Here is a 57,671-nt window from a genome sequence, read left to right as displayed (position 1 = left end):
GCTGGCCCTGCTGGAGGCCGACCACGACAATCTGAGCGCCGCGATGCGCGGGGCGCTGGCCGCCGGCGAGGCCGGGCCGGCGGTGCGGCTGGCCGGGGCGGCCGGCTGGTACTGGTGGTTCGGCGGGCACAAGGCGGAGGGCTACGAGCTGCTGATGGCGGCGGTCGCGCTGCCCGGCGAGGTGGCCGACGACGTCCGCGCGCTGGCGTACGCGTTCGTCATCATGTTCGCCGGGTCCGGGCACGGCGATCAGTTCGCCACCGCCGAGTGGATCCGGCGGGCCCACGCGGCCGGCCGGGATGCCGGCGGCGGGCACCCGGCGCTGCGCCTGGTGACCGCGATGGAGCGGCTGCTGCGGGGCACGGCCGCGGCCGCGTTCGAGCCGCTGCTGGCCGACGACGACCCGTGGGTGCGGGCGCTGGCCCGGCTGCAGATCGGCAAGATGTGGATCGCTCTGGGCCACGAGGCGACCGACGCCGACGCCTACCTGACGGCGGCGCTGCGCGAGTTCCGGGCGATCGGCGACCGGTGGGGGATCTCGTTCGCGCTGACCGAGCTGGCCGGGCGGATCGCCATGCGCGGTGACCTGGCCGCCGCGGGGGAGTGCCTGGAGCAGGCGATCGCGGTGGTGACCGAGGCCGGTGCGATCGAGGACGTGGTGCCGTTGCGGTCCCGGCAGGCGAAGCTGCACTGGCTGGCCGGGGATCCGGCCGCCGCCGCGGCCGCGCTGGCCGAGGCGCAGCGGGTCGCCGGCCGGGTGGCCTGGCCGCACGCGCTGGTCGAGCTGGCCCTGACCCGGGCCGAACTGGCCGCCTGGAGCGGGGACGCGGAGCGGGCCGGCGGGCTGCTCGACGAGGCGATGGCGATGCTGGGCGCGGAGGCCGGTCAACCGATCCTGCGGGCGCTCGGGCACCACATGCGCGGCCGGCTGGCCGCGGATCCGGACGCGGCCCGCGAGCACCACCGGGCGGCGCTGCGCGCGGTGACCGAGGCCGGGCACGCGCCGCTGACCGCCCAGATCCTGACCGGGATCGCCGGTTGGGCACTGGACACCGGGCGGGACGCCGAGGCGGCCCGGCTGCTCGGGGCGGCGGTCGCGGTGCTGGGCATGCCGGACCGCTCGCACCCGGACCCCGCCCGGTTCGAGCTGCGGGCCCGCGACCGCCTCGGCGACCGGGCGTTCGCCGAGGCGGTGCGCGAGGGGGGCGGACCGGACTGGGCCGAGCTGGCCGAGGTCACGCTCGCTTCGTGAAGGCGGACACCGCCCAGAGGTAGCCGCCGACCCCGATCACGAGGCACCAGCCGACCGCGAGGATCGCGTCGTGCCCGGACGGCATGCCGGTGAGCAGCCCGCGGAGGGTCTCGATGATCGGCGTGAACGGCTGGTACTCGGCGAACTGCCGGGCACCCGGCCCCATCTTGTCGGCCGGGACGATGGCGCTGCTGAAGAACGGCAGCATGATCAGCGGCACGGTGGCCAGCCCGGCCGTCTCCACCGTCCTGGCGGTCAGGCCCAGCGCCACGGTCAGCCAGCCCACCGACACGCCGAGCAGCACCACCATGCCGGCCACGCCGAGCCAGTCGAGCAGGCTCGCCGAGGACCGGAAGCCGAGCGCGAACGCGGTGCCGATGATCGCGGCGACGGCGACCACGTTGTTCAGCAGGCTGGCCACCACCTGCCCGGTGAGCACCGCACCGCGGGACACGTCCATCACCTTGAACCGGTTGATGATGCCCTTGGTCATGTCGGCGTTCGTCGCGGTCGCGGTCGCGCTCAGTCCGTAGCAGACGGCCAGCAGGATCATCCCGGGTGTCGCGTAGTCCACATAGTCGACGCCCACACTGAACGCGTCACCCAGCAGGTACACGAACATCAGCATGATCACTACCGGGAACAGCACCGCGTTGAACAGCGTGGTGGGGTTGCGCAGGGTGTGCCGGAAGTTGCGGCGCAGCATGATCATCGAGTCGCTCATCGGTTGCTCTCCTTCGGGGTGTTCCCGGTCAGGGCCAGGAAGACGTCGTCGAGGTCGGGGGTGTGCACCGAGAACTCCTCGGCGTCCAGCGCGTACCCGCCGAGCCGGTCGAGCAGCGAGCGCAGCGACCGGGTGCCGCCGTCGCCGGCCACGCGCAGGGTGAGCGTGTCGTCGTCGCGGGTGGCATCGGGCAGCACCCGGGCGGCCGCGTCCAGGTCGGCCGTGGTGGCGAAGCGCAGCCGGACGTGGCTGCCCGGGATCCGCCGCTTGAGCTCGGCCGCGGTGCCCTCGGCGACCAGCCGGCCCTGATCGAGCACGGCGATCCGGTCGGCCAGCCGGTCGGCCTCCTCCAGGTACTGCGTGGTGAGGAAGATGGTCACCCCGCCGGCGACCAGCCCGCGGATGATCTCCCACATGGTGCGCCGGCTGCGCGGGTCGAGCCCGGTGGTCGGCTCGTCCAGGAAGATGATCCGCGGGTCGCCGACCAGGGTCATCGCCAGGTCCAGCTTGCGGCGCATCCCGCCGGAGTAGGTGGCGGCCAGCCTGTCGCCGGCCGCGGTCAGGTCGAACCGTTCCAGCAGCCCGGTGGCCACGTCGCCGCGCACCCGGCGCAGGTCGGCCATCAGCCGCAGGTTCTCCCGGCCGGTGAGCAGCTCGTCGACCGCCGCGAACTGCCCGGTGACGCCGATCGTGGCGCGTGCCGCCCGGGCCTCGGTGGCCAGATCGTGCCCGGCGATCCGGACCAGGCCGGCGTCCGCGCCGATCAGGGTGGTCAGCACGTTGACGGTGGTGGTCTTGCCGGCCCCGTTCGGGCCGAGCAGGCAGTAGACGGTGCCGGCCGGAACGGTCAGGTCGATGCCGTCGAGGACGACCCTGTCCCCGAAGGCCTTGCGGAGCCCGGAAACCTCAATCGCGGTTGTCATGGGAAGGACGATCGCGGTCCCGGGTGTCACCGCCCTGACAGCGCCCTGACACGCGACCCGCGCCCCGTGACATCGTCACAGGGCGCAGGTCGAAGGGCGGATTACGGGACGTGTACCCAGACCGCCGAGGAGGGCACCGCATCCGTGTCCACCACGAAGAGCATGTACCACCCGGGCGGCACCAGTCCACGGTCGCGGGGGATCTGCACGGTGATCCCGCCCGGCCCGCGGCGCAGGGGCAGCGCCACCGATCGCTGATCCACATCGGTCGCGTGGGTCACCGCGGCCGGCCGGATCAGCCGTGCCGTGCGGATCCGGTCCGCGTCCGGGCTGGGGTAGGAAGCGGTCGCCCCGCGGGCCACCTCGGCCGGCCCGCCGGAGATCCGCGGCCGGGCCCCGCGGAACAGGTAGGGCGGGCTGTAGATCTCCACCCGCTGCTCGAAGACCCCCGGGTTCTTGCCCGACCGGTCGTAGATCGGGTCACCGCCCATGGTCACCACCCGTCCGTCCGGCAGCAGCAGTCCCTCGGAGTGGTAGTCGCGGCCCACGCTGGGCGCCGCCGCGGTCCGGAAGGCGTTGCGGTACGGGTCGTAGAACTGGGCGGTGAGCAGGTCGCTGCGGTTCTGCCCGTGGTACGGCCCACCGCGGTAGCCCGACGATCCGCCGCTGGTGAAGACGGTGTCGTCGGGCAGCACCACGGTGTTCAGGTAGCGCGTCGGGTTCGGCAGGTCCGGTCCGGCGGTGTAGACCGGGTGCGGCCGGCTCAGGTCGGCGATCGCGGTCCGCGCGGTGGAGACCGGGGAGTCACCGACCGCCCCGCCGCCCAGGATCATCACCTTCTGCCGCTGGGCCGGCGGCAGCAGTACCGACGCGCTGGTCTCGGTCATCGTGCCGTCGCGCAGCCCGGGGACCGGCTGGAAGTCGTTGTTCGTCAGGTCCCACAGGCCGGGGGTGCGGCCCACGGTCGCCGACCCGTACCCGGCGTTCGACCCGGAGTAGAACAGCCGCTGGTCCCTGGTCACGAAGAGCGCCGGATAGGTGGGGAAGTTCCGGGTCAGCTGCGGCGCGGCGACCCAGCGGTGCTCCCTGGTCAGGTAGATCTCGTTGCGCCCGGGCAGCATCCGGCCGAACTGATCCAGCCCGGACACGGCGAGCACGTTGCCGCCGGGCAGCGGGGCCAGCGTCGGATACCAGCGGTGGTCGGTCAGGTTGCCGGTCCGCACGTACCGTTCGGTGCGGGGGTCGAACTCGTAGGTGGTGTTGTCCCCGCCGTACTCCTGTTTCTCTCTGTTGATCTTGTCGGCGACGCCGTAGAGGTTCTTCGCGTCCCGCCCGGTCAGTCCGGCGATCTCGTACTGCGCGGGCTGGTTGATCGACTGGGTGTCGCCGGCGATCACCGCGTCCACCCAGACCTCGACCTCGCCGGCGTGCACCATGGTCTGGCCGGCGTGCACCATCTTCATCGCGGCCGGCACGGTGACCGCGGTCCGGGTCGCGTACTGCCGCCCGTCCGGCGCGACGAACCGGGTGCCCTTGGCGATGGTCCGCGGCCCGTGGTCCGGCGACTCGTTCTTGATCTTCATGACCCCGGCCGCGAACCTGATGTTCCCCGGCAGCACCTCGTACGACTTGGTGCCGCCGGCGACCAGCAGCTTGCCGTCCGGCAGGAAGGTGTGCCCGGAGCAGAACATGTCGGACGGGGTCGGCACCAGCGAGAACCCGTCGGTCGCCGGATCCCACAGGATGGTCTTGAACGTACCGGCCTCGAAGTTCTGCCGGTTGTTGCCGGACCCCGCGATGATCAGGACCTTGCCGGTGCTGAGCAGCGCCGCGTGGATTGCGTTGATCTTGAACTTGTCCGGGACGGCCAGCATCGACCAGTGCCCGTACGCCTGCTTGTAGCTCTCCCGGTCGATCCGGAACCGGTGGATGCGGTCGGCCGCGAAGACCACGATCGGCTGGTTCGCGGCGAGCACCGCCGCCACGGCCGGGACGATGGCCAGCGTGCGCAGCAGCCGGCGGGCGAGCGAGGGTTGCGGTCGGGGGATCATGCGTACGTCCTCACGGGTTCCTTGGTGCGTTGCGCGGGGATCGGGGCGGCGGCGACCGGGGCGGGGGGTTTCGCGGCGGTCGCCCAGAGCACCGGCGGAGCCAGGCAGAGCGCCAGGTTCAGCGACGGCCAGAGCCACATCAGACCGCCGGTACGACCGGTCACCACCGCGGTGACCAGCAGGGCCGCGAACACGGCGGCCCAGCACAGGTGGCTGCGGAAGGTGGCGACCCGGTCCGGGCTGGCCGAATCGCCCTTCGGGGTGACCACGAAACCGGCCTGCTGGCGCAGCACCGTCTGGCGGAACGCGGTCACGTAGACCGGGGCGCACAGCGTCGACAGCAGCATCCCGGTCAATCCCGAGGAGCCGGCCTCCTCGTGCGGGCTCACGTTGTGCCGCCGGTTCCACAGGTAGAGGCCGACCTGGAAGAGTGCGGCGTCCACGTAGAGCATCGACCACACCTGCTGCGGCACCTGTACGCCGTGCACCCCGAACGCGATGTGCGCGACCGCGGTGACCGTGCCGAGCAGCCAGGCCAGCGCGGTCGTCGGGTAGTACGCCATCAGCAGCGCGTAGTGCAGCCCGCGGCCCGCGCCGAGCCGTGGCAGGGCCCGCCAGAACGCGCCCGTGCAGACCTCGTCGGTGCCGCGGGACCAGCGGTGCTGCTGGCTGAAGTAGTCGGTCCAGGACGACGGTCCCTCGCCGACGGCCAGCACGTCCGGGGTGTAGACGGAGCGCCAGCGCCGCCCGGTCGCCGGGTTCCGGGTGGCGTGCACGGCGAGGCTGGTCGCCATGTCCTCGGTGATCGAGTCCTGCAGGCCCCCGATGCTGCGCAGGGCGCTGATCCGCACCGCGTTGTTGGTGCCGACCAGCATCGGCGCGCCCAGCCGGTTGCCGGCCCGCTGCAGCAGCGAGTGGAACAGGTACTGCTGCGACTCCGCCCACCGGGTGACCAGGTTGTCGTAGTTGCCGTAGATCTGCGGCCCCACCACGAACGCCACGTCCGGATCCCGGAAATAGCCCAGCAGCCGCTCGCCGAACGACGGCAGCGGCACGTGGTCCGGGTCCACCGAGACGAACACGTCGTAGTCGTCGCCGTGCGCGTCCACCCAGGAGTTGTAGTTGCCGTGCTTGGTCCGCGCCTTGAACGCGCCCTTCGCGGCATTCCACCGGGTGACGCCCTTGCGGCTGAAGTGGCGGGCGCCCACGTCCGCGCACATCTTCCGGACGTCGTCGTCGTTACCCTCATCGAGAAGCCACACGTCGTGCTCGCCGCGGATCCGGACGGCCGCCCGGAGGGTCTGCTCGACCATGGCGACCGGCTCCTTGCCGGGCACGATCGTGGTGAGGAAGGCGACCCGCAGCCCGGCCTCGGGCGGGACCGGCACGGGATCCCGGGCCCGCAGCGTGGCCAGGCACAGAGTGACCACGTTGACCAGGCGGAACAACTCGATCAGGGCGATCGCGCCGATCATGACAGCGGTGACGGGGGAGACGCCACCGGTCAGGTCGGCCGAGGTGAGCAGCCAGCCGAAGAAGGTGGCCTCGCAGGTGAACGCGAAGATGGCGATCAGGAGACTGCGGACCGGGCGATGATGGGCCAGTCTTCGCAGTCTGACCCGGTAGTCACCGTCGGGGACCGGATCCGGGGGACCGGCGAGGCGGCTGAAGCTGTCGTAGTCGTAGGCCATCTTGCTCCCTGAGCAATGTGGACGCACCGATTTACCGATTTTTCATAGGTGAACCGGATTTTTCCGGCACAACTGGACAGTAGTCAGTGATCGCCGGGCCTGGACATCCCCGCTACCCGAACGGGGAGACCGCACGGGTGATCGCCGGGCAATCTCCCGGCGGTTCGCCGCGGACACGCCGAAACCCGGCCGGTGACCGCCGGTCGGATGATTCTGCGGCTCCCCTGCGCTGCGTGATCCGGGTCCGGCGCTTTGCTCGGCAAACCTTCGAACCGAACGGTCCTGTGATCCGTTTGCTTTGTCGAGGCGGCGCGAACGTGACCCGCCGGAGATTCGACAAGGCGGTGGCGATGCTGATCCTGTTCCTGCTCATCCTGGTTCTGGCCGCCGCCTGCGTGCTCGCGGTGCGCGGTGTCCGGGCGGAGGCCCGCAAGGCCGAGGAGCCGCTGCTGGTTCCGGAATCGTTCTTCGCACCGCAGAGCCTCGAAGGCGTCCTCTGCACCCAGCTCCTCGACGGCGACATCACCCGCCGCCAATACCTGCGCTCGATGGCCGGCATCGCGGCCCGCGACGAGGCCCGTCACCCGCTGGTCGTCCCGTGGCACCTGGGCGCCGGCGAGGAATAGACCGAGACCGTCAGAAGCGGTCGAACGGCCGGATCTTCGGGCCGACCGCCGAGATCAGCTGCATCAGCACGATCAGCGTGATCCCGGCGTACGTGTTGACCAGCGCCAGCAGCACCCCGACCAGGTAGACGGCCTGCGCCACCACGATCCGGCGGCGCAGGCCGGCCCGGAAACCCGGATCCCGGTCCTCGCGCAGCAGTCCGGCGCCCTCCGCGTACCGCAGGCAGGCCAGCAGCAGCAGGCCCAGGACCAGCAGGTTCAGCCAGTAGACGGCCAGGGCCAGCCGGACCGTCATGTACTCGGCGAGCAGTGCCGTCGAGAACGGCATGAACGACACCCCGAGCAGGAACGTCAGGTGCAGCCAGCTCAGCTGCCGATCCCCGCGCGCACAGTAGTTGAGTTGCGTCTGCTGGCCGAGCCAGAACATCCCCAGAGTCAGGAAACTCAGCGCGAACGCCAGCGCGCTCGGCCCGACGTGGACCAGCGCACCCCACAGTGCCCGCTCCGGCGCCACCGCGCCGGCACTCCACAGTGGCCGCTGCCGGCTTACCTCTGCGGCCACCGGTACGTGCAGATCCAGCACCAGCAGCGTCATCGTCACGGCGAAGATGCCGTCACTCAACGCCGCGAGCCGCTCGACACTGCCCCCCGAAATCCGGTGATACAGACTCCGCCGGTTCGTCGCGTCCCCATGCTCCACCCGGCGACCATGCCGGAAAAGCCGCGCCGCCGCGGCCCCTGGGAGACGCCGGACGGTCCCGGCCACCCGCGGTCGGGGGTCAGCCGGCGGTGATCCGCGCGTCCTCCTCGGCTGTCGACTCCTGGCGGGCCGGTTCCTCGCGCAGGATCGCGGCGTTCAGCCACCCGTCCGGGATGGCGAACGCGTCGACCAGCGTCCGCAGGTGCGGGCGGAGCTCCTTCAGCAGGTCGTTGATCACGGCGGTGACGGCTTTGGACCGGGCCGGGGTGAGGCGGCCGTGTTCCAGGAACCAGCCGCGGTCCGCCTCGATCGTGGTCAGCGCGTACAGGTCGCAGACCTTGCCGAGCAGCGCCTGCACCCCCGGGTCGGTGGCCCGGTCGATACCGGCGACGAACGCCTCCAGGGTGATCCGGTCGATGTGTGCGGTCGCCGTCTTGAGAACGTGGTCCTGGACGTCGTTGAAGATGTCGAACGGGTGATCCTTTTTGGACGCCGCGCCGCTGCGCAGCCGGCGGATCGCGCCCTCCAGGACGTGCTTCTCCCGGTCCTCGAACATGGTCAGATGCCAGCCCCGGTCGGTGACCGCGACCTCCTCATGGCGGCCCGGGACCGCGCTGACCAGGCGCTGGATCAGTCCGCGGGCGGCGGTGCGCTCCAGGACCATCTCCCGCACCTGCTCGGCCACGAACGTCGTCCGGCCCCAGCCGTCGAGCGAGCCGAACGCGTCCCGGTAGCCGGTCAGCAGCCCCTTCGCGACCAGCTGCAGCAGCACCGTGTTGTCGCCCTCGAAGGTGGTGAACACGTCGGTGTCCGCCTTCAGCGCGGGCAGGCGATTCTCGGACAGGTAGCCGGCGCCGCCGCACGCCTCCCGGCACATCTGGATGGTGTGCGTGGCGTGCCAGGTCTGCATCGCCTTCAGCCCGGCGGCCCGGGACTCCAGCTCCCGCTGCCGGTGCTCGTCGACCGGTTCCGGGCCGGCCTGCACGTCGGCCAGGGTGCCGACCAGTTCCTCCTGGGCGAACAGGTACGCATAGCTGGTGGCCAGCGCGGGCAGCAGCCGCCGCTGGTGGGCGAGGTAGTCGTTGAGCACCACCTCGCGGTCGGCGCCGGGCACCCCGAACTGACGGCGGGTGTCGCCGTAGCGCACCGCGATGGTCAGCGCGGCCCGGGTCGCCGCCGATGCCGCGCCGCCCACGGTCACCCGGCCGCGGACCAGCGTGCCGAGCATGGTGAAGAAGCGCCGGGTGTCGTTCTCGATCGGGCTGGAGTAGGTGCCGTCCGGCGCGACCTGGCCGTACCGGTCGAGCAGCATGTCGCGGGGCACGCGCACATGGTCGAAACTGATCCGCCCGTTGTCCACGCCGAGCAGACCGGCCTTGTGCCCGGCGTCCCCGAGGGTCACCCCCGGCATCGGGTTGCCGTCCGCGTCCCGGATCGGCACCAGCCAGGCGTGCACCCCGCGGCCACGCCCGCCGGTGATCAACTGGGCGAAGACCACCGCCATCCGCCCGTCCCGCGCCGCGTTGCCGATGTAGTCCTTGCGGGCCGCCTCGTGCGGGGTGTGCAGGTCGAACGTCTCGGTCGCCGGGTCGTACTCGCAGGTCGTCCGCAGTTTCTGCACGTCGGAGCCGTGACCGGTCTCGGTCATCGCGAAGCAGCCCATGATCTCGGTGTCGATGATCCCGGGCAGGAACGCCGCGTGATGCCGTTCGGTGCCCAGCGCCACCACCGCCCCGCCGAACAGCCCCCACTGCACGCCGGCCTTCACCATCAGGGACAGGTCGGCGTACGCCAGCATCTCCGCCGCCACCACCGACCCGCCCGGGTCGTCGGAGCCGCCATACGCCCGGGGGAATGCCGAAGCCACCCCGATGTCGGACGGAATCTGCCGGATCAGCCGGGAAACCCGCTCGCGGGCCTCGTCTCCAGTCTCGCCGTAGACCGCCGCGAAGCCGGCCTTGCCGAGCTCGTCACGCACCGCCCGCCGGATGTGCGCCCACCGCCCGTCCAGCACTTCCTGCAGGTGAACCTCATCAAGGGAGTCGCCGATCATGCCCTGAAGTCAAACACGCTCCGAGGCGCCGGGCATGTCGGCCGGGTCGAGTGCACCCGGCGGGCGCCGCGCCGCGGCGCGACGCCGGCTCTGATCCGCTGGTCAGACCGTCGTCATCCGGAGATCGTGGAAGGTCAGGACGAATTCGACGACATAGAGGATGACGATCAGCCAGATGGCGGCGGCGATCAGGCCGCCGGCGGCCTGGGGGCGGCCGCGCTCGCCGGTGCGGTTGATCCGGCGGATCGCCAGGATGCCGAAGATGACGGCGACCGGAGCGAGGCCGATCAGGCCGGTGACCAGGGCGGTCACGGCGAACGGGTGGATCTTTCCGGTCGGCGGGGGTGGCGGATACCCACCGGGGAACGGCGGGTAGCCGGGCGGGTACGCGGCGGGGTATCCCGATGCCGGATAGGGCGGCGGGTAGGCCGCGGAGTACCCGGGAGACGCGGGCGGGTAGGCCGCGGGGTAGCCGGGAGGCGCGGGCGGGTAAGCCGCGGGATAGCCCGGGGGATAGGCCGCCGGGTAGCCGGGAGCGGGATAGCCGGACGTGGGTTCGGCAGGGGTCGGTCCGGGGTGGGGCGGCTGCTCGGTCACTGCTTCTCCGGCGAATCTTGCTCGGCTTCTGGAGGCGTCAAGGTACCGCGGGGCGCCGGAAAATCGCGAATTCCCGTCGGTGGGTCGCTCTACGATCCCGGGCATGCTGAAGTTGAGCTTCGTCGAGGGCGACGCGACCGCGCCTGCCGGCAGCGGCCCGAGGATCATCGCGCACGTCTGCAACGACATCGGCGCCTGGGGCGCGGGCATCGTCCGGACCATCTCGCGCCGCTGGCCCGGCCCGGAGCGGATGTTCCGCGCCTGGCACGCGTCGCCGGGCGCCGAGCCGTTCCGGCTGGGTGCCGTGCAGCTGGTGCCGGTGGAGCCGGAGCTCTGGGTGGCCAACATGATCGTGCAGCACGGCATCGCCACCCGGCGAGGTCTGCGCACCGGCTCGGGTCACGAGCGGGACGCCGGGCCGCCGGTGCGCTACGAGGCGATCCGCGAGTGTCTCGCCACCCTGGCCGTCCACGCGCGGACCCACCGGGCGTCGGTGCACATGCCGCGGATCGGTTGCGGCCTGGCCGGCGGCGTCTGGAGTGAGATCGAGCCGCTGATCGAGGAGACGCTCGGCGCCGCCGACATCCCGACGGTGATCTACGACCTCCGGTGAGCCCCGGGCGGCGCGCCCGGGGCACCGGGTGGTGCGACCTCCGCTAGCCGAACCAGCGGGTGAGCTGACGGTTCAGGTCGCCCTGGGCGGCGCCGAGCCAGGCGATGTGGCCGTCCGGGCGCAGCAGCACCGACGGGGCGTCGGCCGGGTCGGTGACGTGGTCCACGCGGTCGGACCAACCGGTGACGCTCAGGGTTCCGCTGCGGTCCAGCAGCAGGGCCCGGCCCCGGTGCATCAGGTCGTAGAGGCGGCCCTGCGTCAACTCCAGGTCGGGCTGGCGGCGGCCGAGCAGGTCGTCGCCGAAGTCGTAGCGGATGTCCGTGGCGGCGATCTTCTCGATCAGGTGCCGGTTGACGTCGTTGATGTCCATCAGGGTGGTGAGCAGGCGGCGCAGCGCCCGGGCGCCCGGGGTCGGGGCGAGGAGCTCCCTCTGGGCCCGGGTGTTGTCGAGCACCTCGGCGGCCACCGGGTGGCGTTCCGAGTGGTAGGTGTCGAGCAGCCCGTCCGGGGCCCAGCCGCCGATCTCCGCGGCCAGCTTCCAGCCGAGGTTGAAGGCGTCCTGGAGACCCAGGTTGAGGCCCTGTCCGCCGATCGGCGGGTGGATGTGGGCGGCGTCGCCGGCCAGCAGGACCCGGCCGATCCGATAGCGGTCGACGAGACGGGTGGCGTCGCCGAAGCGGGAGAGCCAGCGTGGCGAGTGCAGGCCGAAGTCGGTCCCGGCGGTGGCCCGCAACTCCCGCTTGAAGTCCTCGAGAGTGGGTGGTTCCGCGCGGGTGCTGAGAGTGCGGGCGGGGATGACGACCCGGTACGTCGCGGGCCCGGCCGGGGTGAGCAGGAAACGCCGGTCGGCGCGGCGGATGTCGGCGGCCCGGGCGGCGATCTCCTCGCCGGAGGCGGTGGCTTCCAGCTCGCCCATCAGGGTTTCTGAGCGGGACGGCTCGCCGGGGAAGGGGACGCCGAGCAGTTTACGGACGGTGCTGTGGGAACCGTCGCAGCCGACCAGGAATCGGGCGCGCACCGGCTCGCCGGCGCAGAGGTCGACGGTGACGCCGTCGTCGTCCTGGTCGAATGCGGTGACGGCGACGCCCTGGCGGACTTCGGCGCCCAGGGCCCGGGCATGCTCGGTGAGCTGCTCGACGAGGATCGGCTGGCGGATGCCGAGCAGGTAGGCGTGGGTGGAGTCCAGGCCGGTCGGGACGGGTTTGTCGATGCCGGCGAAGAAACCGGCGGCGGGGCGCTGCCGGCCGTGTTCCCGCAGGCGGTCCAGGAGGCCACGCATGGCGAGCAACTCCAGGCTGCGCATGTGCAGGCCGACGATGCGGACCGCGGCCGGCGGCTCGGTCTCCTTCTCCAGGAGCAGCACGCGGACGTCGTGGAGCCGCAACTCGGCGGCCAGCAGGGCGCCGGTCGGCCCGCAACCGGCGATGATCACGTCGAACATGGGAATGCCTTTCGGGAGTGCCCGGTGACGGCGCTCCCGGCGACGGTGACGTCAGTCGCCCGACCGTGACGGCGGGAGGAGCACCCACAGCGTTGCAGCAGTCATGGGTCCCACCTCCTCGGTCCGCGTCACGTCGGCAGCAAGATATCACCCGTGGCCCGACGGTTCACGTCTGCAGACCCGCGGGCACGGAGCGGGCGTCGCTGTCCGCGGTCTCGTCCGGGCCGGCCAGGGCGGTGAACGCGGCCCACGGCAGGCGGTCGACCTGCTCGGCGGTGCCGGTCTCGGCGATCGCGCGGTAGGCCAGCGACGCGGCGCGCATCGCGGCGAGCAGCGCGGCGACCGGGTGCAGGACCAGCCGGACGCCGGCCGCGGCCAGATCGCTGTCGGTCGAGGCGGGCGGACTGCCGGCGGCTTCACTGCGATCGACCACCAGCGGTACGCCGTTGACCGCCCGGCTGATCCGGTCGAGCTCCCCGAGGTCGTGCACGCCCCCCGGGAGGATCGCGTCGGCGCCCGCCTCGGCGTAGGCGACACAGCGCCGGATCGTCTCGCCCAGGCCGTCGGCCGCGTACGCGTCGGTCCGGGCGATCACCACCAGCTCCGGCACCCGGTCGGCCAGCGCCCTGACCTTGGCGGCCGCCGGCCCGGGAGCGATCACCTCGTGGCGCCCCGTCGCGCCGGCCCGGTCCGGCAGCCGCAGCCCGGAGATGCCGGCCCGGTCCGGCAGCGGCAGCCCGGAGATGCCGGCCCGATCCGGTAGGTGCAGCCCGGAGATGCCGGCCCGGTGGTAGGCGAGGCCGGTCCACACGGCGTGCTCCGGGTCGTCGAAACCGGTGTCCGCGTCGGCCAGCACCGGCACCCCGTTCAGCACCGGGACCAGGATGGACGCCCGGTCGGCGAGCTGTGTCGCGGGGACGAAGCCGAGGTCGGGGCGGCCCAGCATGGTCGCCGAGACGGCCGCGCCGGACAGGTGGACGGCCCGGTGCCCGGCGGCGACCGCGAGCGCGGCGGTCGCCGGGTCGTGGACGCCGGGCACGTGGGTGACCCGGCCGGAGTGCAGGAGGGCGCGCAGAGCGGTGGCGGTCATCAGGACAGTGTCATCTTTGTCATGCTCATCGGGCTCTCCCGGGTGACGTTTGTTGCCGGCCTCGGCCGTGCCGGATCGGCTTTGATCTTGATGATTTCGTGAGGTTACGGGAGATCAGCGGGGCGGTACGCTCACGCGATGTTCGACGAGGCTGTTGTGGTGGGTGTCACGGCGTTCTGTGAGAGCGCGGCGCCGGTGAGCGGGGATGAGGTCAAGGGGAAGCTGCTCAGCGGCGGCGTGGAGCCGTGGCTGGCGGAGCGGCTCACCTACTTCCTGCCGCTCGCCTTCGGACGCCGGGTGATCGACGGGGCGTCGGTGGACGAGACGTTCCTCGACGGGGAGACCCGGCGGCGTCTCGACCGGGACCCGGTCTACCAGGCGGCGGCCCGGCGAGCCCTGATCGCCGACGAGGCGGAGATCGCCCGGATCGCCGGGTACAGCAGTGAGGTGGCGGCGGTCAGCCAGGCCGTGCAGGGCGGGGCGGAGCTCACGAAGCTGCGCCTCGGGCCGATCGCGCTGGAGGACGCGCTGCTGCCGGTCGGGTCGGGCAGTGGCGGGGTGCCGTCGCCGGCGAGCGTGTTCGCGCACTGGATGACCGCGTACGGGGTGCCGATCGGCGACGATCTGCGGCTGGGCGAGGCCGAGTTCCGGGCCACCCTGGCGGCGCATCCGCGGCCGGCGCCGGAGCTGGTGGTGGCGCAGGTGAACTTCGCGGTGAACCATCCGGCGCTGGCCCGCCCGTGGATGGTGGAGAGCTGCGTCGGGGTGGCGCCCACCTGGAAGGAGGCGATCTTCCAGACCCTCGCGATGTTCGAGCGGGCGGTCGCCTACCCGATGATCGCCGCCCTGCTGGACCGCGGCGCGGCCGGCGACAACGTGCACGTGGAACGCTTCAGCCACCCGGCCGGCGAGTTCGACCTGCTGCTCGGCGCGCAGGTGGACCTGTTCGCGACCGACCCGGTGCCGTCCGCCGAGGCGGTCCTCGACGAGCTGCTCGCCGCCCTCCGGGACGTCCCGCTGAGCCGGGCGGTGCACGCGCTGCGCTTCTTCACCGCCTACCAGGACGGCCGGATGCTGACCAACGAGGTCTTCCTCGACGGCGAACCGTGGGAGGCCGGCTCGAAGGTGACCGCCGCCGCCCCCGCCCCGCTACCGACCGGCCCGGTCGGCGTCCGCGTCTTCGCCTTCCTGGTCCCGGTCGGCTAGCACGTCACCCGGACCAGCGGGGCGCAGTGGTCGCTGAGCAGATCACCGGTGAACAGCAGCTCACGTGCGGCGACGTGCCACCCGTCGCCGCTGACCAGCAGGTAGTCGATGCGGTGAGCGGTGCTGCCGGCCGGCAGGCATTCGATGCGGAACGTGGCGCGCGGGTCGCCGGCGAACGGGTCCGTCCAGGTGTCGCCATCGGTGACCGCCGAATACAGCGGGCTGTCGGCGGCCACGTTGAAGTCGCCGCCGAGGATGCGCAACGGCGCGTCGCCGGCCGCCCGCATCGCCGCGTGCAGGGACCTCAGCTGCCCGCGTTGCAGAGCGTCATGGCGGTTTCCGGTGGACCAGTCACCGTCCCGATTGGACGTCAGCTGGGTGTTGCCGAGCAGCGCCCCGTCCGCGGTCCGGGCCGTCAGCAGACCGCGGAACCAGCGTCCCGCCGCCGCCCGGACCAGTTGGCTGCGATGTCCGGCGGGCACGCCGGCGAAGCGCCGGAATCGGGGTTCGCTCAGCGGTTCCCGGCCGCCGATCGCCAGACCGCTCTTGCAGACCCAGTTGCGGTACGAGGGCAGCCGGGCCCGGATGTCGCGTAGTGCCCGCCGCGTCCACACCTCCTGCAGCAGCACCGCCTGCGCGCCGGAGTCCTCCAGCTGTTCGCCGATCGCCGCCGCCCGCTCGCGCAGCGGCGGCAGGCTGTTGCGCAGCCCGACACAGAGATTGAGCGATACCACCGTCATCTGTCGCATGTAGGTATCGTCCGGGTGTGAACGACGATCTTCTGGCTGATTTCGTCCGTGTCGACCGGGAACGGCGACTGGGGACCTACGGCATCCACGTGTACCGGGAGGGGCACGAACCGCTGACCCACCGGTTCCGGTCCGACGACCGGGTCAATCTGTACTCGGTGTCCAAGACGTTCACGTCGGTGGCGGCCGGGCTGGCCGAGGCCGACGGCCGGTTCCGGCTCGACGACCTGTTCCTCGACCACTTCCCGGAGCTTCGCGGGATCGCCGCGGACGGGTTCGAGCGGGTCACCGTGCGGCATCTGATCACGATGACCAGCGGGTCGACGCACAAGTGGTTCGCCAGTGAGCGGATCGACGCGGCGGATCTGCTGCACGAGTTCCTGGCGGCGCCACTGGACGCCGAACCGGGGGAGCGGTTCTCGTACACCGGCTCGGGGCCCTATGCGGTGGGCCGGCTGATCGCCCGGACCACCGGCGCCGACGTGCGGGCCTACCTGCTGCCGCGGCTGTTCCGGCCGCTGGACCTGCACAACCCGGCGTGGCACACCTGCCCGCTGGGGTTCCCGTTCGCCGAGTCCGATCTGTTCCTGAAAACCGGGGAGCTCGCGCGCTTCGCGCGGCTGCTGCTGCAGGAGGGCGTCTGGGAGGGACGGCAGATCATTCCGGCGGAGTACGTGCGGCGGATGCCCGCCGAGACCGTCGACACCACCGCGATGGCGCAGCGCGCCGCCCAGTTCGGGCACGGTTACGGCCTCGGCGTCTGGCTCAGCGGGGACGGCACGTACCGGATGGACGGAGCGTACGGTCAGTATGCGCTGATCGACCCGGAGCGACGGGTGACCGTCACCGCGACCGCGCACAGCGAGGGCGAGCACGAGGAAGACCTGTTCGAGGCACTCGCCGAGCTCCTGAAGCGCGTCGCGGGATAGGCGATCCCCGATGCGGCCAGGGAGGCGGAGAGCGGGACCCGGTATGCCCGGATCCCGCCCGGCGCGTCCACCGGACTCTGCGCCCGCGGGAGGTCATGCGGCCGCGTGGGACTCCCAGGTGGCGAACATCGAGGCGTAGCGGCCGCCGGCGGCGATCAGCTCGTCGTGCGAGCCGGATTCGAGGATGCCGCCGTCGTCGACGACGATCACCCGGTCGGCGCGACGCGCGGTGGACAGGCGGTGTGCCACCAGGATCGCCGTCCGGCCCTGCAGGAGGCGCTGGACGGCGGCCTCGACCCGCAGCTCGGAACGCAGGTCGAGGCTCGAGGTGGCCTCGTCGAGCACGATGATCCGCGGGGCGGCGACGAAGACGCGGGCCAGCGCGATCAACTGGCGTTCGCCGGAGGAGACCGACTGGCCGCGCTCGTGCAGGACGGTGTGCAGGCCGTCCGGCGAGCGGTCCACCAGGTCCCGCAGGCCGACCGCGTCGACGGCGGCGTCCACCTCGGCGTCGGCGGCGTCCGGGCGGGCGAAGGCGATGTTGTCCCGCAGGCTGCCGGCGAACAGGAACGGCTCCTGCGGGACGACCCCGACCTGCCGGTGCAGCGAGTCGAGGGTCACCTCGCGCAGGTCGTGACCGTCGATCAGGATCGCGCCGCGGTCCGGGTCGTAGAGCCGGGCGACCAGTTTGGCCAGCGTGGACTTGCCGGCGCCGGTCGGGCCGACGCAGGCGATCGTCTCGCCCGGCGCGATGCGCAGGGTGACGTCGCGCAGGACGGGACGGTCCGGCACGTACCCGAAGGAAACGCCGCGGAACTCGATGCCGCCGGTCGCCGGCGGCAACTGCCGGGCGTCGATGCTCTCCGGTACGCCGGTGACCGTCCCGAGCAGCCCGCGCAGCTTGCCGAGGGCCGCCCTGGCCTGCTGATAGTTGGTGTACAGCTGGACCAGCTGCTGCACCGGCTGGAAGAACGCGTTGATGTACAGCACGAACGCGGTCAGCTCGCCGATGGTCAGCTCGCCGCGCAGCACCCGCCGGCCGCCGATCGCCAGCAGCGCGGCCAGGCCCAGCAGGCCGATCACCGAACTGCCCGGCCCGTACACCGCGTTGATCCGTCCGGTGTGGTCGTTGGCGTCCCGGTACGCGCCGACCACCTCGCGGTGCTCGACCACGCTGCGCTGCTGCCGGTTGTGCGCGGTGATCACGCGAACGCCGTACAGACTCTCCGAAAGGTGTGAGAAGAGAGCGGCGATCGCGTCGCGCTGCCGCCGGTAGCCGAGGTCGGCGGCCCGGCGGAACCAGATCGACAGGGCGGCCAGGGGCGGCACCACCAGCAGCAACGTGATCAGCGCCAGCTCCGCGTCGTAGTGCACCAGGACGACGGTGACCACGATCATGGTGAGGCCCTGGATCAGGAACTGGGCGAAACCCTCCTGCAGCAGCTGCTGCAACGCCTCCACGTCGGAGGTCATCCGGGTCATCGTGACGCCGGCCTTCTCCCTGGTGTAGAAATCCAGGCTGAGACGCTGCAGGTGGGCGAAGACCCGGACGCGCAGATCACGGGTGACGTACGCGGCGAGCCGGCCACTCTGCCGGATCCGCACCCCGGAGGCGACCGCGGTCAGGGCGACCGCGGCGACGAACGCCAGCGCCGAGACGACAAGCACCGGGACGTCGCGGGCCACGATGCCGTGGTCGATGCCGATCTGCACCAGCAGCGGGCCGGCCTGCAGCAGCAACGCCTCGGCCAGGACGGCCAGTGCGGCGGTGACCAGCAAGCCCGGGCGGTTGGCCAGCAGCGACCACAGGGTCAGCCGGCGGGTGTCGGGCTGTTGGTGGAACGGCTCGTCCGGAGCCGGCAGCGGCGGCTCGGCGGCCTCCAGGCGGGCGACGCCGGCGGCCAGCTCGGGCGGGATGCCGGCGAACGGGGTGCCGCTGCCGTGCCGGCCGGGGATGGCGTGGCCCGGGCCGCCGAAGCCGCCTCCGAACATGCTCATGCGACCGGCTCCTTCTGGGCCAGAACCGCGCTGTAGCGCGGCTCGGAGGCGAGCAACTCGGCGTGTGTGCCGTCGGCGAGGACGCGACCGTCGTCGATCAGGATGACCCGGTCCGCGAGGCCTATCGTGGCGAGGCGGTGCGCCACCATGATCGTGGTGCGGCCGGCCATCAGGGCGCGCAGCGACTCGTGGATCTCGTGCTCGACGCGGACGTCGACCGCGCTGGTGGCGTCGTCCAGGATCAGGATCGGGGGGTTGACCAGCAGCGCCCGGGCGATGGCGACGCGCTGGCGCTGGCCGCCGGAGAGGGTGTAGCCACGCTCGCCGACCACCGTGTCGTATCCCTGGGGGAGCTCCTGGATGAACTCGGCGGCGCCGGCCGCGGTGGCGGCGGCGATGACCTGCTCCCTGGTGGCGTGCGGGTGTCCGAAAGCGATGTTGTCGTGCAGGGAGATGGAGAAGAGGAAGGGCTCGTCGGGGACGATCCCCACCCGGTCCCGCAGGGTCGCCAAGGGGTAGTCGCGGACGTCCACGCCGTCGATCTCCACGGTGCCCTCGGTGACGTCGTAGAAGCGGGCGGCCAGCCGGGCGATGGTCGATTTGCCCGATCCGGTGGCGCCGACCAGGGCCACGGTTTCGCCCGGTTCGAGGTGGAGGGTGAGGCCCTTGAGGCCCGGGGTGCCGTCCGGGTAGGCGAAGCGGACATCGTCGAAAGAGACGGCGCCCCGCGGCGGCGGCGCCGCGGCCTCTGTTCTCTCGGTTATCTCGGCTTCTGTATCGAGAATGTCGTAGATGCGGCGGGCGGAGGCGGCGGCTCGCTGGCCCATCATGATGATCATGCCGAGCATCCGGAACGGCGGCTGCAGCATCAGGATGTAGGAGTTGAAGGCCACCACGGTGCCGACCGTCGCGTGCCCGTTCAGCACCATCAGGCCGCCGATCAGCAGGACCAGCGCCAGGCCGAGCCGGGGCAGGTTGTCCATCACCGGCGTCCAGCGGCTGCGCAGCCTCGCGTCGGTGGCGTAGGCCCAGCGGACCCGGTCGGCGGCCGACGCCAGGGTGTCCACCTGCTGCTGCTCGGCCGCGAACGCCTTGACGATCCGCACGCCCTGGATGTTCTCGTCGACCACCGTGGCCACCCCGGCCAGGCGCGCCTGGATCAGCCAGGACACCGGGAATATCGCCTTGCGCATCCGGACGCCGAGCACCGCGATGGCCGGCATGGTCAGCATCGACACCACGGCCAGCAACGGGTTGACCGAGATCATCAGTCCGAACGCGATCACCGCGATCATGCACTGGACCAGGATCGACGGGCCGAACGTCAGATACATCTGCACGGCGCGGATGTCGGCGGTGGCCCGGGAGATCAGCTCACCGGACTGCACCCGGTCGTAGAAACCGTACGACATCCGCATGAAGTGGCTGAAGACCGTGCTGCGCAGGTCGTACTCCAACTCGTAGGCCGTGCGCAGCAGGTAGAGCCGGGCCAGATAGTTGATCACGCCCTGGATCAGCGACAGGGCGGTGATCAGGGCGACGTAGCGGGACAGGCCGGCGGTGTGCGCGACCAGCGCCCGGTCGATGCCGATCCGGACCAGATTCGGGATCTGCACCTGCACGACCAGCCCGACGAAGGACAGCACGAGTGAGGTGACCAGCAGGGCGCGGTGTGACCGGAGCAGCGGCCAGGCGCGCCGCAGCCAGCTCTTCGACGGGTCGGGATCGATGCCGGCCCGCGGGGCACGGCGAGGGGCAGGTGACAAGGGTGCTCCTTACCGATGTTGTCCTTAGCCTAGCTAACGATCTCGGTCGAACGGAAGTGTGGCCTCGGCAACCGGGATGCAGCCGGCCGTCACTCGGACCGCAACCGGCGCGCTCCGATCGTGATGGCATGCTGCGCCGCCTCGCCACCCTCGCCGCCGGTGTCCTTCTGGGGCTCGGCCTGCCCGTCCCCGCCCGGGCGGCGACCGTCGCCTGCGGGCCGGCGGCGGACAGCCCGCGCTGCACGGTGTGGATGGGCCGGGTGGCCTGGGTGCCGGACGGCGACACGCTGATCGTCACGGTGAACGGGACGAAGACGGCCCGGTCCATCCGGCTGATCGGGGTGCAGGCCATGGAGCAGCACACGTACTCGCCACGGCCGGCGAACCGGACCGGCGAATGCCACGCCCTCGAAGCGACAGCCCGGGTCGAGCACCTGGTGCGGGCCGGTGGCGGTGTCGTGCGGCTGACCGCGCAGGACGCGCGGAGCACCAGCCGCGGCCGGCCGCTGCGGTCCATCGCCGTGCGGATCAACGGTCGCTGGGTCGACATCGGACAGGACCTGATCAAGCGGGGGTACGCGTTGTGGCTGCCGTTCGCCGGCGAGTGGGCGTGGGACGCGGCGTACGCCCGCGCCCAGGCGACCGCGTCCACCCGTTCGACCGGGATGTGGAACGACCACTACTGCGGGACGGGGCCGGCGGCCTCGATGACCGTGTGGGCGAACACCCAGGGTCACGAAGGCGAGTTCGTCCGGATCGGGAACACCGGCCGCCGCGCGGTGGACCTGACCGGGTGGTGGGTGCGCGACTCGGGGCTGCGGCGGTACACGTTCCGGCGGGGAACCGTGGTGCCCGCCGGTGGGCACGTGTACGTGCACGTGGGCAAGGGCCGGGACACCGTCACCGACAGGTACTGGGGGCTCAACGGCCAGATCTTCACCAACCCCGACCCGGCGCGACACGCCCTGGGCGACGGGGCCTACCTCTTCGATCCGCAGGGTGACCTGCGCGAATCGTTCCTCTACCCGTGCCCGTTGCGATGCGCGAGCCCGTTGACCGGCAAGGTCACCCTCCGCCCGGAGAACGGCGCGATCGCGCTGGTGAACACCGGCTCCGCCGCGGTGAACCTGCAGGGCCACATGCTGGTGGCCGAGCGGTGGCAGCACCGGTTCGACGAGAAGACGCTGCTGCAGCCGGGGGAGGCGCTGTCCTTCGCCCGGCGGCCCACGATGCGGTTGCAGACCGCCGACATGTGGACCGTCGCCTCCTACAGCGACGCCGGGCCGGGCTCGCCGTTGCGCCAGTGACGGCGGCACAGCACCCGGTAGGAGACCGCCGACGTCTCCGAGGTGTCACCGACCGCGACCTGCTCGCCGGCCCGGGCCACCTGGCCGTCGACGAGCCGCGCGTTCTGCCGGCCCGGGCGGCCGCACCAGCAGGTCACCTCGACCTGCAGCGGGACGATCACGTCGGCCAGCTCGACCAGCCGCTGCGCGCCCGGGAACAGCCGGGACAGGAAATCCGTGATGATCGCGTAGCAGTCGATGTCGACGCCCATCTCGTCCGCCGCCCAGGCGAGCTGCTCCACCTGCTCCGGGCTGAGGAACTGGGCCTCGTCGGCGATCACGAACCCGCCGGACGGCACCTGCTCGGCGACCAGCGCGGTCAGATCCATTCCCGGATGCACCTCGACCGCGTCCGCGGTCACCCCGAGCCGCGACGACATTATCCCCTCGCCCGCCCGGTCCTGGCTGGTCAGCAGCACCCCGGGACGCCCGGCCTGGCGACGGTTGAACGCGTTCTGCAGAGCCAGGGTGCTCTTGCCGGAGCCCATCCGGCCGGTGAACAGGGTGAGGGTGCCGAAGACCGGGGCCAGCGCCGGCTGCCGGGTGGCGAGAACGGTCGCCGCGGTGACCGGCATCAAATCGGGGCCTCTTCCTGTCGTCGTCCACCCCACCCGTTCGGGGCGCGGCCGGTACACGCTACCTGGTGAACGAACATCCGGTTACCGCCGGTCGACGGGGCCGCGTCCGCCGATCAGGCGACCACGGCCCCGTCGATCCGGACTACCGGTCGGCCGTCAGGCTCTTCTTGTGCGCGGTGACGGTCTCGGCGCGCTCCCGCTCGAACGGATCGCCGTACGCCCGGATGGCCCGGCGGGCGAACGCCTGCTGCTGCGTGGCCACCCGCTCCGAGCGGCCGCGCCCGATGAAGCTGACCGCCCAGTGCAGCACCGCGGTCACCCGGTTCTTGAAACCGACCAGGTAGAACAGGTGCACCGCGACCCAGACCACCCAGGCCGGGAAGCCCGACAGCCGCACCTTGCCGATGCTGGCCACCGCCGAGAACCGGGAGATCGTCGCCAGGCTGCCCTTGTCGAAGTACTTGAACGGCTGTCCGGTCTCCTTCCCGGCGAGCCGCCGCTTGATCTGGTCGGCGGCGTGCCGGCCGCTCTGGATGGCCACCTGGGCCACCCCGGGCAGCGGCTTGCCGTCCGCGCCGGCCAGGTTCATCATGTCGCCGAGCACGAAGATCTCCGGATGTCCCGGCACCGAGGTGTCCGGCGCCACGAACATCCGCCCGGCCCGGTCGGTCTTCGCCCCGGTCGACTCGGCCAGCTGGCGGGCCAGCGGCGGCGCGGCCACCCCGGCCGCCCACACCTTGGTGATCGACGGGATGCGGTGCCGGCCCTGCGGGTCCTCCACGTCGATGCCGGTCGAGTCGACGCCGACGACCTTGGTGTTCAGCTTCACCTCGACCCCGAGCTTGGCCAGCTGGCGCTGCGCCCCGGCCGACAGGTGGTCACCGAACGTGTTCAGCACCGCCCCGATCGCGTCGACCAGGATGATCCGGGCCTGCCGCGGGTCGATGTGCTTGTACTGCCCGGGCAGCGTCCGGTGGGCGAGCTCGGCGATCTGCCCGGCCAGCTCGGTCCCGGTCGGCCCGGCGCCCACCACCACGAAGGTCAGCCAGCGCTGGATCTCCTCCGGGTCGGTGTGCAGGTCGGCGACCTCGAACGCGCCGAAGATCCGGGCGCGCAGCTCCAGCGCGTCGTCGATGCTCTTCATGCCGGGCGCGTGGTCGGCGAACTCGTCGTTGCCGAAATACGACTGCGACGCCCCGGCCGCCACGATCAGCGTGTCGTACTCCACCGTGTAGTCGACGCCCGGCCCGTTCACCGAGACGACCTTGTTCTCGGTGTCGACGGCGGTCACCCAGCCGAGCCGCACGTCGACGTTGTCCTGCCGCTTGAGCACCTCCCGGATCGGCGGCGCGATCTCCCCCTCGGACAGGATCCCGGTCGCCACCTGGTAGAGCAGCGGCTGGAAGAGGTGGTACGCCGTACCGTTGATCAGGGTGATGTCCACCGGAGCCCTGCGCAACGCCTTGATCGCGAAGAGCCCGCCGAACCCGGCTCCCACCACGACCACACGATGGCGGCGACCTGCTTGAGTCATAGCCCGCTCCTGTTCCCAGTCTGTCCGCTTAGTACAGCGCACTTCCGCATACCCGTATGCCGTGAAGATGACCACTTCACGTGCGGTTTCTCACCTCGGCCCGCATTGAGCACTGTGAGCGCGCCACGCTGAGGCCCGGCTGAGCGCGGCGCCCGGCGCGGATCGCCGCCCACCGGCTGGACAGGCCATCCACCACCGGTTGTTCCGTAGGTCACCCGGCACCGCCCATCCCACCTGCGGCGCCGCACGACCACAAGACCCCGTGGACCGTGCGGGCGAGGGTGGGGAAGGATTTCCCGGATGGAGGAGACCGTGGCTGAATCGCCGAGAGTGCTGGGGATCTCGTGGGGGCGGATGGAGGTCGAGGGGCTGGCTGAGGGCAAGGATTTCAAGCTCTAGCCGGGCGGTGGCCGCGTCGCCGTCGGTGGGCTGTTCCACTCCACGTGCTGACCGGCCAGGTCAGTGGGCGGCACCACGGGTCGGTCCGGGTCCGTGGTCGAGAAGCAGGCGGCGCGTCGTCGAATTCCGGGTCGCGCGCGGGTTCGCCGCGGCACACCTCCTGACGGTGACGATGCGCCAGGATGGCGGGCGTTCGCGTCGGCCGGGTCGGGGCTGCACCACAAGATCTGCCACGTGCTGGGCGGGACCTTCGGGCTGCCGCACGCGCAGACCCACGCGGTGCTCCTGCCGCACGTGCTGGCGTTGAACACGGCGTACGCCGGCGATCGGGTCTCGGCGATCGCCGCGGCCCTGGGCGCGCCGCGGACCGGGAGCACCGCGAACGCCGCGCTGGCCGGTCTCGCGACCGCGGTCGGGGCACCGCGTTCGCTGAACGGGATCGGTCTGCGCGAAGCGGACATTCCGGAAGCGGTGGATCTGATCATGCCGGTCGTGCCACCGTCGAATCCGGCGCCGGTCACTCCGGCGATCCTGGACGCCCTGTTGCGGGCCGCGTGGCGGGGTGGTCCACCGGAGTCGCCGTCGGATCGAACCATGTAACAAGGGCGATGTAGGTTACCTTCGCCCGGTTCGACTGGAGGGGGAAACGTGACAACGTCCGTGGAACGGCCGGCCGCCGCCGAGGCCGCGCCGGTGAGCTCGGCGTTCACCGCGCGGGAGCGGTGGGTGCTGCTGGTGGCGAGCGCCTGGCTGGTGATCGGCCTGCAGCTCGACGCATATGCGCACGCCACGACACCGCAGCTGGAGACGTTCTGGACCCCGTGGCACGGCGTGCTGTACTCCGGGATCGCGGCGTCCGGCTTCACCCTGCTCTGGATCATGAAGGCGCGGCTGCCCAGCATCCCGACCTACCAGAGCCTGCTGGCGCTGCCCAACGCGCTGCGCCTGCCCCTGGCCGGCATGGCGTCGCTGCTGGTCGGCGGCGGCGTCGACACGCTGTGGCACAACATCTTCGGCATCGAGAAGAATCTGGAGATCTTCGTCAGCCCGAGCCACGAGCTGATCATCCTGGGCATGGTGCTGGTCGCGATGGGCCCGGCGCTGATGACCGCCACCGAGCCGGGTCGCCGGCTGGGCACCGGCGGCGCGTTCCTGGTGGCGATCTCCGCGCTGTTCGCGGTGCTGCCCCTGCACATCTACTCGCTGCACGCCAGCGCGCTCGGTTTCCACCACCTCGGCACCGGGGTGCGGGTGCCCAACGTCTTCTCGGTCGACGGCCAGCTCGTGCACGGCTACCTGTTCAGCACGGTCCTGCTGCTCGTCCCGATCCTGATGATCGGCCGTCGCTGGCCGCTGCCGATCGGCCTGCCGGCCGCGCTCGTCGCCATCCCGGCGCTGCTCATGCACCTGATGTTCGACTCCGAGGCGCCCTGGTGGCCGCAGCTGACCGTGGCGATCGCCGCCCCGGTCGTCGAGCTCGCCCTGCGCGTGGCGAACCGTCTGGTGACGCTGCCGGTCACCGGCCGCTGGGTCGCCCTCGGGCTGATCGCGCCGCCCGCCGTCTGGGGCGCCGTGCTGCTGGTCGGCAAGATCCAGACCGGTACCGTCGGCTGGAACGTGCACATGGTCACCGGGCTGCTCACCCTCGTCGCGCTGACCGGCGCCGGCACCGTGCTGGTCACCCGCAGCATCCAGTTCCTGCAACGTTCGTGACCCCGATGCGCCCGCTCCGGTGGCTGACCGTGGTGCTGACGGCCGCCACGGCGGTCCTGCTCACCACGGCCGGCCCCGCCGCGGCGCACGCCGGCGGGCTGGTCGCCACCGACGCCCGCAGCCGGGTGGTGACCGTCACACCGGCGGTCCCGGGACTCACCGTGACCGCCATCGAGGACGGCGCCAGACTGCGCCTGACAAATCGGACACCCGGGCCGGTCACGGTCACCGGCCGCCCCGGGGTCGTCGCCCCCGGCGACACTCTCACCTGGGCAGACCCGAGCTTCACCCCGGAGGGCAAAAAGATCGCTTCCGGCCGTACGCAGGATTGGACGCTGACCCTGGACGCCGGCGGCACCGCCGTGACGGTCAGCGGCATCCTGATCGGCGAACGCCCGCCGGACCCGTGGCCCTGGTGGGCGCTCGCTATCGTGGCGGCCGTGGCCATCCCCGTGATCGCACGTCGCCTCCACCGGGGCGACCTGCTGCTCTGCGCGGCCGGCACGGTGGCGATGGCCGCGTCGATCGGGCACGTCGCCGGGTCCACCCTGGCGGTCGAGTCGGCGCCGCCGCTGGGCACCTTTCTCAGCGCCGCCGGGATCAACCTGCTGGCCTGGCCGCTCATCCTCGGCGGGGCGGTGACCACACTGCGCGGCCGGCCGGCCGGGCTGCTCGCGGTCTGCGCGGGCGCGGCGCTGACCGCGGTCTTCGTCTTCCCCGACGTGACCGCGTTCCACCGGGCAGTGCTGCCGTTCGCCGGGCCGGCGGTGGCGGAGCGGGCCCTGGTCGTGCTCGCGCTGGGACTGGGCGCGGGCGTCGCGGTGGCCGGAGCGTCGGTGCTGAGAACGTTGGCGCAGCGGGCGGAGGCGGTGGCATGAGAGTGGTGACCGCGGGTCTGCTGCTGGTGGCGGCGGCGCTCCTGACCGTGCCGGCGATGCTGGCGATGCAGGTGCTGGCCTCGGCCGGCAGCCTGGTCTCGGTGGGCGCGCTGTCGGCGGCGTTCGTGCTGGTGGTGGCCTCCGGATCGATCGCGCTGTTCGTGCAGCTCGCGCTGCTCGCGCTGACCCGGCCGGTGGCCGGGTCGCCGGCGGGTCCGGTCGGTGGGGCGCCGGCCGTCGGATCGCCGCCCATCGCTTCGGCGTCCGTCGCTCCGCGGTCGGTCGCTTCGGCGCCCGCCGACGCCGGCTCGTCGTCGCCGGTGCTCGAGACGCGGCCGCGGTGGGCCGGGTGGCGGGCGGTGCGGGTCATGCCCTTCCTGCTGGCCGCGCTCACCCTGCTGCCCGGGTGCACCGCCGCGCCGGCCGCGCCGGCCGCCGCGCCCGCCGCCTGCGGGCCGACCACGCCGGGCGAGGTGCAGGCCGACGCCGCCCTCCGCGACGGCACGGCGCAGCCCGCGCCGCACCGGGTGAGTGTGGCGCTCGGCAGCCGGGTGCGGCTCGGCGTCACCGTCGACACCGCCGCGCAGATCCATGTCCACGGATACAACCTGGAGTACCAGGTGCAGCCCGGCCAGCCGACGTGCATCGTGTTCGTGGCCTCGCAGGCCGGGCTCTTCGACGTCGAGGCCCACCCGGACACGCTGCTGCTCCAGCTCGAAGTGCAGTGAACCCACCCGCTTCCGGCCCGGCCCCGCTCGCCCACGGGGTGGGCAGCTCGTCCGACCTGCCGCTGCCGCTGGACCTGGTGCTGCAGGCCGGGGCGGCGACCGTGGTGCTGTCCTTCCTGATCGCGGCGGTGCTCTGGACCCGGCCCCGGCTCGGCGGCGGCACGGTGCGCGCCGTCCGGACGGCGGGCTGGCTGCCGGTGCTGCGCCTGGTCGTGCTCCTGCTCGCGGTCTACCTGGTCGGCGACGCGTTGGCCGGGCCGGGCGAGGACGAGAACCCGGCGGCCCGCGCCCTGTTCGTCTGGCTGTGGGTCGGGATCATCCCGGTCAGCGTGATCTTCGGGCCGGTGTGGCGGGCGGTGAACCCGCTGCGGACCCTCTTCCGCCTGCTGCGGCTGCCGCGCGCGGGACTCCGGCCGCGACCAGCGTCCGGTGCCTGGCCGGCGGCCGGGTGGCTGCTGGCGTTCGTGTGGTTCGAGCTGGTCGCGCCGCACCGGACCGAGCCGGCGGTGATCGGCGGGTGCCTGCTCGGCTACGGGATCGTCCAGCTCGGGATGGCCGCGGTGCGGGGCGAGGAGTGGTTCGGGCGCGGCGACTGCTTCGAGGTGTACTCCGAACTCGCCGGGCGGCTCAGCCCGGTGCGGTGGCGGCGGCCGCTGACCGGGCTGGCCGCCCCGCTGCCGGTGACGCGCGGGCTCGCGGCTTTCGTGGCGGTGTGGTGGGGGTCGACGATCTTCGACAGCGCCTCCGGGTCACCGGTCTGGGCCGGATTCGTGCAGCGGGCGGGGCACGGCGCGGTCCTGGCGACCGGGGCGTTGCTGCTGGTGTGCTCGGGGGTGCTGCTCGCCGTACGCAGGATCGCCGGGAAGTGGGACGTGACGGCGTCGCTGATCCCGATCGCGGTGGGGTACACGCTGGCGCACTACCTGTCGCTGCTGATCGTGGAGGGCCCGCGCGGGTTCCTGCAGTTGATCCACCAGTGGGGGATGGGCGGCGGGCCGGCCGGGAACGTGGCGCCGATCCCGGGGGTGATCGCCGGCGCACAGGTGGCGTTGATCCTTGCCGGACACGTTCTGGGCGTGATCGTGGCGCATGATGCGGCGCAGGTCGCCGGCTCGGTGGCACCGGTCGCCGTGGGCTCGGGTGCTCCGGCCGGCGCCCCCGGTGGCGGGTCCGTCGTCTCCGGTGGGCCGGTTGCCGCCGGAGCCGTGGCCGGGCGGGCGGCGCTGGGCACGCTGGCGGACGAGTTCCCGCTGGTGCTGTTCATGATCGGGTGTACCTGGGCGGGGCTGTTCCTGCTGTTCGTGCGCTGACCGCCGGGCTGCCAAGGGATCCCCGGAAGGTGCGGTTCCGGTCACGATTCGTACATCTGATCTAATCATGCGGTAAGGTGCGGACATGAGCGTCGATGTCGGTGATGACGACGGGTCGCAGGTTCCGCCCGCGCTGAAACAGCTAACGCCGAAACAGCAGCGCATCCTCACGGTGATCCGGGACTCGGTGCGGGACCGGGGCTTCCCGCCCACCGTCCGGGAGATCGGCGCCGCGGTCGGGCTGGTCTCGCCGTCCTCGGTCGCGCACCACCTCAAGGTGCTGGAGCGGCACGGCCTGTTGCGTCGCCAGCCGAACGGTTCCCGCGCCGTCGACGTGCGCACCGCGGACCCGGCCGTCACCATCCCGGTGCTCGGCGACATCGCCGCCGGCGTCCCGATCCTGGCCGAGCAGCACGTCCTCGACCACCTCACCGTCTCCGCCGGCATGGTCGGCCACGGCACCCTGTTCGCCCTGAACGTCAAGGGTGACTCGATGATCGACGCCGCCATCTGTGACGGCGACGTGGTCATCGTCCGCCAGCAGCCCGTCGCGGAGAACGGTGAGATCGTCGCCGCCATGCTCGACGGCGAGGCCACCGTCAAGACCTTCCAGCGGCGCAACGGCCACATCGAGCTGATCCCGCAGAACCCGAACTATGCGGTCATCCCCGGCGACGACGCCACCATCCTCGGCAAGGTCGTCTCGGTCATCCGCCGCCTCTGACCGTCACCGGGACCCGGCGGCCCGGCTGCCGCCGTCCTCCGCTGCGCCCCGGAGGGCCGCGGCGAGGTGGTCGCGGGTCTCCGCGTCGAAGGCGACCAGGCGGATCCGTTCGACCGCGGTGGGCGTGCCGGTCAGGGTGGCGACGGCGATGCGGGCGGCCTCGCCGGGAGGGCCCGCGCGGCGCGACGGGGGGCTGGACGTACCCTGGCGGCTGTGAACCCGCTGGACGCTGTCGCCGCCGCGTTCTCGGCCTGGGTCACTCCGGATCTGCCGCTCTACGGCCTCGACCACGACCGGGCCGACTTCGCGCCCTGAGCCGCCCACCGGCCGGCTGTCCGACCCGGGAGTCTCCCCGGGCCGGGTGGCCGCCGCATGGTCCGGTTCCGGTTCCGTCGCGAAACGAAAGAGCGCATGTCCGCACTTCGCACCCTGCTCCGTGCCCCGCACGTCCGCCGTCTCCTCACCGCCAGCCAGGTCGGCCGCCTGCCGATGGCGTCCGCCCCGCTGGCCCTGCTGCTGTTCGCCCGGGAGTCGCACAGCCTCGCGCTGGCCGGGCTGGTCGTCGGCGCCTACACCGCCGGGATGGCGGTCAGCGCCCCGATTCTGGCGCGGATCGTCGACCGCTGGCGCCAGCCACCCGTCCTCTGGGGCTCGGCCCTGCTCTCCGGGGCGGGCTTCCTGCTGGTCGCCGCCGGTGGCCACGCGACCGGGGCGACGATGGCCGGCGCGCTGCTCGGCGGGCTCGGCACCCCGCCGCTGGAAGCCTGCCTGCGCGCCCTCTGGCCGGATCTGGTCGAGGCGGACGTGGTGGCCGCCGCATACACCCTGGACATCGCGGTGCAGGAGGTCATCTATGTGACCGGGCCGCTGGTCACCCTGCTGGCCGTGGCGGTCGCCGGTCCGCCGGCCGGGCTGGTCGCGGCCGCGCTGCTGCAACTCGCCGGGGTGGCGCTGTTCGCGTCGACGCCGGTGGTCCGCACCTGGCGCGGGGTGGCGGCGGTCCGGCACTGGGCCGGGCCGCTGCGGGTGGGCCGGTTCGTGCTGATCCTGCTCGGCGTCGTCGGCGCCGGCGCGGCGATCGGCAGCCTTCCGGTGGCGGTCACCGGGTATGCCGAGGCGGCCGGGAACCGGTCGCTGAGCGGCTGGCTGCTCGCCGCCGAGGCGGCCGGCGCGCTCACCGGCGGCCTGCTGTACATGCGTGCCCGCCCGGGCGGCCGGTCCCGGCTGCCGCTGGTCACCGCGGGTCTGGCGGCCGGTTTCCTGCCGCTGCTCCTGATGCCCGGCCCGGCGGCGATGGCGGTGCTGCTCGCGGTGGCCGGGCTGTCGCTGCCGCCGGTACTGACCGCGGTGTTCCTGACCGCCGACCGGCTGACCCCGGCCGGCACCGCCGTCGAGGCGTTCGCCTGGGTGATCACCGCTTTCACGGTGGGCAGCGCGGCCGGTGCGGCGATCACCGGGCCGCTGGTCGGTGACTCCGTCCGGTACGGGTTCACCTTCGCCCCGATCGCCGGCCTGCTCGCCGTGGCGGCGATGTCCGCGGTCGCCTACGGCCCGGGCGGTCGACGATCCGCCGACCACCCCTCGCCGAGCGGCCGGGGAGGGTGACGAGCAGCCGGTCGGCCCCGCCGAGCGGCCGGGGAGGGTGACGAGCAACCGGCCGGCTGTCGCTGGGCGTCCCGGGAGGTGACCCCGGGGCGCCGGTGACACGCCCGGTGCCCGCGGATCGCCGGTGACACGCCCGGTGCCCACGGATCGCCGGTCCGCCGCGATGTCGGCGGGCCGGCACGGTGCGTGACGTCCGTCCGGAATGTGGGATGACCCACGCCGCCGGAGCGATGCCAAATGTCTGACTTACGGCGTATTGTGACGTGGGAGAGCGGAAACCGGGCCCCCGCACCGGTGCCTCATGAGGCTGATGCGGCTAACGTTCCGGTGTGGCTAAGGGATCTCTGGCGGTGCTTGTCGGCATTCTCGTGCTCGCGTTGCACGTCGGTCTCGGCCTGCTCGCCGCGCACCGGCTGTGGACCGGCTCCGACGACCCGCACCAGTGGATGTATTTCTACGGCACCGGCGGCTGCTGCATCGCCCCGGTGACCGGCGCGGTCGGGGCCTTCCTGACGAACAATCCGCGCTTCAAGGCGATCGGCATCGGCATGATGACCGGGGTAGCGCTGGCCCTGATCGCCGCCACGGTCGGCTGGGCGATCAACTTCATCCCCTCCTGGGCCTCATGACCGGGGAATCAGGCCGACCGTCCTGATCGGGAAACCGCCCGCCGCAACCGTCGGGGGCTAGCATTGGCAGCCGGTGGAGCCGGCGGATTCCCCCTGCCCCGGGGCTCGCACCGGGTGACACGCGGCCATGGGTGGTGGGGGAATGCTTACCGATGAGCACACCGTTCTGCTGTCCCCGCCCGACGTCGGGGATCTGGAGCTGGAGTACGTCACCGCCGCCCTGCGCTCCGGCTGGATCGCCCCGGCCGGCCCGGACCTGGACCGGTTCGAGGCGGAGATCGCCGACCGGGTGGGTGTGCCGCACGCGGTGGCGCTCACCTCGGGCACGGCGGCGCTGCACCTGGCCCTGCTCGGGCTCGGCGCCGGCCCGGGTGACGTGGTCGTGGTGCCGACGCTCACCTTCGTGGCGACCGCGAACGCCGTCGCCTACACCGGTGCGACCCCGGTCTTCGCCGACTGTGATCCGGACACCGGCAACCTCGATCCGGACCTGCTCGACGCCCTGCTGACCGAGCTGCGCGCCGAGGGCGCGCGGGTACGGGCGGTGATGACCGTCGACCTGTTCGGCAGCTGCGCCGACTACGACCGGATCGGGCCGCTGTGCGACCGGCTCGGCATCCCGGTCGTCGAGGACGCCGCGGAGGCGCTCGGCGCCACCCGTGCGGGGCGGGCCGCCGGGTCGTTCGGCCGGGTGGCGGCGCTGTCCTTCAACGGCAACAAGGTGCTCACCACGTCCGGGGGCGGCATGCTGCTCACCGCGGACGGCGGGCTGGCCGAGCGTGCCCGGCACCTGGCCGGACAGGCCCGGTTGCCGGTCACCCACTACGAGCACGCCGAGATCGGTTACAGCTATCGTCTGAGCAACATCCTGGCCGCACTGGGCCGCGCCCAGCTGCGGCGGCTGGACGAGATGGTGGAGCGCCGGCGCGCCCTGCACGACGCGTACGCCAAAATCTTCTCCGATGTCGACGGCGTGACCCTGCCCGCCGACGCCGACCCGGGCTCGAACCGCTGGTTGACCAGCATCGTCGTCGATCCGGAGCGGGCCGGCTGGCAGGCCGCCGAGCTGGCTGCGCATCTGGCGGCGCGCCGGGTGGAGACCCGGCCGGTGTTCAAGCCGATGCATCTGCAGCCGCTGTTCGCCGGCGCCCGGGCCGCGCTGACCGGCGCCGCCGAGCGTCTGTTCCGCAACGGGCTGCTGCTGCCCAGCGGCTCCGCGCTCCGTGACGACCAGGTGCGGCGGGTGCTCGACGAGATCGCCGACTACATGGGTGACCGCCGATGAAGCCGCGGCCGCCGGGGCGCGGCACCGACACCGTCCAGCGCGCGATCGACGTCGTCGCCGCCGGGGCCGGCCTGGTCCTGCTCTCCCCGGTGATCACCGTGGTCGCCGGCGCGGTGGCGGCCGGCCTGGGCCGTCCGGTGCTGTTCCGCCAGCAGCGCCCGGGCCTGCACGGCCGCCCGTTCACCCTGGTCAAGTTCCGCACCATGCGGGACCTCGACGAGCGGCGCGGCCTGGTCACCGACGCCGACCGGCTGACCGGGCTGGGCCGGGCGCTGCGCGCCACCAGCCTGGACGAGCTGCCCACGCTCTGGAACGTGCTGCGCGGCGAGATGAGCCTGGTCGGCCCGCGGCCGTTGCTCATGCAGTACCTCGACCGGTACACGCCGGAGCAGGCCCGCCGGCACGAGGTGCGGCCCGGCATCACCGGGCTCGCGCAGGTGAGCGGCCGTAACGCGGTGAGCTGGGAGGAGCGGTTCGCGATCGACGTCTGGTACGTGGACCACCGCTCGCTCGGCCTGAACCTGCGGATCCTGGCCCGCACCGTGCGCCTGCTGCTGCGCCGCACCGGCATCACCGCCCCGGGGGAGGCCACCATGCCGCTGTTCCTGGGTAGCGACCGTGCCTGAGCCCCTCGTGATCGTCGGCTGCGGCGGTCACGGCCGGGAGATCTTCGGCGTGGTGGCGGCGGTCAACGACGCGGGCGGCGGCCCGTGGAAGGTGCTGGGTTTCCTCGACGACGCCCCGTCGGAGGCGAATCTGCGCGCCCTGGACCGGCTCGGGTCCGGCTGGCTCGGCCCGGCCGCGCTGCTCGCCGGGGTCGACGCCCACTTCGTGATCGGGATCGGCGATCCGCGGGTCCGGGACGGGGTGGCCGCCGCGCTGGAGCCGTCCGGGCGGCCGGCGGCCCGGCTGGTGCACCCGGCGGCGACCGTGGGCCCGGACACCGGCCTGGCCGAGGGGGTGGTGCTGTTCGCCGGGGCCCGGGTCACCACGAACGTCACCCTGGGCCGGCACGTGCACCTCAACCAGAATGCCACGGTCGGCCACGACTCGGTGCTGGACGCCTGCGTGCAGGTGAATCCGCTGGCCGCGGTCTCCGGCGACTGCCGGCTCGGGCGCGCGGTGCTGATCGGGACCGGCGCGGTGGTGCTCCAGGGCCGGTCGGTGGGTGACCGGGCGACCGTCGGGGCCGGCGCCTGTGTGGTCCGGGACGTCGAATCGGGCCGGATCGTCAAGGGTGTACCGGCAGGATGAGGGGGTGCGGATCACCTATGTGCACCAGTACTTCAAGACGCCCGGGATGGCCGGCGGGACCCGGTCGTACGAGTTCGCCCGGCGGTTGGTCGAACACGGACACCAGGTGCACATGGTCACCGCCGACGCGTCCGGCGGACCGGCCCGGGTCACCACCGAGGCCGGGATCGTCGTGCACTGGCTGCCGGTGCCGTACGACAACGCGATGTCGTACCGCCGCCGGATCCTCGCCTTCCTCTCCTTCGTCGGCCGGGCCACGCTGGTGGCCGCCCGGCTCGACCACGAGCTGGTCTTCGCGACGAGCACGCCGTTGACGGTGGCGATTCCGGGCGTGGTCGCCGCGATGCGCCGCCGGGTGCCGATGGTGTTCGAGGTCCGGGATCTGTGGCCGCGGGCGCCGATCGCGGTCGGGGCGCTGCGGTCGCCGGCCGCCCGCTGGGCCGCCGGCCGGTTGGAAGCCTGGGCCTACCGCCGGTCGGCGCACGTCATCGCGCTCTCCGACGACATGGCGGACAGCATCCAGCGCCGGTTCCCGCGGGTGCCGGTCACCGTGGTGCCGAACGGCTCCGACCGGGCGCTGTTCAGCGGCCCGGCCGCCCGGCGGGCCGGTGCGGCGCTGCGCCGGAGCCTGCCGTGGCTCGGCGACCGCCCGATGGTGCTGTACGCCGGCGCCCTCGGCGTGGTCAACGGCGTGGACTACCTGGTCCGGGCGGCCGCCCGGCTGGCCGTGCTCGACCCGGAGGTGCGGGTGGTGATCCTCGGCGACGGCCGGATGCGGGAGTCGATCCGCCGGCTGGCCGCCGAGCTGGGGGTGCTGGAGCGCACCCTGTTCCTGCTGCCGCCGGTCGCCAAGACCGAGGTGGTCGCCTGGTTCGCCGCCTGTGACCTGGCCACCGGCCTCACCCTGAACCGTCCGGAGCTGGGCAGCGACTCGTCGAACAAGCTGCTCGACGCGCTGGCCGCGGGCCGTCCGGTCGCGGTGAACCACGGCGGCTGGATCACCGGCCTGCTCACCCGCACCGGGGCCGGTCTGGCCCTGCCGCCGGACGACCCGGAGGGTGCGGCCACCGTGCTGGCCGGCTTCCTGCGGGACCCGGCGGCGGGCGCGGCGGCGCGCCGGGCGGCGAGTGCGCTGGCCCGGGACCGGTTCGACCGCAACGTGCTGTTCCGCGACTTCGAGCGGGTGCTGATCGAAGCCCGCTACGGTCTCGGCGCCGGCCGGACCGCGGCGAGTACCAGCAGGATCCACATCAGCCGGGCGTCGTAGTAGTCGCCGGAGAACAGGCAGGTGGCCCCGATGAAGATGCCGCAGTAGGCCGCGGTCCGTGCCGCCAGGCCGCGTTCGGCCACCGGCACCGCGCGGTACGCCTGCCACAGCGCCACCCAGGCCACGATCAGCAGGGTCATGCCCACCACGCCGCCCTCGGCCAGGATCGACAGCAGCAGGTTGTGCGTGTACAGGTCGAGGCCCAGCCCGCTGAGGCTGGGGAAGCCGTTGAGCCCGGTGCCCAGCAGCGGGTGGCGCAGGAACAGCTGGAAGGCCATCCGGAACAGCACGTCGCGGTCGGACAGGTAGCCCTGCCCGACGGTGGTCTGCACGAACCGCTGCTGCACGAACCCGGCGATGGCCGGGCCGCCGGCGATCACCACGAGCGCGCCGACCACGCCGAGCAGGGCGAGCGGCTTGCCGGCCCGGTCGAAGTCGATCCGCGGCCGGATCGCGACCAGCGCGAGCACGGCGGTGAAGCCGAGCGCGACCAGGCCGCCGCGGGAGCCGGACGCGACCGCGCCGAACAGGAACATCGGAATCGGCACCAGCCAGATCATCCGTTCGCCGTGCCGCAGGTACAGGAACAGCGAGGTGATCACGCCGAGGATCATCAGGCGGACGAAGACGTTGGGCCCGCCGCCGAGCGCCGCCCACCGCCCGTTCGCCTCCCGGCCCAGCCCGGCCGCCGCGGCCAGGAAGTAGACCCAGGCGGCGACGTGGAAGAGGGTCAGCGTCGTGGCGGTCACCCGATCGCCGTCCCAGGCGGCCAGGATGTAGTAGACGATCACCAGCCCGGTCAGCGCGACCAGGTCGCCGACGACCGGCCCGGTGATCGCCCCGGGCGGCGTCCACAGCACCGAGACGCCCTGGTAGGCGACCAACGCCAGGATGCCGAGCAGCGCCTGGCCACCCTGGGCCGGATGCGGCCCGGCGTAGTTGGCCTCCAGGACCAGACTCAGGAGCAGGATCAGGAACAGCGGTACGCGGACGTCGTTGGCCACCGGAATGTCCAGGCCGGCCCGCGACAGGGTGAACCGGCCGGCCAGCGCCACCACGAAGGCGATCAGCACGACCAGCCCGGGTCGCGCGGTGCCCGGCGCGGTCGTCACCGGGCCACCCGGACGGCGTGCGCCGAGCGTCGCGCCGCGTCCAGCCCGAGCGCCGTCGCCGCCGCGGCCAGGCCGAGCACCGCGGCGTGCGGCGGGGCCAGCACGGCCATCCCGGCCGTGGTGACCACGACCTGCAGGGCGAGACAGCCGAGCAGGAGCCGGCTCAGCAGCCGGGGCGCCAGTGTCGTCTCCAGGGTGGGCCGGGCGGCGTAGAACATCGCCAGCGGAACCGCGGCCGGCACACCGAGCCGCAGCACCGGGACCGCCGCGGTGAACTCGGCGCCGAGGAACCGGTGGATGAGGACCGGGGCCGCCAGCACGATCACCGCCACCGGTATCGCCGCGAGCACCCCGGCGGCGGTGGGCAGGGCACGCAGCAGTCGTCGTACGGCCGCATCGTCCTGGCCCCGGTCGGTGAAGTGCCGGCTCAGGCGGGGCATCAGGACCGGGGTGAGCATGGCGAACTGGGCGCAGACCAGGGCGACGGCCGAGGTGGTGAACCCGGCATAACCGGCCTCGGGGCGCCCGGGCATCGCCACCGCGACCGCCAGCGCGGGCACCGTGTAGAACGCGGGCAGCGCCAGCTCGCCGGGCGTGCGGCGGGCGCCGTAGGAGAGCAGCGTGCGCAGGGTCGGCTCCGGCCCGGTGACCGGCGGGAACCTGCCGCGGACGGCCAGCATGCCACCGGCGGCGGCCAGCCCCGCGCCGACGCCCTGGACCAGCAGGAAGTCCTCGATCCGTGCGGTGCTGACGAAGGCGATCAGCGGGATCAGGCCGAGGCCCAGGCCGTACACGAGGTTCGCACCGGTCACCTGACGGGTGCCGCGCAGCGCGGCGAACGCGATGGTGCACAGGCAGTTGCCACCGAGCAGGACCGCGATCGCGACCACCGCGGACCGGCCGCCGGGCAGTCCCAGCAGCCCGGCGATCCCCGGACCGGCCGCCACCGCGATCAGTCCGGCGACGGTGACCAGGACGGTCTCGGCGAGCAGCGCCTGCCGGACCAGCCGGCGTGTGGTCGCCGCGGTGTGCGGCAGGTAGCGCTGCAGCCCCAGCGCGAGCCCGAACATCAGCGGCGGCTGCAGGGTGCTCGCCACGCTCCGGGCGATCTGGTAGAAGGCGAACCCGCCGACGCTGCCCCGCCGGGCCACCAGGTGGAACAGCGCCAGACCGGTGCCCAGCACGAACCACTGGACGGCCAGGCTGGTGACGTAGTCACGCAGCACCGGCCGCAGACCCGGCCCTTCGGTCATGCGGCCGCGGCCCGGGGGCCGGGCCCACCGAGGTAGGAGTCGTAGCGGGGCACCGCGTCCGGCCCCTTGCGGGCCACCATGTTCAGCACGCAGCCCAGCAGCGTCGCGTTGACCGCGTGCAGCGCCCGGACCGCCGCGGTGACCTGGGCCGACGTGGTCCGACGGGCGCGCACCACCAGCAGCGTGCCGTCCGCGCGGGCGGCGACCACGGCCGCGTCGGTCACCGGCAGCAGTGGCGGGCAATCGAAGATCACCACATCGAATTTCTTGCGTACGGCGTCGACCAGCTCCGTCATCCTCGGCGAGCTGAGCAGCTCACTCGGGTTCGGCGGGGTCCGCCCGCTGGCCAGCAGCCACAACCCGGCGCCCCACGGCTGCAGCACCTGCTCCAGCGCCGCGGTCCCGTCCAGGACCGTGCTCAGCCCGGCCGAGTCCTCCCGGCCGAGCAGCGCGGCCAGCCGGGGGTGCCGCAGCTCGGCGTCGACCACCAGGACGCGCTGTCCGGCCTCGGCGAACAGCAGGGCCAGCCCGCAGGCGGTGGCGGACCGGCCCTCCCCGGGCACCGCGCTGGTGACCGCGAGCGTCTTGACCGAGCCGGCCGCCGCCGCGCACTGCACCTGGGTGCGGACCTCGCGCAGCGCCTCGGTGCGGGCCGAGGCGCTCGGCGAGACGAACGGGTGACCCCGGTCCAGCGGCACCCGGGCCAGCACCGGGGCGGAGGCCAGCACCTGCAGCGCGTCGGCGGTGCGCACGGTGTGGTCGGCCGCCTCCCGGCCCACCGCGCCGATCGCGCCGGTGACCATTCCGGCGACCGCGGCCAGCGCGAAGTTGTTCGCCCAGTCCGGCGAGACCGGGCCGTCGTCCAGGGCCGGGCCGGAGACCACGGTGACCTTGACGGTGGACGGCTCACCGGCCTTGGGACGCTCCAGGTCCTCGACCGCGGTGTCGAACCGCCGGGTGAGCCGGGTGAGCAGCAGCATCGCCCGGTTGCGGTCCCGGTCCTCGACGCTGACCTCCATCATCACCGTGTCCGCCACGGTCTTCGCGCTGATCGCGTCCCGGACGTCCTTGAGGCTGAGGTCGATGCCCGGGCTGCCGGCCAGCGGGGTGGCCACCTCGTCGCTGGTCAGCAGTTTGGCGTAGGTGGACAGCCGGCTGGCGTTGAACATGCTGGCCGGGTAGAGGTCGGAGGCGCCGGCGATCGGGGTGGAGAAGAAGAACGTGACCCGCGCCGCGTACACCGGGGTGGTGTTGAGGTTGACGATCAGGGCGACGCCGAGCGCGAGGACGACCGAGGTCAGCAGCAACCACCAGTTGCGCCGGGCGACACGGAGGTATTCGCGCAGGCCCACCCCCGTCACCCTAAAGTACTTTTTCAGGATTTTTCCGCTGTTACGCTCCGGCCATGATGGGCGCACGGTTCTGGGCGTACCGGCGCGTGTTCCCCCTACTCGTCGACGCCACCGCCTGGGCCGTCGGCCTGTTGGCCGCGGTCCTGGCCCGGCACGACTTCCTGCCCACCCGGCGCCACCTTGCCGGGGGCCTGGCCGCGGTCGGCCTCGCGGTCCTGCTGCAGGCGGTCATCGGGCACACCCGGCACCTGTACCGGGGGCGGTACCGGTTCGCCGAGTTCGACGAGATCCGGTCCGTGGTGTTCACCACCGCGGCGGTCACCGTGGTGCTCACCGTGATCGTGGTGTTCGTCTGGCATCCGGTCTCGCCCGGGCTGCCCGCCCTCGGCGGCGCCGCCGCGCTGACCCTGATGCTCGGCATCCGCGACCTGCGCCGGCTGCGGTGGTCCCGGCAACGGCGCCCGGACGCGCAGACCGCCGCACCGGTTCTGCTGTTCGGGGCCGGCACCGCCGGGGCGATGCTGGTCGCCTCGATGCTGCACGACCGGCACGGCCGCTACCTGCCGACCGGGCTGATCGACGACGACCGGGACAAGCGCCGGCTGCGGATCCTCGGCGTGCCGGTGCTGGGCACCCGCGACGACATCCCGCGGGCGCTCGCCGACACCGGCGCCGGCCTGCTCATCTTCGCGGTCGCCAACGCCGACGCCGCCCTGGTCCGCGACATCCGCGACCGGACCCTGGCGGCCGGCGCCGCGTTCCAGGTGGTGCCGTCGGTCAGCGAGATGATGGACCAGCCGGTCGAGGTCGGCGACATCCGCGAGGTGCAGGTCGCCGACCTGCTGGGCCGGCATCAGATCGACACCGACCTGTCCGGGATCGGCGGCTACCTGACCGGCAAGCGGGTCCTGGTCACCGGTGCCGGCGGCTCGATCGGCTCCGAGCTGTGCCGGCAGATCCACCGGTTCCGGCCGGCCGAGCTGATGATGCTGGACCGCGACGAGACGTCGCTGCTCGCGGTGCAGCTCTCGATCGACCCGGTGGCGCTGCTCGACGACCCGTCGGTGATCCTCGCCGACCTGCGTGACGCCGACCGGGTCCGCGAGGTGTTCCGCACCCGGCGTCCGCAGGTGGTCTTCCACGCGGCCGCGCTCAAACACCTGGCGCTGCTGCAGCGCTATCCCGCCGAGGCGATCAAGACGAACGTGCTGGGCACCCTGAACGTGCTGGACGCGGCGACGTCGGTGGAGCGGTTCGTGAACATCTCCACCGACAAGGCGGCCGACCCGACCAGCGTGCTCGGTTACTCCAAGCGGATCACCGAGCGGCTCACCGCGTGGACCGCGCGGCGTCGCACCGGCACCTTCCTCAGCGTCCGGTTCGGCAACGTGCTGGGCAGCCGCGGCTCGGTGTTCACCAAGTTCAACGCGCAGATCGCGGGCGGTGGCCCGCTCACCGTGACGCACCCCGAGGTGACCCGGTACTTCATGACCATTCAGGAGGCGGTGCACCTGGTGATCCAGGCCGCCGCGATCGGGCAGGACGGCGAGGCGCTGGTCCTGGAGATGGGCGAGCCGGTGCGGATCGCCGAGGTGGCCGCCCAGATGGCGCAGTTCGCGCCGGCGCCGGTGGCGATCGAGTACATCGGGCTGCGGCCCGGCGAGAAGATCTCCGAGACGCTGTTCGGGGCCGGCGAGGTGGACAGCCGGCCGGACCATCCGCTGATCTCGCACGTGCAGGTGCCGCCGCTGGACCCGGTGCGGCTGGCGGCGCTCGCCGAGCCGTCCGACTCCGGCGTGCTGATCGCCCGCCTGGCGGAGATCTGCGCCGCACCCGCGCCGGCAACGGTTGTTCGGTAAGAATCGGGTTTTCCAGCGCGAAAGCTATTCGCACTGGTGCAATCGGGGCATGGACTCCTCTTCGCAGAGCGGGCCGCGGCCCGCGCGCGCCGGCGTGCACGCGGCGCTGCGGGCCTGGCGGGAGAGCCTGATCGACCTCGGTGACCACAACCGGCTGATCAACTTCGCGGCCGGCAACGCCGACCTGCTGGAGATCACCTCGCCCGACCCGCATCAGGTGGTCACCACGCTCAGCCGGGGCACCGGGGCGGTGCTGACCGGTTCCGGCGGCGCCGCGCCCGGCGACGGCACCTTCCGCACCGAGCTGACCGAACGCTCGCTCGGCCCGCTGCTGCGCCGGCTGCAGCGCCGTGCCCGGCAGGAATACCTGGACCGCGGCGTGTTCGTGCTGCACCTGGCGCTCGGCATGCTGCACTGGCGGCTGGCCGCCGACGACGAGGACCCGGACAGCGAGACCACCAGCTACACCAGCCCGCTGCTGCTGCTCCCGGCCGACCTGGTCACCGGCGACCTGGCCGAGCAGCCCGAGCTGCGGCTGCGCGACGAGGAGCCGGTGGTCAACCCGGCGCTCGCGCTGCGGCTGCGACGGGCCGGGATCGCCGTCCCCGACCTGGAACCGGCCGCCGAACTCAACGTGTCCCGGTTCTGGGACGAGTTCACCGGCACGGTGGCCCGGCGGCACGGCTGGCACATCGAGCGGACCGTCATCCTCACCTGCCTCACCTTCCACAAGGATGCGATCTACCGCGACCTGCGCGACAACGAGGAGCGGATCCTGGCCCACCCGGTGGTCCGGGCGCTGGCCACCACCGACCCGCGGCGGCAGACCGAAGCCTTCAAGTTCACCCCGATCCGGCCCGAGGAGGTGGACCGGCTCGCCCCGCCCGAGGGCATGCCGCTGGTCCTGGACGCCGACTCGTCCCAGCGTGCCTGCGTGGCCGCCGCCCTGGCCGGGCACAGCTTCGTGATGGACGGCCCGCCCGGCACCGGCAAGTCGCAGACCGTGGCCAACATGATCGGCGCGCTGCTGCACGCCGGGAAACGGGTGCTGTTCGTCTCCGAGAAGGTGGCCGCGCTCGACGTGGTCCGCAACCGGCTCGCCGCGGCCGGGCTGGACCGCTACATCCTGGAACTGCACGGCCAGCAGGCCGGCCGGCGCGAGGTGGCCACGCTGCTGGCCGCGGCGGTCGACGAGACGCCGGAGCCGCCCGCGGACGCCCCCGTGCTCGACCGGGCCGCGCTGCGCGAACGCCGGGAGGCGCTGACCGCCTACGCGGCCGCGATGAACGAGACCCGCCGGCCGCTCGGCGCCAGCCTGTACGAGATCATCGGCCGCTGCGCCGGGCTCGCCGACGTGCCCGCCGCCCCGGTGCCGGCCGTCGACCCGGGCGCGCTCACCCCGGACGTGGTGCGCCGCATCCGCGAGGCGACCGAACAGCTGTCCCGCTCCTGGCGGGCGATGGCCGGCGGGGACGCGCTGCTCTGGCGCGACGTGACCACCCGCGAACCGCTCGACTCGGCGCTCAGCCGCGCCGAGACCGCCCTGGCCGCGCTGGCCCGCTCGGCCCGGATCGCGGACGCCGCGGCGCAGGCGTTCGGGCTGCGTGCCCCGGCGGACGCGGCCACCCTGGCCCGGCTCGCCGAGCACGCCGGCCGGCGCCCCGAGCGGGTCGCCGAGTCCTGGCTGACCGCCGACGACCTGGCGCCGGTCCGGCGGGCCGCGGAGAGGCGCGGCGACGAGATGGCCGCCGCGGCCGAGGCCGCCACGGCGGTCCAGCAGCGGGCCGGCGTGCCGTGGACCGCGCTGCCGTCCGCCGCCGACCTGCCGATGCCCCCGTCGTTGGAGGCGTTTCCCGGCCCGGTCGGCCTGGACACGCTGACCGCGGCCGACGCCGACGAACTCGCCCGCGACTTCGCCAGGGCCGCCGACCAGGTGGACCGGCACCGCCGCGCGGTCAACCGGGTGACCGCCAAGCTGGGGCTGCCGCAGGCCGGCACGATCCGCGACATCGCCCGGGTGGCGGCGGTCGCCGAACTCGGCGCCCGGCCGCACAAACCGGAGCGGTTCTGGTTCACCCCGGGCGCGCTGGCCGGCGTGCAGACCGGGGCGGGTGCGCTGCGCCGGGCCCTGGAGGTGTTGGTCGCCACCGAGATCCAGGCCCGGCCGTACTTCTCCGAGGCGATCCTCGCGCAGCCGGTCGAGGAGCTGGCCGAGCGGTTCGCCACGGTGCACCGGGGATTCGGGCGGCTGCGCGCGGCGTACCGCCGCGACCGCCGCCAGGTGGCCGGTTTCGTGCTGCCCACGGCGCACCTCGGCGACGCCGTCGACCGGATCGGCACCGCGGTCGCCTGGAAACGGGCCCGGCAGGAGCTGGCGGCGGCCGAGCACGCGTACGCCACCGCCCTCGGCCGGTACTGGCAGGGCCGCGGCACCGACTTCGTGGCCCTCGACGAGGCGATCGCGGTGGCCGCCGCGGCCCTCGCCGCCGCACCACCGGCCGGCATCGGATCGGTGCTCACCTACATCTGCGCGCCGGCGCCCGACCCGGAGCCGATCCAGGTGGTCACCGAGGCCCGTGACGCACTGCTGCGGTGGCAGGCGACGCTGCGGCCGGCGCCCTACCCGGCGGCCCGCCCGGAGCTGGTGTCCGGGCCGATCGACGACGCGATCGCCTGGCTGACCGGGCACGTGACGGCGCTGCACGCGGTCGCCGAGACGGTCCGGGCGTACGACGCGGCGACCGGGCACACCCTCGACTACGCCGAGACGGTGCGACTGGGGTCGCTCCGGGACGCGGCGGCCCGGGCGGCGGCGGCCCTCGGCGGGCCGGCCGACGGGCTCGCCGAGGTCGATCCGGGTGCCCTCGCCGCAACCGTGGCATGGGCGGCGCAGGCCCGGGACTTCGCCGGCGGTCCGCTCTCCGAGGCGCAGCTCGTCGCGCTGCGCGACCTGCGGCCGATCGTCGGGCTGGCCGAGCGGGCCGCCGAATGGGAGCAGGCGAGCCGGGCGGTGCTCGCCGGCTTCGGCCCCTCCCGGCAGGCCGACCTGCGCGACCGGTTCGCCGACTATCAGCGGGCCGCCGCCTTCCTGCGCGACATCCGCAACGACAGCAGCGGCCAGGAGGAGTGGTTCGCCTGCCTGGACGCCCGTGACGTGCTCACCTTCCACGGCCTGGACGCGGCCGTCGAATTCTGCGCCGACCGGCGCCTGGACGGCACGGACGTGCCCGCGGTGCTGGACCGGGCGCTGCTGCACGGCTGGGCCGACGCGGTGGTCCGGGCCGACCATCGGCTGCGGCCGTGGCGCTCCGACGACCGGGACCGGCTGGTCGCCGAATTCCGGCAGGCCGACGAGCGGCTCGCGGTGGTCGCGGCCCGCGAGATCGTCGCGGCGGTCGAGGACCGCCGGCCGCCGCCCGAGAGCGCGGCCGCGGGCCTGTTGCGGCGCGAGGCGATGAAGGCCGATCGGCAATTGCCGGTACGTGACCTGCTGGGCCGTGCCCGCGAAGCGGTCCTGGCGCTGCGCCCGTGTGTCCTCGCGTCCCCGCTCACGGTGAGCCAGTCGCTGCCCCCGGACATCGGCTTCGACGCGGTCATCTTCGACGAGGCCTCGCAGATCACCCCGGCCGACGCGATCAACTGCATCTACCGCGGCACGTCCCTGATCACCGCGGGCGACGACCGCCAGCTGCCGCCCACCTCGTTCTTCGATCGGGCGGCCACCGAGGTGCCGGACACCGAGGTGCTCGACTACCAGTCCGTGCTGGAGCTGGCCAAGGCCTGCGGAGCCTTCCCCGGGATGGGTCTGACCTGGCATTACCGCAGCCGGCACCAGGCGCTGGTGGCGTTCGCCAACGACGCCTTCTACCAGGGCCGGCTGAGCACCTTCCCGGCCCCGGGCAGTGGCGGCCCGGACACCGGCGTCGCCCTCTTCCCGGTCGCCGGGGTGTACCGGCGCAGCACCGGCCGGGACAACCCGGTCGAGGCGGAACGGGTCGCCGAACGGATCGTGCACCACTTCGCCACCCGGCCGGAACTCTCGGTGGGCGTGGTGACCTTCTCGGTGGCGCAGGCCGAGGCGATCGAACGGGCCCTGGAGAAGCTGGCGGCCGGGCAGCCGGCGCTGGAACGGATGGTCACCGACGACCGGCTGCACGGCTTCTTCATCAAGAGCCTGGAGTCGGTGCAGGGCGACGAACGCGACGTGATGATCTTCTCGATCGGCTACGGCTACGACGAGGCCGGCCGGATCAGCGCGAACTTCGGCGCGTTGAACCGGCCCAACGGCTGGCGCCGGCTCAACGTGGCGATCACCCGGGCCCGGCACCGGGTGGAGATCGTCACCTCGATCCTGTCCCGCGACGTGCCCGAGTCGGAGAACGAGGGCGTCCGGCAGCTGGCCGCCTATCTCGACTACGTGGAGCGCGGTGCCGGCGACACCAGCCTCGACCACAACGACCCGACCGGCGACTTCGTCGAATCGATCCTGGAGACGGTCCGCGGCTGGGGCTATCCGGCCCGGGCCGCGCTGGGCACCGCGGGCGGCCGGGTCGACATCGCGATCCGGCACCCCGACGACCCGTCCGGGCACTACCTGCTCGGCGTGCGCTGCGACGGCCCCGGATACCGGGACTGCCCGGCCGCCCGGGACCGCGACCGGCTCACCGACCAGGTGCTGCTCAGTCTCGGCTGGCGGCTGCACCGGGCGTGGGCGCTGTCCTGGTACCGCGACCGCGACGGCGAGCAGGCCCGGCTGCGGGCGGCGCTGGACGCGGCCCGGGCCGCCTGGGCCGGGCGCACCGGGGCGGTCGAACCACCCGCCGGGCGGGCGCCGGCCACCCGTGCCGGAGTGCCACGGCGCGACCGGGTACAACGCGCGCGGACGTAGACGTACCGCTCGATGTTGCTTCTTCGGCATTTTTGAGATCCACCGCACTGCGGTGCTCCGTGACGGGCTCGGCCTTCGTCTTGAACCACAGGACGAGGGCTGAGCTTTCCGGGGGTGCCGCATGCCATCGACGTCAGCGCGGGAGCGGCTGCGCGCGGTGCTCGGCTGGGTGCGCCGGCGTCCACGGTGGCTGCGCCGCACCGTCGCCGCGCTGGTCGCGGTCAACGTGGTGCTGGTGCTGGCCGCCGCCGGATATGTGTGGAGCGTCGACCTGCCGGCCGACCCGGCCCCGCCGCAGGCCTCGGTGCTCTACTACCGCGACGGGCAGACCGTGCTGGCCCGGATCGGGCTGGCCGACCGCACCGACGTCCCGCTCGACCGGGTGCCGGTCGGCGTGCGTCAGGCGTTCCTGGCCGCCGAGGACCGCGGCTTCTACGACCACCACGGCGTCTCGGTGCGCGGCCTGTTGCGCGCGCTGTGGTCCAACGTGGCGAAGGACAGCGGGCAGGGCGCGTCCACCATCACCCAGCAGTTCGCCCGCAACGCGTACCTGACCCAGGAGCGCACGGTCAGCCGCAAGGCCAAGGAGGCGGCGCTCGCCCTCAAGCTGGAACACCGGTTCACCAAGGACCAGATCCTCGAGCGCTACCTGAACACCATCTACTTCGGCCGCGGGGCGTACGGGGTGGAGGCCGCCGCCCAGGCCTTCTTCGGCTCGTCGGTGGACCGGCTCACCGCGTACCAGGGTGCCGTGCTGGCCGCCATGGTCAAGGACCCGACCCGTGGCGACCCGGCCGTCGACCCGCACTGGACGCTGAACCGGTGGAAATGGATCGTCCGCGCGATGAGCGACGCCGGCTGGCTGCCGCCCGGGGCGGCCGACCGGACGCCGTACCCCGCGGTCGCCCCCGAATCGGTGACCGCCAGCGCGGTCGGCGGCCCGGTCGGGCTGATCGCCGACCGGGTCGAGGACGAACTCGTCGCCGCGGGGGTCAGCCGGCAGCAGATCCGCACCGGCGGACTGCGGGTCATCACGACCATCGACCCGCAGGCGCAGCGGGCGGCGACCGCGAGCATCGGCGCCGCGCTGGCCGGGCAGCCGGCCGAGCTGCGCACCGCGCTGGTCGCGATCGATCCGCACGACGGCGGGGTGCGCGCCTACTACGGCGGCGACCGGGGGCGCGGCTACTACGACGACGCGTTGGCCGCCCGCCCGCCGGCGTCGACCTTCAAACCGCTGGTGCTGGCCGCCGCCGAGGAACGCGACATCAGCTACCGGTCGTACTACAACGGGACGTCGCCGCGGCTGTTCTCCGACCGCGGCGGGGCGCCCCTCTACAACCTGGACAACCTGCAGTGCCCGGTCTGCCCGCTGGACACCGCGATGGTCTACTCGCTGAACACGCCGTTCTACGCCCTGGCCGAGCAGATCGGCCCGGGCCGGGTGCGTGACCTGGCGCTGCGGCTCGGCGTGCCCGCCTCCTACGGCGACCAGACCACCCTGGTCGATCTCAACGGCGAACTCACCCCCGGCCGCACCCGCGCCGACATCGCGATCGGGCGCTATCCGGTCGCCCCCGCCGACCTGGCCGGCGTCTACGCCACCCTGGCCGGCGGCGGCATCCGCGCCGACCGGCACTTCGTCACCCGGGTCGTCACCGCCCAGGGCACGGTCCTGCACCGCGCGGACACCACCGGCCGCCGGGTGCTGGGCGCCGAGGTGGCCGCCGACGTCGGCGCGGTGCTCACCCGGGTGGTCCAGCACGACGGCGCGGTGCCCGGGGTGGCGGCCGCCGCGAAAACCGGCTCCCAGCAGTACGGCAACACGTCCGACTCGTCCGACGCGTGGACCGCCGGGTGGGCCAGCGGACTCGCCGCGGTGGTCTGGGTGGGACGCGACAAGCCGGGGCCGATCCGCACCCGCAAGGGCGCGGCCATCAACGGGGACGGCATGCCGTACACCATCTTCAAGACCTTCCTGGCCGGAGCGCTGCGCGGCGGCCAGCGGATGTCCCTGCCCCCCGCGGCCGAGGTCGGGCACGTCGAGAAGGCCGACCTGCAGACGATCGAGACCAAGGTGTCGATGATCCCCGGCCGGGTCTTCGCCGGGCCGCGGCGCGGCGACCAGGTCGACCGCTCGCTGGCCGTCGGCGACTGGAGCGAACGCACCGCCCGGCTCACCGCGGCGCTGGACCGGTACGCCGCGACCGCCCCCGACTTCGCGGTGTCCCTCGTCGACCGCAGGACCGGGCGGCACTTCGACTACCACGGCGACCGTGCGTACGAGACGGCCAGCGTGGTGAAAGTGGAACTGCTCGCCGCCCTTCTGCTGTCCGCCCAGGACGCCCACCGGCAACTCCGGGCCGCGGAACGCCGCCGCGCCGAAAAAATGATCAAAGCGAGCGACAACGACACCGCCAAGCAGGTGTACGACGCGATCGGCGGCCCGACCGGCCTGAGCGCCGCCCTCACCCGGCTCGGGCTGAACTCCACCACACCGAACCCCAGCTTCGGCCTGAGCCGCACCACAGCCCTCGACCAGACCCGGATGATCACCGCCCTCAGCGACTCCGGCGGCCCCCTGGACAGCACCTCGAAGCAGCAGATCCTCACCCTGATGGCGAACGTCAACGCCGACCAGAACTGGGGAATCAGCGCCGCCTCCTTCGACGGCGAACAGGTCGCGCTGAAAAACGGCTGGCTGTCCCGCACCACCGAATCCCACCGCTGGATCATCAACAGCACCGGCCGGATCACCGGCGCCAAAACCGACGTGGCCCTGTCCATCCTCTCCCACGGCCACAGCAACCAGCCCGACGGAATCAGCGTGGTCGAACACATCGCCGCCCTGACCCGCAGCTACCTAGGCTGGTGACCACGACACCCCAGAACATTCATCCCCGCCGGCAGCTCTTTCACACCCCGCTTTCGTGATGGCTGATACCCCCAAAGAAACGCGCAGCCGTCCTGACGCAGCCCCCAAATCCCCGCAACACACCCTCCGAAAGACGGCACAGCCAGCCCCAAAAAAGCCCACCCTCCAAAGAATGGCCCCGATCCAAGATAAAGCCGCGGCACCTCGACTCCACGGCACTCCACATCTCAATAAAACTGAAACTGCGACAGGTCAATTCCAGCGCAATACCCATATTTTTCCACCCCGGCCACAGCCCGGTGACCACGACGCCCCCGGAGTAATCCCACCCGCCCGAGTGTCACCTTGACCACCACCACACCCCAGCCCCCAAAACAATTAAAAGCCCACCGTGTGCCCCATCAACCGCAGGCGGCGCGCCAGCAGAAATCGGCGCGCCAGCCGCCACCTCCTCCGCGACCGTCGAGCAGGTGAGGACCGTCGGGTCGGTCGCGAGGTCGTCCTCGGCTGTCGGGTTGGGCGTGAGGTCGTCTTCGGTCGCGAGGTCGTCCTCGGCTGTCGGGTTGGGCGTGAGGTCGTCTTCGGCGGTCGGGGTGGTGGCGGCTGTCGGGTTGGGCGTGAGGTCGTCCTCGACCGCCGCAGCGGTGGGCTTGAGGGAGGAGGCAGGCGTCGGAACCGCATCGACTGGCTGCGGTCGGTCGGCAGTTCGCTGCCGCCGTCGTTCATCGCCGGCGGTGACCGCCGCCCACGCGTCAGCGGCACTCCACCCGTTCCGCACCAGCTTCCGCGTATGCCTTTGTCGCAGACCCCATGCGCGATGCCGAGCATGCTCTCGCCGGAATTCCTCTTTCTCCTCGGAGTAATTCCGCGCAGCAGTGCGATCCCGCATCCGCGCGACCTCTGGCCGACTGAACAAAGACAACTGCCCCACCCCCAAATTATCCCGCCCTCCAGGGAAAAAGTGTAAGCCCCGTCAAGTGCCAAAAATTATTCCTTCGGAGCCGTGCGGGAAGGTGGTCCGAGAGCTAATGTGGTGCACGCGGGAATGTTTTGTCTCCGGCGCCCACAATCTGAAGTTTCAGTCCACGCTGCGAGCCGCTCTTTCCTCAGGGACGTGCCAGAAACTCGAACATCGAGAGCAGGTGATGTCTTGGTAATATTTTAAATACGGTCACATCTGTTGCCGGGATTCGGCTGCAGCGGGAAGCCTGCCGACAGCGGTCCGCCACTCCTGGCTTCGGGCTCCCGGTTGGGACGCATCGGTACGGTGACTACATGGCCGCATCCGGTTTCGACCGGCGGTCTGCGGCACAGCTGCCGATCGCGGCCGAGCGCACCATCTGGGCCAGCGGAGTCCCGCGGCTCGCGCGACCTCTGTTCCGGCTCGACGCGGTGATCGACGCCGCTGACCTCGCCCCGGTCCTGGAGTCGGTGCGGACGCACATCGTCGCCTGACGCTGCTCGGCCAATGCTGGTGGTGGCAAGCCAGGAGCGGTGTCTGTGCCGATGCCTGGTGCTCCTGCTGGTAGCTGGTTTGTGGTGCCGGTAGGTGGTGCCGGTAGGTGGTCTGGTGTCGGCGTGTGCTGGTGGCCGGTGGCGGCAGGAGCTCTGGTGCTGGCGTGTGCTGGTGGCTGGTGGCGGCAGGAGCTCTGGTGCTGGCGTGTGCTGGTGGCTGGTGGCTGGTTTGTGGTGCCGGTAGGTGGTCTGGTGTCGGCGTGTGTTGGTGGCTGGTGGCGGCAGGAGCTCTGGTGTTGGCATGTGCTGGTAGCCGGTGCGGGTGCTTGCGGGGCGTGAGTGTGGGCGTGTTGTGGTGGAGGATGTCGGCATGGACGAGATTCTCCGCAGATCGGACGCCTCGGCGGCGGTCGGCGAGTTGGGCTGGCGGTTTGTGCTCGGCACGTTGCAGGCCGCTGTCGCGGTCGACTCGATCAGTGAGGGTGCGCAGGTGCTCGCCCGGGCCGTCGCGGCCTGTGGTGCGGACGCCGATGCGCACCTCCGGGCCGATCTGTGCCCGAGCCGGGTCGTGTTGAGCCTGCAGTCGGCTGAGCGGGCCGCGGTGACCACCCGCGACGCCGACCTTGCCGGGCGGATCACGCGGGCCGTCGGCGAGGGCGGATGGCGGACCGGGCCGGATCTCGGTGCTGACGGGCCGCGGTCCGTGCAGCTGATCGAGATCGGCATCGACGCGTTGGACATCGCGGCCATCCGTCCGTTCTGGCGGGCCGTGCTCGGCTACACCGATGAGCCGGGGCACGGTGACCCGGAGGATCCCGTCGTCGACCCGCTCCGGATCGGGCCGGCGATCTGGTTCCAGCAGATGGACCAGCCGCGTCCGCAGCGCAACCGGATCCACTTCGACGTGAGCGTGCCGCACGACGAGGCGCCCGGGCGCATCGAGGCCGCGCTCGCCGCCGGCGGCCGGCTCGTGTCGTCGGAGCATGCGCCGGCCTTCTGGGTGCTGGCCGACGCCGAGGGCAACGAGGCCTGCGTGACCACCTGGCAGGGCCGTGACTAGAGACCGGAAATCCGGCAGTAGCGCGATCGGTGCCGTGTGGTGATCCGGCAGGGGCGCGATCACCGTCGTGCGTGCCGACCTGACGGGACGGCAGACAGTACTCTGGTGCCCTCACCGTGAGGAGGTGCGGAATGCGAAGCCGTCGATCCAGCCTGGTTTTCGGCTGTCTCTGCGCTGCCCTGGCCGCGTCGGCGATGGCCGTTCACCTGCCGTACTACGCGATCTTTGCCACGGCCGCGTTTGTCGCCGTCCTGACCGTGTGGGTGGTCGTTCTGTCCCGATCCGGGCGTCGCCGCTGAGCGCGTCGAGTGGCTGCTGCCGGCGGTAGTCGCGGAGAGGGCGGCTTCGGCGCGGGGCTGAATGTCGCCGACCGTGCGGTGCTCCGTGCGGGGCAGTGGCGCCAACGCCGGCCGCCGGGGTGTGCGGTCTCGCCTGTTGCTGGGTGCCGGGGCAGTGGTGGCAGAGGTCGGCGCCCGGGGTGTGCGGTCTTGCCTGTTGCTGGGTGCCGGGGCAGTGGCGGCAAAGGTCGGCGCCCGGGAGCGGTGCCGGGGAGAGCCCGCCGGGATGGCGGGCCACCGCGCCGGGATGGCGGGCTACCGGTCCAGGCGATGGGCGGGGTCAGCGAGAGGCGCCGGGGCCTCGGTCAGGGGCCCGGGTGGGTGGCGGCGCCGCGCAGGAGGGCGTCGACCAGGGCGGCGGGGAAGTTCTCCTCGGGGAGGCCGGTGGCGGAGCCGAACATGCTCTGCATCATCGACGGGCCGGAGAGCATCAGGACGGTGAGGTCGATGTTCAGGTCGGGGCGGAGTTCGCCGGTGGCGATGCCGCGGCGCAGGATGTCGCGCATGAATTCGCGGCGGGGTTCCATGACCGCGTGGTGCATGCGGTTGAGCTCCGGGTCGCGTTGCAGCTCGGGGAGCAGGCAGGCGGTGACCATGCCGAACTCGCGGGCGCGGGTGGAGCGGTTCGCGGTGACCAGGGCGACCAGGTCGTCGCGGGCGGAGACACCGACCAGCGTGGGGAGCGGGCCTTTCATGCTGCGCACCGCGTCGATCAGGAGCGCCTCCTTGTTCGGCCACCGGCGGTAGATGGTGGCTTTGCCGACGCCGGCTTTGGCGGCGACCTGCTCGATGGAGACGGAGGCGGCGCTCTGCCCGTCGGCCAGCAGGGCGAGCACCGCGTCGAGGATGGCCTCGTCGGCCTGGGCGTTGCGGGGCCGGCCAGGAGCCTTGCGCTCCTGGCCGGCCGACGTGGTGCTGGTCATGGGGTTCATTGTTACCGACGGGTTACGCCTCGACCAGGGCTACGCCCTGCTCCTCGGCGAGGACCGGGCTGTGCGGGCCGGCCGGGCGCTTGCCGGGCAGGAACAGCGCGGCGACCAGGGCGCCGAGCAGGGCGAAGATCAGGCCGCCGGCGGTGGCCCAGTGCATCGCGGTGACGAACGACTCGTTGGCGGTGTGGATCAGGGCGGGGCCGGCCGGTCCGGCCTGCGCGGCCACCGCGTACGCCCCGGTGATCGATTCGCGGGCCGCGTCGGCCGCCGGGCCGGGCAGGCCGTCGGTGGCCGAGCCCAGGTTGTCGCGGTAGACCGAGGAGAGCACCGCGCCGAGGACCGCGACGCCCAGCGCACCGCCGAGCTGGCGGATGGTGTTGCTGACCGCGGAGCCGACGCCGGCTTTCTCCCGGGGGAGCGCCGACATGATCGACTCGGTGGCCGGCGGCATCACGTTGGCCATGCCGACGCCCTGGACGAAGAAGGCGAGGGCGACCAGCGCGATCGGCGTGGTCGCGGTGATCGGCAGCCAGATGGCCAGACCGAGCGCGACCAGCAGCAGGCCGACGGTGCTGACCAGTTTCGGGCCGAACCGCTTCACCATCGTGGAGCTGATCGGCGCGAAGACCATCTGGCCGACCGCGAACGGGACGAACAGCGCGCCGGACTCCAGCGGGCCGTAGCCGCGGACCAGCTGCAGGTAGAACGCGCCGAAGAACATCGCGCCCATGGCGGCGAAGAAGACCAGACCGATCATGCCGGTGGAGGCGGAGAACTGCCGGTTGCGGAACAGTCGCACGTCCAGCGACGGGAATTCGATCCGGCTCTGGTAGAGCACGAAGCCGGCCAGCACCAGCACGCCGGAGGCGAGCGGCGCCCAGGACAGGGTGTCGCCGAAGCCGTCCTCGCCGCCCTTGATCACACCGTAGGTGAGCAGGGTCAGGCCGACGATCGAGAGCAGGACGCCGAGCACGTCGACCCGGTTGGGCCGGGGGTCGCGCGACTCGGGCACCAGCACGGTCACCAGCACCACGCCGATCACCACGATCGGCACGTTGATCAGGAAGACCGAGCCCCACCAGAAGTGCTCCAGCAGGAAGCCGCCCAGGATCGGGCCCAGGGCGACGGCCAGACCGACCGCGCCGGCCCAGACGCCGATCGCCCGGCCGCGCTCGCGCGGCTCGAAGACGTTGGCGATGATCGACAGGGTGGACGGCATGACCGCGGCCGCGCCCAGGCCCATCACCGCGCGGGCGGCGATCAGCTGGTCGGGGCTGTCGGCGTAGGCCGAGATCAGCGACGCGATGCCGAACAGCACCAGGCCGATGGTCAGGGTGATCCGGCGGCCCAGGCGGTCGGCCAGGATGCCGGCGGTGAAGAGCAGGCCCGCGAAGACCAGCGTGTACGAGTTGATGGCCCACTCGAGCTCGCTCTGCGTGGCGCCGAGGCCGCGCTGCGGGTCCGCGATGATGCGCAGGGCCACGTTCAGCACGGTGTTGTCCAGAACCACCACGAGCAGGCTGATCACCAGCACGCCCAGGATGGCCCAGCGTCGGGGATGCCCGGCCTGGGGTTGTGCTACGTCGTTCATCCGGTGTTTCCCCCCGGTTTCGAAACGGAACTGTCTCGTATCTCAATAGGGACAGTAGCCCTGTCCGCCCGTGAAACGGAACGGTCTCGTATCGAAAGTGTCGCCCGTCACGTGTTGGCCTGGAGCGCGCTGCAGCTTCTGGCGTCGCCGGCATGGAGCAGTGGGACCACCTGGGAGCGCACCGGGATCTAGCCGACCTGCTGCCGGCCCTCGACGTCGAGCTCGACGCCGACCAGATCGCCCGGCCGGACGCCGCCGGAGCCTGACGGCGAGAGCTCACCGCCGCCGGAGCCCAGCTCGACCGAGACTCGGGGGGACGCGGACGCCATCTCCAGGATGCCGTCCGCATCGACCGGTCGGGCCAGCAGGTAACCCTGCGCGTACTCGCACCCCAGGCGGGCGAGCACCTGCAGGTCGGCGGCGTTGTCCACGCCCTCGGCGACGGTCACCATGCCGAGGGCGTGGGCCATCCGCACCATGGCGTCGGCGAGCGAGGCGCGCGCCTGGTCGCGGTGGATGCCGGCCACGAAGGTTCGGTCGATCTTGACGACGTCCCAGCCGTGGTCGGCGACCCGGGCCATCGAGGAGTACCCGGTGCCGAAGTCGTCGACGGCGATCTTGACGCCGGCCCGGCGCAGCGGCCCGAGCGCGGCCTCGACCGTCTCCGGTTCGGCCATCCCGGTCTCGGTCAGTTCCAGGGTGAGCTGGCCGGGCGGCGTGCCGGTGCGCTCCAGCGCGGCCAGCACCTGGCCGGCGATGGCGGCGTCGAGCTGTCGCGGGGACAGGTTCACCGCGATCGGAATCCACCCGCCGGTCCGGTTGTACCAGCCTCGCTGCTCGGTCAGAGCCTGCTCCAGGACCACCGTGAACACCTGCCCGACGGTGCCGGCCGCCTCGGCGATCGGGATGAACACCACCGGCGGCAGCGTGCCGTCGGCCGGGTGCGCCCAGCGGACCAGCGCCTCCACCGAGTGCAGCCGGCCGTCGTCGACCCGGAAGACCGGCTGGTAGACGCAGTACAGCTCGCCCGGGTGGGTGAGTGCGCGGCGCAGGTCGGCGTCGAGGCGCAGGCGCTGGGCGGCCTCCGAGCGGACGTCCGCGTCGAAGCGCACCATCCGGCCCCGGCCGGCCGCCTTGGCCTGGTACATCGCGGTGTCCGCGTCCTGCATCAGGGTGTCCGGGTCGGCGTCGGTGTCGGCGGTGGTGCGCAGCCCGATCGACAGTGACGCGAAGAATTCGGTGCCGTCGGCCAGTCGCATCGGCCGGCCCAGGTTGTCGGCGACCCCGCCGGCGATCACGTCGGCCTGCTCCTCGGTGGTGTCCGGCATCAGGATGACGAATTCGTCGCCGCCGAGCCGGCACACCACGTCGGTCTCCCGGACCGCCGCGCGCAGCCGGGTGCTGATCTCGATCAGCAGCTGGTCGCCGGCGTCGTGGCCGAGGCTGTCGTTGACGTCCTTGAAGTGGTCCAGGTCGCAGAAGAGCAGGCCGACCCGGGCGGCGGGATCGGCCGGCAGGGTGTCCAGCGCCAGCGCCAGCCGGTCCATCAGCAGGCTGCGGTTGACCAGCCCGGTCAGCGGGTCGTGCCCGGCCCGCCAGGCCAGCTCGTGGATCGGGCCGGCCAGCCGGACCGCGACCAAAGCCATGGACAGCGCGGCGCCGAGCACCAGGGGTGCGTCCGAGCCGGGCTCCCAGAACAGGTGCAGGCAGGGCAGCAGCAGGGCCGCGCCGAACAGGATCAGCGCTCGGTTCAGGGTCAGGGTGGTCATCGCGGCGCGGCGCGGCGTGGTGTTCACCATCGACGGGTGCAGCGCGGCGGTGCCGAGCAGGATCGGCATCGCCATCCAGCCCAGGTCGATCAGCCCGCCCTCGCGGTACGTCCCGGCCAGGCTCTGGTGGGTGTAGAGGGCGTCGGAGACGAACCAGGCGACCAGTCCGGTCAGCAGCCAGCGCACCCCGGGTGTGCGCAGCTCGACGCCGAGCGCCAGGGCCAGCGCGCAGTACACCACGATCAGCGTGTTGACCGGCGCGGACGCGGCGAAGAACCGGGCGGTCAGGCTGCCGCCGACGGTGACCGTCGGTTCGACCACCAGGATCCAGGCGAGGCTGGCCAGCGGGGACAGCAGCACCGCGGCGTCGATGAAGGCGGTCCGGCCGGCCCGGGCGGCCAGCATCGCCGTGCCGGCCGCGATGGTCAGGTGCCCGAGCAGGTACAGCCAGTCGGCGATCGACGGGAAGGCCGGTTCGCCGCTGACCGCGGTGTGCACGGCGAAGAGCACGTCGCCGGCGGCCGAGAACGCCAGGCCGAGCCCGATCACCCGCCAGCCGGCCCGGCGCTGCGGCAGGTTCCCACGCAGCCCGAGCCAGGTGGCCAGCGGTGCCGTGCTGTTCACCACCACGTAGATCCACCGGGTGTCGGCGTTGAACGGGGTGAGCAGGTAGACGGCGGTCAGCGCGCCGGTCGTCAGCAGATAGATCCACCACAGATGGCGGATCCCGCGGGAGTGCATGTGAGGTCCTATCGGCGGGCACCGGTCCGACTGGAGACTTCTGCCCGGTCCTTCCGATGCTGCCGTACCGGAGACGCCGGTGCGCGGGTTTCGCCCAGCGGGGGTTCTCCATCCGTGGCCGGGTCTCGCATCACCCGACACCCTCGTGAAAGGTTGACCGGTATGGATCTCAGCGGCAAGGTCACCGGCTTCGCGCTTCCTGACCTCGAGCACTCGGTTCGGGAGAAGATCCTGCTGCGCAACACGGCCCGATCGTTCTTCGAAGGAGATGTGTCATGACCACGATCGTCAACGGACTCGACGAGCTGAAGGCCCTGGTCGGCCGGGACCTGGGGGCCAGCGAGTGGCTGGAGATCACCCAGGAGCGGGTGAACACGTTCGCCGACGCGACGGGGGACCACCAGTGGATCCACGTGGACGTCGAACGGGCGAAGGGCGGGCCGTTCGGCGGGCCGATCGCGCACGGCTACCTGACCCTGTCGCTGGTGATCCCGCTGTTCGGCTCGCTGCTCAAGGTCGAGGGGATCACGATGGGGGTGAACTACGGGCTGGAGAGGGTGCGTTTCCCGCACCCGGTGCGGGTCGGGTCGAAGATCCGGCTGGCGGCGACCGTGGTGAGCGTCGAGGACGTGCCCGGGGGGACGCAGAGCACGTTCGACTTCACCGTGCAGATCGATGGGGTGGACAAGCCGGCCTGCGTGGCTCGTGCGGTCTATCGGCAGTACGCGTAAGGGGACCGGGGCATGGCCGGGCGCCGGGCGGCTCTGTCGCCCGGCGCACCGTGCCG

The 57,671-nt window shown here is 72.5% G+C and carries 46 protein-coding genes (1 of these 46 running past the window's edge); 25 read left to right on the top strand and 21 right to left on the bottom strand.

Annotated elements, in window-relative coordinates; translation table 11 throughout:
• Positions 1–1,252, top strand: the final stretch of a protein-coding gene (locus ACSP50_RS27290) for a BTAD domain-containing putative transcriptional regulator (RefSeq protein WP_014692534.1). The gene continues 1,817 nt to the left of window position 1, outside the view; the window shows 1,252 of its 3,069 coding nt (coding positions 1,818–3,069); its start codon lies beyond the left edge, outside the window; it ends in the stop codon at positions 1,250–1,252.
• Here ACSP50_RS27290 and ACSP50_RS27285 read toward each other — a convergent pair.
• The 4 genes from ACSP50_RS27285 to ACSP50_RS27270 all read right to left on the bottom strand — a co-directional run bounded on the left by ACSP50_RS27285 (position 1,236) and on the right by ACSP50_RS27270 (position 6,641).
• Positions 1,236–1,976 (bottom strand): ABC transporter permease, encoded by a 741-nt coding sequence (locus tag ACSP50_RS27285; RefSeq protein ID WP_014692533.1) that lies wholly within the window; start codon positions 1,974–1,976, stop codon positions 1,236–1,238. The two genes, ACSP50_RS27290 and ACSP50_RS27285, sit on opposite strands and share 17 nt — an antisense overlap.
• Complete coding sequence (locus ACSP50_RS27280) at positions 1,973–2,899, bottom strand: ATP-binding cassette domain-containing protein (protein WP_014692532.1); 927 nt, start codon at positions 2,897–2,899, stop codon at positions 1,973–1,975. The genes ACSP50_RS27285 and ACSP50_RS27280 overlap by 4 nt, the downstream gene beginning before the upstream one ends.
• A gap of 101 nt (positions 2,900–3,000) precedes the next feature.
• Positions 3,001–4,950, bottom strand: coding sequence for a galactose oxidase early set domain-containing protein (locus ACSP50_RS27275; protein WP_014692531.1), 1,950 nt, complete (start codon positions 4,948–4,950; stop codon positions 3,001–3,003).
• On the bottom strand, positions 4,947–6,641 hold the full coding sequence (locus tag ACSP50_RS27270; RefSeq protein WP_014692530.1) for a glycosyltransferase family 2 protein: 1,695 nt from the start codon (positions 6,639–6,641) through the stop codon (positions 4,947–4,949). The genes ACSP50_RS27275 and ACSP50_RS27270 overlap by 4 nt, the downstream gene beginning before the upstream one ends.
• Before the next feature lie 317 nt (positions 6,642–6,958).
• Here ACSP50_RS27270 and ACSP50_RS27265 point away from each other — a divergent pair, with 317 nt between their 5' ends.
• Positions 6,959–7,267 (top strand): hypothetical protein, encoded by a 309-nt coding sequence (locus ACSP50_RS27265; RefSeq protein WP_014692529.1) that lies wholly within the window; start codon positions 6,959–6,961, stop codon positions 7,265–7,267.
• Positions 7,268–7,277: 10 nt separating this feature from the next.
• Here the strand turns inward: ACSP50_RS27265 and ACSP50_RS44890 are convergent, their stop codons facing one another.
• The 3 genes from ACSP50_RS44890 to ACSP50_RS27250 form a co-directional block, all read right to left on the bottom strand.
• Complete coding sequence (locus ACSP50_RS44890) at positions 7,278–7,967, bottom strand: TMEM175 family protein (RefSeq protein WP_014692528.1); 690 nt, start codon at positions 7,965–7,967, stop codon at positions 7,278–7,280.
• Positions 7,968–8,046: 79 nt separating this feature from the next.
• Positions 8,047–10,020: an acyl-CoA dehydrogenase gene (locus ACSP50_RS27255; RefSeq protein ID WP_014692527.1), complete on the bottom strand. Its 1,974-nt coding sequence runs from the start codon at positions 10,018–10,020 to the stop codon at positions 8,047–8,049.
• A 102-nt stretch (positions 10,021–10,122) separates the two neighbouring features.
• Entirely contained in the window at positions 10,123–10,617 is a 495-nt protein-coding gene (locus ACSP50_RS27250; RefSeq protein ID WP_014692526.1) for a DUF4190 domain-containing protein, read from the bottom strand.
• 103 nt (positions 10,618–10,720) lie between these two features.
• Between ACSP50_RS27250 and ACSP50_RS27245 the strand changes: the two genes are divergently transcribed.
• The gene (locus tag ACSP50_RS27245; RefSeq protein ID WP_014692525.1) at positions 10,721–11,230 is read left to right on the top strand and encodes a macro domain-containing protein; all 510 of its coding nucleotides are present in this window, start codon (positions 10,721–10,723) and stop codon (positions 11,228–11,230) included.
• A 43-nt stretch (positions 11,231–11,273) separates the two neighbouring features.
• Here the strand turns inward: ACSP50_RS27245 and ACSP50_RS27240 are convergent, their stop codons facing one another.
• The gene (locus ACSP50_RS27240; RefSeq protein ID WP_014692524.1) at positions 11,274–12,671 is read right to left on the bottom strand and encodes an FAD-dependent monooxygenase; all 1,398 of its coding nucleotides are present in this window, start codon (positions 12,669–12,671) and stop codon (positions 11,274–11,276) included.
• A 166-nt stretch (positions 12,672–12,837) separates the two neighbouring features.
• Positions 12,838–13,761, bottom strand: coding sequence for an oxaloacetate decarboxylase (locus ACSP50_RS27235; protein WP_014692523.1), 924 nt, complete (start codon positions 13,759–13,761; stop codon positions 12,838–12,840).
• A 138-nt stretch (positions 13,762–13,899) separates the two neighbouring features.
• On the opposite strand from ACSP50_RS27235, the gene ACSP50_RS27230 reads away from it, so the two are divergent.
• A complete protein-coding gene (locus tag ACSP50_RS27230; RefSeq protein WP_014692522.1) occupies positions 13,900–14,967 on the top strand; it encodes a DUF6348 family protein in 1,068 nt (355 codons plus the stop codon).
• On the opposite strand, the gene ACSP50_RS27225 is transcribed toward ACSP50_RS27230, so the two are convergent.
• Positions 14,964–15,716, bottom strand: coding sequence for an endonuclease/exonuclease/phosphatase family protein (locus ACSP50_RS27225; protein ID WP_014692521.1), 753 nt, complete (start codon positions 15,714–15,716; stop codon positions 14,964–14,966). The genes ACSP50_RS27230 and ACSP50_RS27225 overlap by 4 nt on opposite strands.
• A 17-nt stretch (positions 15,717–15,733) precedes the next feature.
• Here ACSP50_RS27225 and ACSP50_RS27220 point away from each other — a divergent pair, with 17 nt between their 5' ends.
• Positions 15,734–16,645: a serine hydrolase gene (locus tag ACSP50_RS27220; RefSeq protein ID WP_014692520.1), complete on the top strand. Its 912-nt coding sequence runs from the start codon at positions 15,734–15,736 to the stop codon at positions 16,643–16,645.
• Between the two features lie 93 nt (positions 16,646–16,738).
• On the opposite strand, the gene ACSP50_RS27215 is transcribed toward ACSP50_RS27220, so the two are convergent.
• Together ACSP50_RS27215 and ACSP50_RS27210 are read right to left on the bottom strand one after the other, a co-directional pair.
• Positions 16,739–18,643, bottom strand: coding sequence for an ABC transporter ATP-binding protein (locus ACSP50_RS27215; protein WP_014692519.1), 1,905 nt, complete (start codon positions 18,641–18,643; stop codon positions 16,739–16,741).
• On the bottom strand, positions 18,640–20,409 hold the full coding sequence (locus tag ACSP50_RS27210) for an ABC transporter ATP-binding protein (RefSeq protein ID WP_014692518.1): 1,770 nt from the start codon (positions 20,407–20,409) through the stop codon (positions 18,640–18,642). Before ACSP50_RS27210 ends, ACSP50_RS27215 begins: the two co-directional genes overlap by 4 nt.
• 128 nt (positions 20,410–20,537) lie before the next feature.
• Between ACSP50_RS27210 and ACSP50_RS27205 the strand changes: the two genes are divergently transcribed.
• A complete protein-coding gene (locus ACSP50_RS27205; RefSeq protein WP_014692517.1) occupies positions 20,538–21,716 on the top strand; it encodes a lamin tail domain-containing protein in 1,179 nt (392 codons plus the stop codon).
• Here ACSP50_RS27205 and ACSP50_RS27200 read toward each other — a convergent pair.
• Complete coding sequence (locus tag ACSP50_RS27200; protein ID WP_014692516.1) at positions 21,677–22,330, bottom strand: thymidine kinase; 654 nt, start codon at positions 22,328–22,330, stop codon at positions 21,677–21,679. The genes ACSP50_RS27205 and ACSP50_RS27200 overlap by 40 nt on opposite strands.
• 145 nt (positions 22,331–22,475) lie before the next feature.
• Entirely contained in the window at positions 22,476–23,867 is a 1,392-nt protein-coding gene (locus ACSP50_RS27195; protein ID WP_014692515.1) for an NAD(P)/FAD-dependent oxidoreductase, read from the bottom strand.
• A gap of 633 nt (positions 23,868–24,500) precedes the next feature.
• On the opposite strand from ACSP50_RS27195, the gene ACSP50_RS27190 reads away from it, so the two are divergent.
• From ACSP50_RS27190 to ACSP50_RS27130, 12 genes are all read left to right on the top strand, one after another.
• Positions 24,501–24,866, top strand: coding sequence for an iron-containing alcohol dehydrogenase (locus tag ACSP50_RS27190; protein WP_014692513.1), 366 nt, complete (start codon positions 24,501–24,503; stop codon positions 24,864–24,866).
• 48 nt (positions 24,867–24,914) lie between these two features.
• Positions 24,915–25,979 carry a hypothetical protein gene (locus tag ACSP50_RS27185; RefSeq protein ID WP_014692512.1) on the top strand — a complete coding sequence of 355 codons (1,065 nt, stop codon included), beginning with the start codon at positions 24,915–24,917 and terminating at the stop codon, positions 25,977–25,979.
• A 5-nt stretch (positions 25,980–25,984) separates the two neighbouring features.
• The gene (locus ACSP50_RS27180) at positions 25,985–26,857 is read left to right on the top strand and encodes a hypothetical protein (protein WP_014692511.1); all 873 of its coding nucleotides are present in this window, start codon (positions 25,985–25,987) and stop codon (positions 26,855–26,857) included.
• Positions 26,854–27,585 carry a hypothetical protein gene (locus ACSP50_RS27175; protein ID WP_014692510.1) on the top strand — a complete coding sequence of 244 codons (732 nt, stop codon included), beginning with the start codon at positions 26,854–26,856 and terminating at the stop codon, positions 27,583–27,585. Before ACSP50_RS27180 ends, ACSP50_RS27175 begins: the two co-directional genes overlap by 4 nt.
• Positions 27,582–28,895 carry a hypothetical protein gene (locus ACSP50_RS27170; RefSeq protein WP_014692509.1) on the top strand — a complete coding sequence of 438 codons (1,314 nt, stop codon included), beginning with the start codon at positions 27,582–27,584 and terminating at the stop codon, positions 28,893–28,895. The genes ACSP50_RS27175 and ACSP50_RS27170 overlap by 4 nt, the downstream gene beginning before the upstream one ends.
• 85 nt (positions 28,896–28,980) lie before the next feature.
• Entirely contained in the window at positions 28,981–29,619 is a 639-nt protein-coding gene (gene lexA / locus ACSP50_RS27165; RefSeq protein WP_014692508.1) for a transcriptional repressor LexA, read from the top strand.
• A gap of 411 nt (positions 29,620–30,030) precedes the next feature.
• The gene (locus tag ACSP50_RS27155) at positions 30,031–31,224 is read left to right on the top strand and encodes an MFS transporter (protein WP_155123637.1); all 1,194 of its coding nucleotides are present in this window, start codon (positions 30,031–30,033) and stop codon (positions 31,222–31,224) included.
• Positions 31,225–31,553: 329 nt separating this feature from the next.
• Complete coding sequence (locus tag ACSP50_RS27150; RefSeq protein ID WP_155123636.1) at positions 31,554–31,853, top strand: hypothetical protein; 300 nt, start codon at positions 31,554–31,556, stop codon at positions 31,851–31,853.
• 142 nt (positions 31,854–31,995) lie between these two features.
• Positions 31,996–33,138 (top strand): DegT/DnrJ/EryC1/StrS aminotransferase family protein, encoded by a 1,143-nt coding sequence (locus tag ACSP50_RS27145; RefSeq protein ID WP_014692504.1) that lies wholly within the window; start codon positions 31,996–31,998, stop codon positions 33,136–33,138.
• The gene (locus ACSP50_RS27140; RefSeq protein ID WP_014692503.1) at positions 33,135–33,764 is read left to right on the top strand and encodes a sugar transferase; all 630 of its coding nucleotides are present in this window, start codon (positions 33,135–33,137) and stop codon (positions 33,762–33,764) included. Before ACSP50_RS27145 ends, ACSP50_RS27140 begins: the two co-directional genes overlap by 4 nt.
• Positions 33,757–34,392, top strand: coding sequence for a NeuD/PglB/VioB family sugar acetyltransferase (locus tag ACSP50_RS27135; RefSeq protein WP_043512278.1), 636 nt, complete (start codon positions 33,757–33,759; stop codon positions 34,390–34,392). The genes ACSP50_RS27140 and ACSP50_RS27135 overlap by 8 nt, the downstream gene beginning before the upstream one ends.
• Positions 34,393–34,396: 4 nt before the next feature.
• The gene (locus ACSP50_RS27130; RefSeq protein ID WP_052311953.1) at positions 34,397–35,659 is read left to right on the top strand and encodes a glycosyltransferase family 4 protein; all 1,263 of its coding nucleotides are present in this window, start codon (positions 34,397–34,399) and stop codon (positions 35,657–35,659) included.
• On the opposite strand, the gene ACSP50_RS27125 is transcribed toward ACSP50_RS27130, so the two are convergent.
• From ACSP50_RS27125 to ACSP50_RS27115, 3 genes are read right to left on the bottom strand one after another with little or no spacing between them, the layout of a single operon-like run.
• A complete protein-coding gene (locus tag ACSP50_RS27125) occupies positions 35,593–36,771 on the bottom strand; it encodes an O-antigen ligase (RefSeq protein WP_080128023.1) in 1,179 nt (392 codons plus the stop codon). The genes ACSP50_RS27130 and ACSP50_RS27125 overlap by 67 nt on opposite strands.
• Positions 36,768–38,024 (bottom strand): lipopolysaccharide biosynthesis protein, encoded by a 1,257-nt coding sequence (locus ACSP50_RS27120; RefSeq protein WP_080128022.1) that lies wholly within the window; start codon positions 38,022–38,024, stop codon positions 36,768–36,770. Before ACSP50_RS27120 ends, ACSP50_RS27125 begins: the two co-directional genes overlap by 4 nt.
• The gene (locus tag ACSP50_RS27115; RefSeq protein WP_014692499.1) at positions 38,021–39,376 is read right to left on the bottom strand and encodes a polysaccharide biosynthesis tyrosine autokinase; all 1,356 of its coding nucleotides are present in this window, start codon (positions 39,374–39,376) and stop codon (positions 38,021–38,023) included. The genes ACSP50_RS27120 and ACSP50_RS27115 overlap by 4 nt, the downstream gene beginning before the upstream one ends.
• A gap of 53 nt (positions 39,377–39,429) precedes the next feature.
• Between ACSP50_RS27115 and ACSP50_RS27110 the strand changes: the two genes are divergently transcribed.
• The 3 genes from ACSP50_RS27110 to ACSP50_RS27100 all read left to right on the top strand — a co-directional run bounded on the left by ACSP50_RS27110 (position 39,430) and on the right by ACSP50_RS27100 (position 48,998).
• Entirely contained in the window at positions 39,430–41,235 is a 1,806-nt protein-coding gene (locus tag ACSP50_RS27110) for a polysaccharide biosynthesis protein (protein ID WP_197688093.1), read from the top strand.
• 49 nt (positions 41,236–41,284) lie between these two features.
• On the top strand, positions 41,285–46,123 hold the full coding sequence (locus tag ACSP50_RS27105) for a DUF4011 domain-containing protein (RefSeq protein ID WP_014692497.1): 4,839 nt from the start codon (positions 41,285–41,287) through the stop codon (positions 46,121–46,123).
• Positions 46,124–46,244: 121 nt separating this feature from the next.
• Positions 46,245–48,998, top strand: coding sequence for a transglycosylase domain-containing protein (locus tag ACSP50_RS27100; protein WP_014692496.1), 2,754 nt, complete (start codon positions 46,245–46,247; stop codon positions 48,996–48,998).
• 340 nt (positions 48,999–49,338) lie between these two features.
• Here ACSP50_RS27100 and ACSP50_RS42325 read toward each other — a convergent pair whose 3' ends face one another.
• Positions 49,339–49,776 carry a hypothetical protein gene (locus ACSP50_RS42325; protein WP_155123635.1) on the bottom strand — a complete coding sequence of 146 codons (438 nt, stop codon included), beginning with the start codon at positions 49,774–49,776 and terminating at the stop codon, positions 49,339–49,341.
• A gap of 497 nt (positions 49,777–50,273) precedes the next feature.
• On the opposite strand from ACSP50_RS42325, the gene ACSP50_RS27095 reads away from it, so the two are divergent.
• The 3 genes from ACSP50_RS27095 to ACSP50_RS42320 all read left to right on the top strand — a co-directional run bounded on the left by ACSP50_RS27095 (position 50,274) and on the right by ACSP50_RS42320 (position 51,812).
• Positions 50,274–50,453, top strand: coding sequence for a hypothetical protein (locus ACSP50_RS27095; protein ID WP_014692495.1), 180 nt, complete (start codon positions 50,274–50,276; stop codon positions 50,451–50,453).
• A 370-nt stretch (positions 50,454–50,823) separates the two neighbouring features.
• Positions 50,824–51,513 (top strand): VOC family protein, encoded by a 690-nt coding sequence (locus tag ACSP50_RS27090; RefSeq protein WP_014692494.1) that lies wholly within the window; start codon positions 50,824–50,826, stop codon positions 51,511–51,513.
• Positions 51,514–51,644: 131 nt separating this feature from the next.
• Positions 51,645–51,812, top strand: a complete 168-nt coding sequence (locus ACSP50_RS42320) for a hypothetical protein (protein WP_014692493.1) — start codon at positions 51,645–51,647, stop codon at positions 51,810–51,812.
• A gap of 344 nt (positions 51,813–52,156) precedes the next feature.
• Here the strand turns inward: ACSP50_RS42320 and ACSP50_RS27085 are convergent, their stop codons facing one another.
• The 3 genes from ACSP50_RS27085 to ACSP50_RS27075 form a co-directional block, all read right to left on the bottom strand.
• Positions 52,157–52,774, bottom strand: a complete 618-nt coding sequence (locus tag ACSP50_RS27085) for a TetR/AcrR family transcriptional regulator (protein ID WP_231956724.1) — start codon at positions 52,772–52,774, stop codon at positions 52,157–52,159.
• 22 nt (positions 52,775–52,796) lie between these two features.
• Entirely contained in the window at positions 52,797–54,374 is a 1,578-nt protein-coding gene (locus ACSP50_RS27080; RefSeq protein WP_014692491.1) for an MFS transporter, read from the bottom strand.
• 188 nt (positions 54,375–54,562) lie between these two features.
• Positions 54,563–56,884, bottom strand: coding sequence for a bifunctional diguanylate cyclase/phosphodiesterase (locus ACSP50_RS27075; RefSeq protein WP_014692490.1), 2,322 nt, complete (start codon positions 56,882–56,884; stop codon positions 54,563–54,565).
• Between the two features lie 275 nt (positions 56,885–57,159).
• On the opposite strand from ACSP50_RS27075, the gene ACSP50_RS27070 reads away from it, so the two are divergent.
• Positions 57,160–57,615, top strand: coding sequence for a MaoC family dehydratase (locus tag ACSP50_RS27070; protein ID WP_014692488.1), 456 nt, complete (start codon positions 57,160–57,162; stop codon positions 57,613–57,615).
• Positions 57,616–57,671: the final 56 nt, after the last annotated feature.

Source organism: Actinoplanes sp. SE50/110 (assembly GCF_900119315.1).
Lineage (GTDB): Bacteria > Actinomycetota > Actinomycetes > Mycobacteriales > Micromonosporaceae > Actinoplanes.
The sequence above is the reverse complement of the archived record's forward strand: the minus strand, read 5'-3'. Positions and strand labels throughout refer to the sequence as shown.

Coding starts and splice junctions, on each gene's coding strand:
- ACSP50_RS27285 (WP_014692533.1), bottom strand. CDS start 1,976: ATGAGCGACTCGATGATCATGCTGCGCCGCAACTTCCGGCACACCCTG.
- ACSP50_RS27280 (WP_014692532.1), bottom strand. CDS start 2,899: ATGACAACCGCGATTGAGGTTTCCGGGCTCCGCAAGGCCTTCGGGGAC.
- ACSP50_RS27275 (WP_014692531.1), bottom strand. CDS start 4,950: ATGATCCCCCGACCGCAACCCTCGCTCGCCCGCCGGCTGCTGCGCACG.
- ACSP50_RS27270 (WP_014692530.1), bottom strand. CDS start 6,641: ATGGCCTACGACTACGACAGCTTCAGCCGCCTCGCCGGTCCCCCGGAT.
- ACSP50_RS27255 (WP_014692527.1), bottom strand. CDS start 10,020: ATGATCGGCGACTCCCTTGATGAGGTTCACCTGCAGGAAGTGCTGGAC.
- ACSP50_RS27245 (WP_014692525.1), top strand. CDS start 10,721: ATGCTGAAGTTGAGCTTCGTCGAGGGCGACGCGACCGCGCCTGCCGGC.
- ACSP50_RS27240 (WP_014692524.1), bottom strand. CDS start 12,671: ATGTTCGACGTGATCATCGCCGGTTGCGGGCCGACCGGCGCCCTGCTG.
- ACSP50_RS27235 (WP_014692523.1), bottom strand. CDS start 13,761: ATGACCGCCACCGCTCTGCGCGCCCTCCTGCACTCCGGCCGGGTCACC.
- ACSP50_RS27230 (WP_014692522.1), top strand. CDS start 13,900: ATGTTCGACGAGGCTGTTGTGGTGGGTGTCACGGCGTTCTGTGAGAGC.
- ACSP50_RS27225 (WP_014692521.1), bottom strand. CDS start 15,716: ATGCGACAGATGACGGTGGTATCGCTCAATCTCTGTGTCGGGCTGCGC.
- ACSP50_RS27215 (WP_014692519.1), bottom strand. CDS start 18,643: ATGAGCATGTTCGGAGGCGGCTTCGGCGGCCCGGGCCACGCCATCCCC.
- ACSP50_RS27205 (WP_014692517.1), top strand. CDS start 20,538: ATGCTGCGCCGCCTCGCCACCCTCGCCGCCGGTGTCCTTCTGGGGCTC.
- ACSP50_RS27200 (WP_014692516.1), bottom strand. CDS start 22,330: ATGCCGGTCACCGCGGCGACCGTTCTCGCCACCCGGCAGCCGGCGCTG.
- ACSP50_RS27195 (WP_014692515.1), bottom strand. CDS start 23,867: ATGACTCAAGCAGGTCGCCGCCATCGTGTGGTCGTGGTGGGAGCCGGG.
- ACSP50_RS27180 (WP_014692511.1), top strand. CDS start 25,985: ATGCGCCCGCTCCGGTGGCTGACCGTGGTGCTGACGGCCGCCACGGCG.
- ACSP50_RS27175 (WP_014692510.1), top strand. CDS start 26,854: ATGAGAGTGGTGACCGCGGGTCTGCTGCTGGTGGCGGCGGCGCTCCTG.
- lexA (WP_014692508.1), top strand. CDS start 28,981: ATGAGCGTCGATGTCGGTGATGACGACGGGTCGCAGGTTCCGCCCGCG.
- ACSP50_RS27155 (WP_155123637.1), top strand. CDS start 30,031: ATGTCCGCACTTCGCACCCTGCTCCGTGCCCCGCACGTCCGCCGTCTC.
- ACSP50_RS27145 (WP_014692504.1), top strand. CDS start 31,996: ATGCTTACCGATGAGCACACCGTTCTGCTGTCCCCGCCCGACGTCGGG.
- ACSP50_RS27140 (WP_014692503.1), top strand. CDS start 33,135: ATGAAGCCGCGGCCGCCGGGGCGCGGCACCGACACCGTCCAGCGCGCG.
- ACSP50_RS27120 (WP_080128022.1), bottom strand. CDS start 38,024: ATGACCGAAGGGCCGGGTCTGCGGCCGGTGCTGCGTGACTACGTCACC.
- ACSP50_RS27110 (WP_197688093.1), top strand. CDS start 39,430: ATGATGGGCGCACGGTTCTGGGCGTACCGGCGCGTGTTCCCCCTACTC.
- ACSP50_RS27105 (WP_014692497.1), top strand. CDS start 41,285: ATGGACTCCTCTTCGCAGAGCGGGCCGCGGCCCGCGCGCGCCGGCGTG.
- ACSP50_RS27100 (WP_014692496.1), top strand. CDS start 46,245: ATGCCATCGACGTCAGCGCGGGAGCGGCTGCGCGCGGTGCTCGGCTGG.
- ACSP50_RS27095 (WP_014692495.1), top strand. CDS start 50,274: ATGGCCGCATCCGGTTTCGACCGGCGGTCTGCGGCACAGCTGCCGATC.
- ACSP50_RS27090 (WP_014692494.1), top strand. CDS start 50,824: ATGGACGAGATTCTCCGCAGATCGGACGCCTCGGCGGCGGTCGGCGAG.
- ACSP50_RS42320 (WP_014692493.1), top strand. CDS start 51,645: ATGCGAAGCCGTCGATCCAGCCTGGTTTTCGGCTGTCTCTGCGCTGCC.
- ACSP50_RS27085 (WP_231956724.1), bottom strand. CDS start 52,774: ATGACCAGCACCACGTCGGCCGGCCAGGAGCGCAAGGCTCCTGGCCGG.
- ACSP50_RS27080 (WP_014692491.1), bottom strand. CDS start 54,374: ATGAACGACGTAGCACAACCCCAGGCCGGGCATCCCCGACGCTGGGCC.
- ACSP50_RS27075 (WP_014692490.1), bottom strand. CDS start 56,884: ATGCACTCCCGCGGGATCCGCCATCTGTGGTGGATCTATCTGCTGACG.
- ACSP50_RS27070 (WP_014692488.1), top strand. CDS start 57,160: ATGACCACGATCGTCAACGGACTCGACGAGCTGAAGGCCCTGGTCGGC.